We start from the raw sequence: 54,239 nt of genomic DNA on the forward strand, positions 1-54,239 counted from the left end.
CTTGTTCTATATGCTTCTTAAAGCCTGCCTTATAGAGCAAGGAAACCGCTGATTGATTTGTAGCAGACAAATTCATTGTATTCCGCTTTATATTTTGCTCGAGAGGAGCGTATATTTGCGTTAATAAACTTGCTGTAATGTCGTCGTGGTCATGCCGATTTTCACCCACCTCACACTGATAAAGTGTTGTTGATACATGTTTCCCCTCCGTGTTGAAATGACGTTTATACAGCGCATAACCAACTTCTGTGTTTTGGTCCGCAGCAATAAGTACCTCTCCCTCTTTTACACTGTTAAACTGGGTTTGCCAACCCTTCATATTTTTATAAATTGAAAGGTTTGGCAGTTCTTGCGGAAGTATCTTTGTGTACGTATAACCCGATTGATGATTCCCAAATCGAGTTGCGTCCATTGAACCTTCCTGCACGAGTAAGAGTAAACGATCCTCTACCACGTACCCAAACTTTTCATACAAATGAATAGCATGTTCATTTTCATCAATTGCTTCTAACGTTGAGATATCGACTCCTTCTTCACGATAAATAGCCAGAACTTCTTTCAGCAACTCTTTCCCAATTCCTTTTCCTCTATAAGTTGGAGCAACACCTGTTCCTCCATTCCATGCCATTTTTCTCCCATTAATTTCTCTTATCCCGCTTAAAATAATTCCAATCGGCTCCTCCCCATCGAAAGCGATGATCGATAGGTCTGGGGATAGTTCTTCTTGAACAAGTCGTTTCAAAAAATGATCTATGGTCATTTGAACATCTGCAAAATAATAGGTGAATCCCCTATTCCATGCAAGGACAGCTTCCTGTAAAGAACATTCCGATAAGCGTTTTATCGTAACCAAATTTTCAACACTCCTTCCATATACTACTCTTAAATTTACTCTATTCATTCCTTATTCTAGCAAGCATTTAAGCAAAAAAGGAAAATTCATCAGGTTAACATCCTCTGATTGAAAGCTAGTCTTAGTTTTTTAATGCCTTTCCCATTCCTTAACAAATGACGTAAAGCATTAAGTAGAGAACGGATCAGGACTAGGAGATTGGGATCAACCACCCCCAAAGATGTCAACTTTCTCAATAGCCTCTGATAGAACAAACACCAATGAAAAATGATAAATTCTATAAATAACCATAAAAGTCACTGCAAGCAAAGGGGCATTTCCACCTAATCTCTAATCAGTACGCCTCTCTATAACTAATATATAGATAGAGTAATTCAATCATTTAGAAACTTCTAATTGTTCGTTATGGAAATGCTGGTTGCTGAAACGAATTATCTCTTCTGAGAATGTAATGGCTGACATGATTTGTTCTTCTTTCGAATCGTAGAATCGTTCTTGCTTACCTGACCGTATGTTAATTGCTTCTTCAATAATCTGGTGCCATTTTTCAGGAACGTGACGTAAAGCATACTCGCCTGCCCCTAGCTTTGAGATAATATCTTTTTCTTTTAACGTATAGTATTGTCGCAATAATCCTAGGACTGACCACTCAATTTCAAATTCTATCTCTTTCGTTTCTAAATCTAATAGCTCTTTTAAAGAATCTTTATTTCTTCGGACCCAATTGGTCCAATAACTATTCATATTATTTATTACATAGGTAGTGATTTGGTGAGGGGATACGTCAAGTTTTAATAATGCTGTCTCAGGCCCTCTTACTTTTATTCCATTAGTTTTTAACGTCCACCACGTAATTGGATTGAAATTGAAATAAGGTCCATAGGATAGGACGCCATCATTGTAATAGATATTACTCTGATCCGCTGAATATTCTTTTCCTATATCATCCCAAAGAATATAGACGCCATCTAATTGTGGTGTTGGATATTTTTTAGCAAATTGATTATGAATTTCTGCTACCATATTCATTTCATTTTTGGTTAAACGTCGTTTTATAACAGTTAAAAAATCAATATCACTTGAACCTTCTACATAGGCGTTCAAGGCTAGAGAACCGTGTAGATATAATCCTTCCACCATGTTCGGCAATCTCTCATCTAATAAAAAGAGATATTCATGCAACACAGCTTGTATGGGGGAAGAAACTAATTCTCTCAAATACATTCGCCTCGTTTTATCATTTATTTATACTAGAGTAAAAACTTCTTTTAGTATATATTCCCATTGTATCATGAATATTCAATCATCTTACGACAATTCCTCCCCATTCCATTATTCATTCTTTTTTGTAATTTTCAGTATAATCCTTTACTTATAAATCGTTTTTGCCATAAAATGAAAGAAAACCTATCAAAGGGGCGTTGACCATGAGCTTACCTACCTTATTACAAGAGGATATTTATTTAATTGATGGATTGTTTTTAGAAATGAAAGAACGGACGGGCTCATATGTGATTAAATCTGAGAAGCCCACGATTATCGAAACGTGTACAAGTTCATCTGTCCCATACATATTACAAGGGCTGTCTAACCTTGACCTATCACCAGAGGAAATTGAATATATCATCGTCACTCATATTCATCTCGATCATGCAGGTGGGGTAGGATTGTTACTGCAGCATTGTCCAAATGCGAAAGTTGTGGTGCATCCTAAGGGAGCAAGGCATTTAGTAGATCCGACAAAATTAATTCTAGGGGCAAAAGCCGTATACGGTAAGCATTTTAATCAATTATTTGACCCTATTATTCCAGTAAAGGAAGAGAACATCTTAATCATGAATGAAGAAGATGAACTTGAAATTGGGGAGGATCGTACCTTACGCTTCTACGATACTCCTGGACACGCCAATCATCATTTCTGCATTTTTGATTCGAAAAGTAAAGGCATTTTTAGTGGAGATACTCTCGGTTCCTTATACGGAGAATTAGAAAAAGCGGGGCTATTTTTCTCTTTACCTATCACTTCACCTAATCAATATGACCCAGAAAAAATGCTACTATCTGCAATGAAGCTAGAGAACTTAGATCCTCACTTCATATATTTTGGTCATTACGGAATGACAAGAAAGGTAACGGACGTTTTTGAACACCTTCGTCATTGGTTGCCCCAATTTACCGAAGCCAGCATCAATGGCTTGAAAAAAAACACCACCGACCCCATTCCTTCAGTAAAGCTCGAACTAATGGAAGTTGTTTCAAACTACCTTAGTACAAAAGGGATACCGCCTACCCACCCGATATACCATATACTCGAGATGGATATGTCGCTAAATGCTATGGGATTGGTCGACTATATCTCAAAGAATCATTCTCACCAAATAAAGCCATAACGAAAAACCGTGTTTATCTGAACACGGTTTTTCGGTAGTGATCGGGACGTTTATCTAAACTTACACCCCTTTAAATGCTTCACGATATATATCGGCTAATTCCGTTACGAGGGGTAGCTTTGGATTTGCTGTTGTACATTGATCTTCGAATGCACGGTCAGCTAATTGTTCGACGACTTTATCAAACTGAGCTTTATTGACTCCATTTGCTTCAATACTCATTGGAATATTAAGCTCTTTTGCTAGTTTAATCACTGCTTGAATTAAACTTTCCACCCCTTCTTCTGTTGTACGAGAAGGTAATCCGAGAATACGAGCAATTTCTGCATATCGAACGTCTGCCTTAAAGTGTTCGTATTTTGGAAAGGCCGTGAATTTTTTCGGTTTTTGTGCATTGTAACGAATGACATGTGGCATTAATATTGTATTGCTTCTTCCGTGAGCAATATGAAATTCAGCTCCTAATTTGTGGGCTAAACTATGGTTAATTCCAAGGAACGCGTTAGCAAATGCCATGCCAGCTATGGTTGATGCGTTATGCATTTTCTCACGAGCTAATTCGTCACTTCCATTACGGTACGCTTTTGGTAAATACTCAAATACAAGCTGAATCGCTTTGATGGCTAGTCCATCTGTATAGTCATTTGCCATATTAGAGACATACGCTTCAATCGCGTGAGTTAAGACATCCATTCCTGTATCAGCAGTTACGTGTTTTGGTACTGTCATAACAAATTGCGGGTCAATAATTGCAACATCTGGTGTTAATTCATAGTCTGCTAACGGAATCTTTATTCCGTTTTCTTTATCTGTAATGACGGAAAAAGACGTCACTTCAGAACCTGTACCGGATGTTGTTGGAATTGCAACAAATTTTGCTTTTTCTCCTAGTTTTGGATATTTGAAGACTCTTTTCCGTATATCTAAAAACTTTTGACGTAGCCCATCAAAAGATGTTTCAGGATGTTCATAGAACAACCACATTCCTTTTGCCGCGTCCATTGCTGAGCCACCACCTAACGCAATGACAACATCCGGCTGGAATTTCTTCATCAAATCGGCACCTTTCATCACAGTCTCGATTGATGGATCTGGTTCTACATCTGAAAAAATCTCACAATGTACATAGTCTGGGCGTTTACGTAAATGATATAAAATACGGTCTACATACCCAAGTTTCACCATACCTGGATCTGTAACGATTACTGCTTTAGAAATATCCGGCATTTTTGCTAAGTATTGAGTTGAGTTCTTCTCAAAATATACTTTCGGTGGAACCTTGAACCACTGCATGTTATTATTTCTTTTCGCCATTTTCTTAATGTTTATTAAATGAGTAGCCCCAACGTTCGTGGAGACTGAATTTCCGCCGTACGTACCACATCCGAGTGTTAATGATGGCATATAAGCATTATAAATATCACCAATTGCCCCTTGAGAAGACGGAGCGTTTACAATAATACGTCCTGCTTTCATTCGGTGACCGAAATCATGTAAAACTTCTTGATCCTCAGAATGAATAACGGCAGAATGACCAGTTCCTCCAAATGCCAACATTTCTTCAGCGCGTTTTATGCCTTCTTCTGTGCTTTTTACCTGGTAACAGGCCAGAACGGGACTTAATTTTTCACGTGAGAGTGGCTCTTCGGGACCTACACTTTTCGTTTCAGCAATTAAAATCTTCGTATCCTCTGGAACCGTTACATTTGCCAATTTCGCTATTTCAAAAGCTGGTTTTCCAACAATATTTGGATTCACCGCACATGATGCTTCATTTATTACTAGCTTTTCTACTTTTCTCTTTTCATCTTCAGTTAAGAAATAACAACTATGATGTTGTAGTTCCTTTTTCACTTCATCATAAATTTCTTTATCAATGATCACCGCTTGTTCAGAAGCACAAATCATTCCATTATCGAATGTTTTAGATAAAATTAAGTCATTTACAGCTCGTTTTAAATTGGCTGTTTTTTCAATATAGCATGGTACGTTACCAGGACCTACACCAAGGGCTGGTTTACCAGAGCTATAGGCTGATTTCACCATTCCGGCACCACCTGTAGCAAGGATAAGTGATATGTCATCATGATTCATTAATGATTGCGTCGCTTCAAGAGATGGCGTATTGATCCATTGAATACAATCCTTTGGTGCTCCAGCTTTAATCGCTGCATCTCTTAATACTTTAGCTGCTTCAGAACTACATTTTTGAGCAGAGGGATGGAAGGCAAAGATGATTGGATTTCTTGTCTTGATTGAAATAATTGCTTTAAACATCGTTGTTGAAGTAGGATTCGTTACAGGTGTCACACCTGCAATCACCCCGACAGGCTCAGCGATCTCAACCACACCGTCGTACTCATTTTCAGAAATAATTCCAACCGTTTTATCGTATTTAATATTATGATAAATATATTCTGTTGAAAAAATATTCTTAATGATTTTATCTTCATAAACACCACGGTTTGTTTCTTCAATTGCTAATTTAGCCAATCTCATATGATTATCTAGCCCAGCTAATGCCATTTCTTTTACTATTCGATTAATCTGATCTTGATCAAATGACTTAAATTCGTTAAGTGCCTTTAACCCTTTTCCCGCTAGTTCATCAATTGTTTTTGAAACAGATGTTTGTTTTTTCAAAACCTTTTCACCAATTGCCATGTCTTTTCCTCCTATTTTTTGTGAAACATTTCACATATTATATGAAAATTTTTTCATTACTCACAAACTGGATTTCTTGGAATCTTGATGAAGGAGATGTCATTGTACATTCTTGCACTCCGTTTAATAATCACCACATAATTAACGGTCCAAATGTAGGACGGAATATCTTCTCCATCCATCACCATCATCGCCTCAAATTCATCTTCTACGGTGTTTTCAAAAGTCTCAAGAGTGTAGGTATCAGCATCAGTATTGAAGTCTTTCCATTCACATAGAATCATGTTTTTCACTCCTTTGCTGTTCATGGTTTTATTGTACCACTTAGATTGTGAATATAGATTGTGAAATATTGAACAAACTGTGAAAGGTTGTATGCAAACGCTTACATATCAACCCTTTACATATGTTTTCTCCTGACAAAACAATGTGAATTATTTAATCAATTAATACAATTCCTGCTTCTAAATAGGCAAGAAACCGAGTACCTTCTGTTACAGTTGTTGAGTGGTTTGCCAGCAAAAAATCCTGAATGTGTAGATGCCAGTCTACGTCAATTGATGGAAATGTCTTTTGAAAGGAGTACCGTCGGTTAAGTATTTGAAGGGTAGCTAAAATTACATGGACAAGATTCGGGTACTTTCTTTGAAGGGAGAGTGCATGATAATCAAATTCATCAACATAGCTATAAAAGGAATGGTTTTTTTCGTCGTTAGTAAATGGACAGCTTTCTGTTGCTTTCCAATGCTCTAATAAACCCCAAAAAGCGAACAAAGCACCTGATTGACATTCTATCTCTTCCTCCTGGAAATGGGCATAAAAAGGGTAATTTAAGACGGTATGCCACGGTAAGGAGTGAAGCCCGTTTTGCTTTTCTACCAATGAATAAAAAATAGACAATTTTTCTGAAAACCCCTGGCTCATCCTCATACCTCCATTATAATCGACCGTTGCGTCGTAAAAATGATAGTAGCGAAACGATGACGATAGTAGATGGAACGGCAAACAACAATGTGAGAAAGGCATGTCGATTAGACATAAACCAATTATGATCATTAAAGGAAACCTCTCCATCTCCAAGAAACATTAAATCTTCCGCTGCTTTTGCGGTAGTTTTCGTTCGCGAACAAATACTTGTTTCTAGAGTACCACTATCATTTTCAAACGCAAACACTAAATACTCCGCTCCTTCTATAAAGGTAAAGCCACATGCTGATGAATGAGTAGGTGTATTTATCGTAATCGTTTTCTCATCTATCCCCTTCCAAGCCTGGTGAACAGAAAATGTAACCGAGGAGTGATTCGAAAGCAACCTACTCCTCACTTTCTCCACTTTCCCGGTAAAAACAGCTTGATTTCGGTTAAGTTCTGTTTGAACATCCCCAGGAGCTACACATGAACACGCCAAGCTATTTTGTGGATAAACGATAGAACTTATTATTAAGAAGAAGCCTACCATAAGAAGCTTTTTCAACTATACCACCTACTTTTAACAGACTGTCTTCGTATATCATTTCGATAAGATCATTCAATCTCCTTTTTCAAGCAGCATCATTAATGCAAGGAGCTATATTCTTAGCTCCCTACAACGGATTGTTTTCCTTGAGCAAAAGGGCATTTTTTAACGTCAAAACACTAGTCCAATCTTTCTTTGCCACTTCCCATACTTTTTCATATTGGTTTCCCCATGTCCACATCGGTGTCCATGATCCATTTTCTTCTTGTAAATGTAATCGAAACTGAAGATTTTCACGCCACACATCAACAAATTGATCATAAAAGGCAGATGCTGGACTTTGAACGAAATCAATTGGTTGTAAGCAATAATCAGACCACTTCTCCCTATCGATTGTCACACAACTATTCATCATTTCGATGAATTTCTTTTCCATCTTTTCAGCTACCTCAACTGGAACACGTTCTATTAATCGATGAAAACACAAAAATTCATGAAACTCAAATTGTTCTAATGATTGCAAATAAGTTAGGGCATGGTCGGTTAATGAATCAATTAATGAAGGAGGGACTAGTTCGCTAAATTCATATAAAAAACCTAAAATTTCAGCATTAGGGTTCCCCCAAGCCTCTTGTTGCTCACGATAATTCCACCACGGCGCTCTAGGGTACCATTCCACTTCTTGTGGAACTATATCCCACCCCATTTTTTCTTTATTAAATGTGTCAAGAAGATACCTTATCACTTTTTTAACCATTGTATGCTCACTTGACACCTTATATTGCGAAAGAAGTTGAAGGGCTACAGTTGAGGCAATGGCTGATGATAATTCACAACGTATATCCGGTTCAAGCCCCTTACCAAATCCGCCATCGTCATTTTGATATCGAGCTAATTCTGTGAGGAAGTCCTCCTCTGATCCTTCAGCAAATTGCAGCCTCCACATCGCTTTCTCTAGCTCTCTCCCTTCAGTCATAATATATTTCTGAATTACTGAAAATCGACCAGAATTCATTATTATCTCCTTCTTTCATAATAATCTTGAACACTATAGGGTTTAAAGCCGCAATCATTATATAGTTTCAGCGCATGTTTATTGGTAGCCTCTACCTCTAAAAAGACAGGTCTCTCCTTCTCCTGCTCTGCCATCACCATATTGACTAGCGCTTTTCGCCCAATCCCTTTTCCTTGGTATTCTGGTAAGATAGCAAATCCATATATCCAAGCTTCTTCATTAGTATAATCAAGTCGCATTTTTCCTACAGTCACGCCGGCGTGCTCTATCATATAAAATGATTGTGTATTTTCTTTTTTAATTCGTTCATTATACTCTAGCGCATCTTTTTGACTAAATTGAAAGCAACGCACATCTAATTCAATTTCAAGTGGTAGATCTTCTTTCGTTGCTTTCCGAATGACGACATCCTCGGTACTATTTAATGAGGTTTCTTCCCATTGCATCTCATACTCAGAAAAACGGTATGAAAACGAGCGATTTTGTAGGAATTTTTTTGCAGATTCGGAGGCTGCAGGAGCATTTAACAAAATGGTCGAAATATTTTCGCTATCACATATCGCTAATGCCTCCTTTAACAATGTAGAGAAAATGCCTCGGTTTCGATATTCTGGATGAACCATTCCACAAATCTCAACCTTTGAACCAAACGAATAAAGCCCAAGAAAACCTACCAATTGGCCATTATCCTCATAAAAAAAATCTCTCTTTTCTGATTTTTTTCGCGTATTTAATAAATCCCAATTTAACTTTAATAAGATTTGTTCTTCTTTTTCACATCTTTCTTGTAGTTGTTGTATTTGAGTTAATTGAAACGGACTAAGCAAAACTATCTATCTCCTTTCATCTCCAGTTTACCATACGAAACCCACTATTTTTTCGAATATTTAGCCTTTTTATTCATATAAAGTAAATAGCGGAAAAAACATCATATTTAAAAAACAGCCTATTATGTTGAATATATAGAATTTTCTGGTAATATATAAATAAGTTTTCACGGAAAGGATGCATCTTTATGTGGCAATGGATTATTTTGATTCTCTCACCATTTCTATTATTCATACTTATCGAAGAAGCAATTAATATAATCGTAAATAAGCTTATTAATCCGTCTCCTTCTAAAGATAGGAAACGATGGCAATGGATATTGCTACGGCTATCTAAAGTGAAAAAGAAACTAGCCTTTAAAAAAAGCGTAGATAAATCGGTACCCTAACAGATAAGACCCTTCAGTGATTTTAAATGCACAATATTCTTCATCTCACTACGATACTCTTATCTTGTCATACCTTAGCTTCTAGAAAATAAGAAAAAATAAAAAGTACCCCGTTCTTGGCTTTACATATTAACCGAAAACGAGGTACTATCCTTTAATTATCATTCACTATTCTTTTTAACATCTATTTGTATCTTCTCTTTGATTTGTTCTATACATACTTCCATCTATTAGTCCTTCGACTACAATGAGTCATTTATTTGAATTAGTTCTCCTTTAACAGCAATTCTTTCTAATCCAGAAAGGGTGCAGGTAATCATTGTAATTTCTGCTTTCTTTTTATTATCTTCTAAAACATCAACTTGTGTTGGACTAATGACCGTTGAGCTTGTAATTTCGTAGACAAATGTTTGAGTACCCGTATTTAAAAACGCTTTGTCTCCAATCTCTACATCAGGCAAGTTACGGAATAGTCTATTTTCTCGATATCCTCTATGTCCTGCTATCGTAAAATTCCCTTTACCTGGAACTTGTTCATATTTTATTTGCGTTAAGGTCAAACTTAAATTTTCTTCGGTAGGTTCTCTTAGAATGATTTGATCTAAACCTATGGTAGGAATCTCAAGTTTTACCAAGTCTTGAAGCTCTTCATCATTCAAATGTACATCATCAATCAAAGAGAGGTCGACTGGCGCTTCTTGTGGACTGGAGATAAGAGAGAAAGCTTCTTCTAAAGCTGCTATTTCTTTTCCCTTCTTCCATTCATAATGAATAGGAATGGAGAACAACACTAGTCCTATTATGATAAATACTATTCCTAAACTTGATTTTCTCTTCATGAAAGGCCCATCCTTATTATGAGGTTCGTTTCTTCTTTTTATTGAATATTAATAGTCCTCCACCTACAGTAATGAATATTCCTCCTAATAATCGTAAGTACATGAGAAGTGTTTCTCCCGTATAAGGAAGCTCATCTGGTGCTAAAGGTTGTTCGTTTTGAATTTCATTGCTCTTGACGATGGATGTTTTTTCAATCGATTGATTCGTTACTTCAAGCACCAGACGTTTCTCTTGTCCAATTTCAATCGTAAAGGTGATTGGCGTTGCGTCTAGTTTATAACCTGAAGGTGCCTTCGTTTCGACAAACTGATACTTGCCTGGTTTTAAATCCGTTACGACTATGCTTCCCGCTTCATTTGTGGTTAGCCCTTTCTCCAACGACGTTCCGGACTCGTCTTGTAACTCAAATTCTGCTTCAGCTAACTTAACATTTCTGTCCTCTTCATCTACCTTCGTCAGTTCAACCGAGCCTCGTATTTGTTTATTCTCCGCCACTACCTTTACCATTTCCGTTTGCCCTTTCTCAATCATAAAGGCGATTGGTGTCGCGTCTAGTTCATAACCAAATGGCGCAACCGTTTCGACAAATTGATAAGTACCTGGATTCAAGTCATTGACGACCACAATCCCCGCTTCATTTGTCGTTAGCCCTTTCTCCAACGACGTTCCGGACTCGTCTTGTAACTCAAATTCTGCTTCAGCTAACTTAACATTTCTGTCCTCTTCATCTATCTTCGTCAGTTCAACTGAGCCTCGTATTTGTTTATTTTCGGCTACTACCTTTACCATTTCCGTTTGCCCTTTCTCAATCGTAAAGGCGATTGGTGTCGCGTCTAGTTCATAACCAAATGGCGCAACCGTTTCGACAAATTGATAAGTACCTGGATTCAAGTCATTGACGACCACAATCCCCGCTTCATTTGTCGTTATCCCTTTCTCCAACGACGTTCCGGACTCGTCTTGTAACTCAAATTCTGCTTCAGCTAACTTAACATTTCTGTCCTCTTCATCTATTTTCGTCAGTTCAACTGAGCCTCGTATTTGTTTATTTTCCGCCACTACCTTTACCATTTCCGTTTGCCCTTTCTCAATCGTAAAGGCGATTGGTGTCGCGTCTAGTTCATAACCGAATGGCGCATCCGTTTCGACAAATTGATAATTACCTGGATTCAAGTCTTTGACGACCAATATCCCCTCTTCATTTGTCGATAATCCTGCTTGAATAAGGTTGTCAGATTCGTCCCTAATCTCAAATTCTGCTTCTTTTAGCCTTTCACTGTGGTTATCCTTGTCTACCTTCATCAGTTCAACCGAACCTGGTACTAGTTTATTTGTAACAACAAGCTGTTCCGCTTCCGTGATTCCTTTTTTAATTGTAAACTCTATTGGAGCTTCTTCTAGCTCATAGTACTGCAATGTGTTTGTTTCTTTAAACTGATACTTACCTGGCCGCAGTTCATCAACCATGATGATTCCTACTTCATTTGTAGTTAGTTTCTCCTTTAGAACCCTCCCCTGATCATCCAGTAGTTCAAACTCAACACCACTCAATGTTTCTGACTGATTAAATTCATCAACTTTTACGAGCTCTATAGCTCCTAACATGATTTGATTTTCTATTATAATGTCAACTTTTTCTGTTTGATTTTCTTTAATCGTAAACTCAATTGGCGTTCCATCTAATTGGTAACCAAATGGAGCTACTATTTCGATTAATTGATATTCCCCTGGATCTAAATCTTTCTTACTAATTTTTCCATTATGATTTGACGTGAGTTCCGTTACAAACTCATAGCTGTCTCCTAATTTTTTTAGAAGTTCAAATGTTGCTCCTTCTAGAGGCTCTTTCGTTTCCTTATCGACTTTTGTTACTTCTATCGAACGAATAATCTTTTGGTTTTCAACGACAACTTCATTATTATCCGCGCCTACCGTAACCATATGGTGATTATTGATTCCGACAAGATACCCTTCTGGAGCTTCATCCTCTATTAAGAGGTAATCGCCATATAATAAGTTTAAAAAGGTTGCTTTTCCGTCTTCACCTGTAGTTAATGTTTCTATTTTTTTATTACTTTCTGCATCGAATAATGAGAAAGTTGCACCTTCTAATACTTCTTCGCTGTCCATATCGATCTTCGTAACTTCTAATTTTCCTATTTCTCCGCTACCTTGAGCCGAGCCATTCGACAATTTCACGGTAATCGTCTCAGAAGATTCCGTTTCCTCTGTTGTAATTTGATCCCCTTTAAATGTAACTGAATTCGTTACTTCATCACCATTCACCGCATTAATGTACGACTGATATTCTAAAATATAGGCTGAATCAATTTCGTTCAAGAAACTTACTTGAAAGGAAGTAGGCCTTCCTTTTTCATCCTTGTCAATGTTCAGAGTATAATCCGCCTCAAGTTTTAATTCATTATCTCTATCGATCGTAACGATTCCATCTTCGCTAATAGTTGTTCCAAACAAATGAAAGGAATCCTCATTTAATTTCTGGTTAAGACTTGGTGTATCAATCAATTGTACGTTCGACACTTTTGACTGACCAAAGTTAATATTCACTGTCCAATCAACAAACCTACCATTTTGTATGCCGTATTTACTTGTATATTCTCCACCGTGCCTAATGGAGACGTTAGCATCTAACTTTGTTAATTGATCTTCTCCATCCAATAAAGTTGCGGTATTATGATACTCTTTCTTTACAAGCTTATCTTCTAAACTTGTTTTATATGAAATCCCATAAGCAGATGTGATCTCTTTGTTAAATTGTAGCTTAAAGCCAGGATTTCCGTCTGAATCTGTCACTCGTTCTATTTCGTAGTCAATTCCTCTTTCTAGACTCTCTCCTCTTCTCACTCCATTATATTGACCAGTAAGCTCTAGCTTATAGACATCAATAGACTCTTCAACTAGTTCTTGTCCGTCCAATAAATAATCCACCATCTTTAGGGTGCTAAGAGTATCTAAATTGTAATTCATGCCGATATTCCAAGTAATTTCATTCGTAATGGCGTTATAAGATCCATTTTTATAGCCATTATTTTTTGTGAAAGGATCTGGTTCAAATTGAGCTGCTGTCTCTTTTGTTTGCTCATCTCCATGTTCATCCTGCCAAGAAATTACTACTTCATTTCTTAAATAATTTTTCGTTAAATCCTGTCTGTCATCAAAGTCAAATATCGTTTCATATTCAATATAGTGCGGTTCCGTTAGTTTATGATTAAATGAAATTGTAAACCCATTTTCATTTTCAGTTAAGGAATAATCACCATTTCCTAAAACATTTTGATTATCACTGTTCACGATTTTAAGGGTAGCTGGAAGAAAGGTTAATCCTCTATTACTGAAATCATCTTCCAATACCACTTGATTCATCTCAAATCGATCATGATTAAAGGGAATTTGCCATTTGACGGTTTTTTCTTTATAATTCGTAGCGATTAAATGCTTAAAGATAATCTGAGAGGATATCGTCCTGATTGCCTCAGTGGATATTCCATTTTCAGTCGTCACTTCGTTTATGATTCTTTCGTCCTCAAAGACTCGGTCTGTCGCTCTTGTTTTATATATAATTTTATACGCTGAATCAATATTTTGATTAAACTGGAAATCAAATCCCTTTTTATTATTTCCGTTAGTTTCCACTATCGTGTAATCTGAAAAAGGTTGCAAACTTTCCTCTCCACCATGTTCATCAATCGATACCGTATAGACTTCAATTGACCCTTGAATAAACTCTTGACTAGTGCTAAATAGATCCGTTAATTTAGCTAGATTTTTTTCAATCGTTTTTTCATCATAATTATATTTAATTTCCCATGTAATGGTTTGAGCCGTTTTATCATAATGGGTAGCCCGCTTCTGTAATGGTTGTCCACGTCCAACAGAAACGGTTGCTGTTGTATTCAAATCACGAACATTAGCACCTGATAAAATGGCTTCATTTCGATAGGTCATTCTGTCCTTATCCGTTATATCCGTTGAAAACACAACTCGATAAGCAGAGTTAATATTTCCAAAGCGAATTTGAAAATCCTGTCCATTCAGCTTTTGAATTTCATATTCACTCGGATCAACCACATTTCCTATTACGATGCTATTGTCAAGTTGGATATCTAAATGGTACACCTTAAGTGAGTCTTCTTGAAATTGAAGTCCATTTTGAATAGGGTCTAATAGAATAGCATCGTTTATGAATTCTAGTTGCTTATTAAAATCGATCGTCCACTCAATTTCTTCCCCATTATATTCTTTATTCGGCATCCCCTTTTTTTCAATCGAATTTCCGGTTGTAGGTTGGAACACGACAGGTACAGTGAACGATACTCCTTCAATAACAGGGAAAACAATTTCTCGTGTAACACTGCCTATCGTTTCTTCCTTAAATTCTGTCCAGACTTTGACATTGCCACGAATATTTGAACGCTGTTCAATGACGTGATTAAACGTGAAAACGACTTCTCTATCCGTACCAATTGAAAAATCCCCTACAGACGTCCCATCATTTAACAATAATTCCCCCTCTATTTTATTGTAAATAGTAAAAATGTCAGGGAGTAAAAACGTAAAGGTATCTCCATCTTTATTTCCGTGCCCATTGGGCAGCTCCCAAGTATACTCGATCTCAACTGGATCACCTAAACTAGGACGGTTTTCAGGATTCAGTTCAGAGTGTATGATGTTTCCAGACTCATCCTTCATCATGACACTTGTTAAAATACTTTCTTTAATTTCTGAAGGGACTTCAACTGTTTTATTTATTTCTTTCATTTTGGTAGATTTATCAATATTGATAACAGTAGAGGGCTCTTCATTCTTTTCAACTTCAACACTTACTTGTTTTTCAGTCTTTTTTGTTTCTGATTCCCATTGAATTGGAACGTTAATGACCTTTTCACTCTCATAAAGAGAAAAAGAAATCGGTAACTCCGTATAGCTTGCGAGTAATTCTTTATTAAGACTTGTTTGAAGCTTGAACGTTCCGTGTAAATCTAACTCTTTTTCTACTATGTTATCAACTTTGATGGATATTTCACCATTAAGTCCAACATCAACATTCCCTACTTCAATTCCTGCTGATATTAACTTACTATGTTGTACCTCTGATACAATCAATTCATCAGGAAGTTTGTATGAATATGTACCTTCTTTACTACGACTATCCGTATTTCTGACCTTCCATTCAAGGCTTACCATTACGGTTGAATCTTCGGAAACTATATTATCAGGATTAAGTTCACCATCCAAGACATTCCCGTCTCCATCCGTTAATACTACATCCATAATTATAGTTTCACTCGAATTTCCTTGTGCTTTTACCGCCCTAATTGGTAAGCCTGCACTAGTGAAAATCGTTTGAATCAACATCATGATCGTCATCGCGACTAAACTCAATTTTTTCATCTAACATTATCCTCCTAAACAAATCACTTCAATCGTTGTTCAAATTTCTTCATAAGACTTATAAAAGAGCAAAACCTCCATTCAACTAGTTTAAAACAGGAATATTTTATCATTAATCCTTCGGATATAATAGTCTTTTTTACCTATTAATATAAAACTATAGTCCTATTAATTTCCATTACTACCAAATCTATTGGAGAAACCGATAGCAAACATGAAGAAAAAAATGAAACGAAAGATTGAATGATTCAAAACCCCTTCTACCTTCTGTCTGTTTTCTCATTTCCTCATTTTGAAGTAGGATTTCTCTAAGGAGGAATTCGTGATACACTATGAAGAGATGAAAGGCAAGGAGATTCTTACTTATGAAAAATCGTATTATTATTATTAGTGTCGTTATTTTAAGCTTAGCCGTTCCAATCGGATCACTCTATTTTTTTAACTACTATATGGACCAACAAGAGAAGGAATCAAGGTTTTATGTAGAGGGGACTATTGTAAAAAAAGAAGTTGATGAAGATGTTCAATTTACGATTATGAAAAGCTTATTAGTTAATGGGCTTCCTGAGGAAATCGATAAGTTTATTGATGAAGAAACGATTAAGGGCAATATCGTCCATGTAAAGGCTAATCCTGAGTTTGAGGATATTACTGTTGGGGAAAAGGTTCGTGTCTATTTTGTTGAAGATGAGTTAGCAGAGTCAGGTGAAAAACCTCCTTTTGGAGAGGCAGAAGATATTGAACGCTTCAAATGACCTTTTTCCCAAATAAATTACTAGGGTGAACCTGAAGACCTTTCTTACTTAAAGGGAAATTATTGTTTTTGATAAAGGATACATTAATATTAAGAATGAACAATCAAGGCCTGCATATATAAACACTAGAAAATATCATCCGTTTCGACGACCTTAAAAGGGGCTGGGACAGAAGTATTCCAGCCAAAGGAAAAACCGAACTATAATGAAAAACTCTAATATAGAGTTCCATTATAGTTCGGTTTTTGTAATTATAACTCTTGTTATATAAGAAATTATTCGGCATAGAGAATGGTACATTTAGTTTTGTCCCAGCCTCTTTCTTTATTCATTTAACGTATCCGTATCGAAAACTACCTAAATAGCTTCTGTTAATCATTGAAGCTCTCTCATCTTTTACATGACTCGTTTGAACATTTTTTCCATTTCATATGATGAATAATGTACAATAATCGGACGTCCATGTGGGCAGGTAAATGGGTCGGATGTACCTCTTAGTGTGTCAAGTAATGCCTGTATTTCGTCATTTCTTAGGTGATGGTTAGCTTTTATTGACGCTTTACAGCTCATCATGATGGCAGCTTCTTCTCGTAATTTCTTTAAATCTACGGTTTTCATTGATAAAAGTTGCTGAATCATGTCCTCAATCAGCTGTTTTTCTTCACCTTTAGGGAGCCACTGAGGATGTGACTGAACGATAAAGGAATTCATTCCAAATGATTCTAAGAATACACCTACATGTCTTAATTCATCTATATGCTCTTGGATTTTAATGCTTTCATCTGAAGAATATTCAAACGTTAACGGCACGAGTAACTCTTGAAGTTCCTTCGCTACTTCCCCTACTTTCTCACGATAGAACTCATATTTAATTCGTTCTTGTGCTGCATGCTGGTCAATGATGTACAATCCATTCTCATTTTGAGCCAGAATATACGTCCCGTGCATTTGTCCGATCGGATATAGTGGCGGGACACGTGAAGATGTCTCTTCCCTTTCAACAGGTGCTTCGATGACTTTCTCCTCATCCCTAATACGATCAAAGATTGGTTCAACTTCAGGAATATCTTCTGTGTACGTCGTATTCGGGGCTGATTCTCTTAAAGGTTCGTATAATTTTTTCATTTCTTCTTTCGGCAACAACGGTTCTTTTTGATAAGTTGCCGTATAGTTCTGCTTCGGTTTCGTTGATTCCACATGATCTAACTCAAATACCGCTTGTTCACTTTTCGGTTTTTCAACTTTAGGTGTATAGCCAGAAGGAATTAACGCTTTCGATTTAAAGGCTCCTTTTATGGCATTCGTAACGAGTTCATTTAATTCATTCTCTTTACTCAACCGCACTTCCATTTTAGATGGGTGCACGTTTACATCCACAAGCAAGGGGTCCATTTGAATCGATAAAAGGGCGATTGGAAAACGTCCAATTGGTAAGAGCGTATGATATCCTTCACTGATGGCTTTTGCCAATGAAAAGTTTTTAATAAAGCGCCCATTAATCATCGTTGATAAATAATTGCGGGAAGCTCTCGTCACCTCAGGTAATGAAGCAAATCCTTTCACGTGAAAATCAAGTGAAGTAGCTTCAATCGGCACCATATTTTTAGCGATATTCGTTCCATATATCGCTGCTAACACTTGACGAACATCACCATTTCCTGCTGTTTGTAAAAGGGTTCGCTCATTATGACGTAAATGAATCGCCACCTCTGGATGAGATAAAGCCAATCGATTGACGACATCTGAAATATTACCAAGCTCTGTGTGAATTGTCTTCATATATTTTAACCTGGCAGGTGTATTGAAAAACAAACCGGAAACCGTAATATCTGTCCCTTTTCGACTCGCGCTTTTCTCATGGGTTTTAATTACCCCACCCTCTAGCTTAATCGTCGTTCCAGGGCCCTCTCCGGTTGAAGTAGATAACTCCAACATACTTACTGACGCAATACTCGGTAAGGCCTCGCCGCGGAAACCTAGTGTGCGAATCCGGAATAAATCCGTTTCATCCTTAATTTTACTTGTAGCATGGCGCTGAAATGCCGTAAGAACATCATCTTCTTCTATTCCATCACCGTTGTCCACAATTCGTATGACGTTCAGCCCTGCTTCTTCAACGAAAATCTCTATTTTCGTTGAATTTGCATCGATACTGTTTTCGACAAGCTCCTTTACGACAGAAGCGGGTCGCTCTACGACTTCTCCTGCCGCAATCTTATTCGATAGTACATCATCAAGTTGAACTATTTTTCCCATCGGCTCCACCTCCCGTTATGCTTTTTTTAGTTTCTTTTGGATTCGATAAAGGGTATTCATTGCTTCAAGCGGCGTCATTTCCAAAATATCCAGTTTTTTAATCTCTGCCAAAACGATTTCATCTTGTTTCGCCACTTTCTTTTGCTCCTGCCTCGGCTCTTCTGTGAAGAAGGATAACTGTGAAAGAGGCTCTTCTTCCTTTAGCACTTTTGGCTGTGTTGGTAAAGGAGCGGGTTCCCCTTTTTCCTCTAACTGCTCTAGCAGCTCCTTCGCACGTTGGATTAAAGTAGGAGGTAATTCTGCTAATTCGGCTACATGGATACCGTAGCTTTTGTCTGCTGCTCCTTCTTTAATTTTATGAAGGAAGACCAGTTTTCCATTATGCTCCATTGCACTAACATGGATATTACGGAGCTGCTGTAACTCATCTTCTAATACAGTAAGTTCATGGTAATGTGTCGAAAACAGCGTTTTACTCCCAATATTCTCATGTATATGTTCAATAATAGCTTGAGCTAAGGCCATTCCATCATACGTAGATGTCCCCCGACCGATTTCATCAAATAAGATAAGGGAATCTTCGGTAGCATGACTAATTGCATTTTTTGCTTCAAGCATCTCGACCATAAACGTACTTTGACCTGAGATAAGGTCATCCGCTGCCCCAATACGAGTAAAAACTTGATCAAAAATTGGTAAACTCGCTTTTGTTGCCGGTACATAACAGCCGATTTGCGCTAGTATAGCGGTTAACGCAACTTGCCTCATATACGTACTTTTCCCAGACATATTCGGTCCAGTGATGAGGAGAAGCTCCCGTTCTTTATCCATAAAGCAATCATTAGGTACATATTCTTGAGCGTTCATAACTTTTTCAACGACAGGGTGGCGACCTTCCTCAATCCTAATTCTTCGCTCATTATTAAATGTAGGCTTGACGAATTGACGTTTCTCACTAACCGTTGCAAAGCACTGAAGCACGTCAATCTCACTTACAATTTTCGCTAGACTTTGCAAACGGGGAATATATTCTTTTACGGTTTCACGTATTGATGTAAACAGCTCATATTCAAGTTCCACACTTTTTTCTTCTGCTTGGAGAATTAACGCTTCCTTTTCTTTTAGCTCTGGCGTAATATACCGCTCTGCGTTCGTAAGTGTTTGTTTCCGTTCATACCTGCCCTCTTCTAGAAGATGAATATTGGCTTTTGTTACCTCAATATAATAGCCAAATACGCGATTATAGCCAATTTTTAGCGACTTAATCCCTGTGCGCTCTCGTTCACTTGCTTGTAACTCTGCAATCCACGTTTTACCATTTGAACTAGCATCACGGTATTGATCTAGTTCAGCATGATAGCCATCACGGATAATATTCCCCTCTTTAATAGAAAGAGGAGGTTGATCCACAATGGCTTGTTCAAGCAGATCCGTTAATTCTTCACAAGGGTCAAGCTTTTCAGCCAATTGATTTGTTTCACTCTCTCCCAATTGTTGGAGTAGGTGAGCGATACCCGGCGTTTGTTGCAATGATTTTTTTAGTTGTACTAGATCACGCGCATTGACGTTCCCGAATGCGACCCGACCTGCTAAACGTTCTAAATCATATACCTCGGTTAATAACTCACGTAATTCCTCTCGTTCAAAGAAACGTTGCAAGAAAACGTCGACGGCGTTCAAACGAGTTTCAATTTTCGCTTTTGAAATGAGCGGTCGATCAATCCATTGCTTTAATAATCTCCCTCCCATAGACGTCATCGTTTCGTCCAACAGCCATAAGAGAGAGCCCTTTTTCCCTTTCGAACGAATGGTTTCGGTTAACTCTAAATTTCTTTTCGAATAGTAATCCATTTTCATATAATTTGAAACGGCATACAATTCTACAGGCTGTAAATGATCTAAGCTTCGCTTTTGTGTTCGATATAAGTAATTTAATAAACGAGCAGCGGTTATTCTTAGCTTCTGTTGCGAAAGTTGACGGAAGAAGCTCTCATCACTTTCTTTAACGACTGTATCTTGTTCGAACGATAGAGTAATGGAAAGTCTTTCTTTCAGCTTTTGCTGAAGTTCTCCAGGGAGAGCTTCATCACAAACGACTTCCTTTGCCCCTATTGTATTTAATTCATTTAACAGCTCATCGGTCGATGATGTGAGCATTGTTACACGACTCTCACCTGTTGATAAATCTGTATAGATTAATCCGTACGTTCCATCCTCAAAAGTAGAAATCGACGAGATATAATTATTTTCTTTTTCGGACAAACCCTTTCCTTCCATTACCGTTCCTGGTGTAATAAGCTGAACGACTTCACGCCTCACTACCCCTTTGGCCTGCTTTGGATCTTCCGTTTGCTCGCAAATCGCTACTTTATATCCTTTTTCTATTAGTTGTTCAATATAATTAGGGGCGGCATGATAGGGTACCCCACACATCGGAATACGTTCCTTAGTGCCGCCATCTCGACTTGTTAATGTAATTTCTAGTTCTTGAGATGCACGGACGGCATCATCAAAAAACATCTCATAAAAATCTCCTAAACGGAAAAACAAAAAGGCATCTTGATACTCTGCCTTTACCTGCAAATATTGTTGAATCATAGGCGTGTATTTAGCCATTACTCTTCAAACCCTTCCGTACAATCTCTCTTCTTCAAATTATTATTATAGCATATTCTCAATTTTTTATGGCGAACAGCACGGTCAAAGTTTGGGCAATCTAAAGAAGATATTATCCATTAATGGTTGCTACAACCAAAATATATCATTATACTATTCATAAAATTGGAAGGTGATTTGATGGATAAACATTTATTTCTTTTTGGAGGTGCTCCGCCATTTACTTTCGAGATGGCCAAGCAATTTACTAACTTAGCAGCTAGACACCAGACTCCCGTTTCCATTTTATTTGTTGAGCGAGATGGCTGGGAAAACTATATGCCAAAATATATAAGCATCCTAAATGAGTTAGGTATTCAAGAATTCACTTTATTGCCTCTTCCTTCTACTCCAGTCGACAAGGTCATGACATCAATCAAGAATAGTGCTGGCATTGTTATAGGAGGCGGTGATACGAACCTGTATGCTGATTACATTGTGGATACTCCAATCGGGAAGGAAATTAAAGAGCGGTATGAGCTAGGTATTCCAGTGGCTGGTTTTTCAGCTGGAGCGCTAATAAGCCCCGAACTATGTCTTATCTCTCCTCATGATAATGTTGAACAAAAAACTCAATCTCGAAAAGGTTTAGGCTTAATTTCTCAAATATTGCTTGCCGTTCACTTCTCTCAATGGAACGACGAAGATCATTTAAGGAAAGCCTTAGAGAACTTTAGCAGCCAGCTACATTTCGGAATAGACGAAGAAACTTGTGTTTATCTTAAAAATGGAAAGCTTGAAGCAATGGAAGGGGAAGGCGTCTATTGCATAAAAAATAAGAAATTAGTAAAAATCCATTAGTAAAATGGCTGACAATCACTCTATTACAATATACAAACGGATTTTTTGACAGTCATTGTAACAAAAGGGACTGCTTTTACGTAAAACAAGCCTCCTCTTGCAAGGTAAAGGGTTCCGTTCTGAGGTGCATTGTAAAAAATGTCTGCTTAAATAGCTGTTAAATCAGCTTTGAAAATGACTAGATAAACTTTATAAACTCGTTAGTGCATGACAAGTTTTCTTGTTAGAAGAAAAATGAAAATGTGGTTATATGGAGTCTAACAAACGGGACAGGTTGTTAGGTAAAGAAATGGGAAATGAACACTAAAAATTAGAATAAGCCATAATAAAAAGGGGCGTTAATATGTACCAATATTTCAACGGCTTAGTAATAAGAGAAGGTACCGAGGGAGTTCCTGCTGAATATGTTGAAGCCTTGTTTGAAGACGCTGGATGGGCAAGGAATACACCATCTTGGCAGAAAGAGAAGTTTTCGTTAATATTCAAGAACTCAACTTGGGCATTTACTGTTTGGGATAATAACAAAATGATTGGGATGGTAAGGGTTATCTCAGATCAAATTATGGCTGCTAACCTAATGGATTTAGTAGTTTTATCAGAGTATCGAGGAGAAGGTATCGGTAAAAAACTCGTAGAGCTTTGTGTTCAAAAGCTTCCCCACGGTGATTGGTTTGCACACACATCAGCTAACAATTTCAGCTTCTATGAGAAATGTGGCTTTGAAGTAAAAGACCTTACCCAAAATGGTACATGTGCGTATTACGGGTATATAAAAGCACGTAAAGATGGACATAGATAAAGGGTTATCGGTATAGCTAAGAATACATTAATATAATAAGGGTATAATATTGGGCCTTTTTTTGGTCCTTTTTAACATACTAAAATTTTTATTTATCAAAAACAAACCTACTATATACAATAAAAAAGACAAACCTTTACTATGATTATGGTCTGTCTTTTACTATTCTATTTGTATTTTCGCTTCTCAAGGTGAACTAGGGGCACGAACATACTGCTTTTTTAACATTAACGAGTGCTAGCTGCCATCGTTGATGCTTTTCTAATAAGAAGCCAATTTTGAAAAAAGACGATGCTTGTTAAGACGAATAAAAAGCCAAATTGAATGCTTAATTGGCCATTATTTACTAAAAGCATTCTCTCTATCAGAGCCTCCCTAGAAGTTGGTAAGACGAAAAGAAAAACAAGGACAGCAACTGTACTAAAGCCCCCAACTAATCCATAACGATAGATAATTGTCCCAAACAAAATGCCAAAACCTAGAAAAACGAAATTTAAAAAGGCAAGCAACCAAAGTTCATTAAACCACGTATTGGAAAGGCTAAAAAATTGTAGCAGTGAATAATGGGTGATTCCCTCAATGCTTCCTAGCTTAAGCAACCAATCATATCCGTAGCTAATGATCAAATGGACAAGAGACATTCCAACTGAAAGAAGGAGTGTAAACAATGCAGAACCAAGCATATATTGATGTCGTGTTACACCCATTTTAATACAAAATGGGAACGTCTCTTTCGTCATATTAATTCCTGACACTATACAATAAATCAGAACAGGGAGGCTTGTAACGATGACAACGTTCCCTATTCCGTCACCTATCAAACCGATGAGGGAAAAGCCTATCAATGAACTAATAAGAATGGTCCAAAACACCCCAAGAGAAAAACGATAGTCAAGTAAGAAATAATACAAAACCGCTTTTAACTCTTTATACATGAATCGTTTCCTCCTTTGAATCCGTTAAGTGAACCATTAACCTTTGCATTGTACTCCGCTCCGCTTCCAATCCGACCGCTGTTGCCTCTTCAATGGAAAATGCTTCTCCATAGACAAGAGCTGTTTTAATACCCATTATCTCTTTCTCATCAATTACGTTCTTTCCTTTAATAAACGTGTCAACCTTCTCTCTTGCCCCGCTGACCTTTATGCTTTTTTGAATTAAGGCATCTGCACCTTCCTGAAACAGGATTTTTCCATCCTTAAGCACGACCACTTCTTCAAATAAACGGCTTACTTCATCAATTAAGTGAGTAGATAAAATAAATGTCCTTGGATACCTTTCAAATTCTTCTAGTAAAAGATCATAAAAAGTGTACCGTGCTGAAGCATCTAGACCAATATATGGCTCATCAAGAATGGTCATTTTAGCACGAGAGGCAAGACCAATGATAATACCTAGAGCAGACTCCATTCCTTTGGAGAGTCCTCGTGCATTCACATTCGGCTTCAACTGAAATTCCTCCATCAACCGGTTCGCTGTATTTTGAGACCAATTTGGATAGAACAAGGACGAAATTTTTAATACATCCTTTACTTTTAACCTTCGTTTAAAATTACTACTTTCATTAATAAAACATACATCTTGAAGAACTCTACGATTATTAAATGGTGACTGACCATTTATTAAGATTTCACCACTGGTCGGTAGCGTATGCCCTGCTATTAATTGCATAAGCGTTGTTTTACCAGCTCCATTTTTTCCAAGTAAACCATAGATTGTATTCTCTTTAAACGAAACATTAACATTTTTTAAGGCGGCATGCTTACCGAACGTTTTACATACATCACTCACGATTATGGTCATTTCTAATCCTCCTTGGCAAGTAAGAATTGGAGTTCGTCCTTCGTAATACCAATTTTATGGGCCTCTTTTTTCAATGGAATCATATAGCTTTCATAAAAAACCTTTTTTCTTTTTTCTAGTACGATTTCTTTCGCGCCTTCCGCCACAAACATTCCTATCCCCCTTTTTTTAAAAATAACACCTTCCTCGACAAGTAGGTTCATTCCTTTGGCTGCAGTTGCTGGATTAATTTGATAATGCTTGGCAATTTCATTGGTCGATGGTACTCGATCCCCTTCAGAGATAGACTCATCTAGAATACCTGACTCAATCTTATCTGCAATTTGTTGAAAAATTGGCTTATTGGACGTTAATTCATGATCCATCATCAACACTCCACTGGTTAGTTAGTTATGTAACTAACTATATAACCCAATAAAAGGAAAGTCAATATTTTTCTGAATATTACGACCTATATATTTAAAATATGGATGAAAACACCCTATTTAATTACCTCTATAAATTAAAAAAGTAAGTGTTTAGCCATTAAAATTTAACAGAAACCTATTTATCAACATTAATAGAACGGATTTTCAAACTAATATCTGTTGGAATACTATGGTATAATAATTTTTAAAATATTGATAAACAGTGGAGCCAGAAATTCTTTTTAATGGAAAAATAAACAATCGAAGTTCATGCCAACATGATTTTCTGTTATTTCGTTGACCACATGACTAAAAACTACCTATTCCCTTATGAATTGAAGAAGGAAATCGACATAGTACTTAATATCAAATGGATTTAGCTTATGTACATACTTAAATAGGTGGATAAGTTTACTCTAGGTTTTATTGGTTATCTTCTCTTTTCACCGCATTCCTTCCTTTTCTTAGACCTATTTCCATCATTCATAGAATGGGTAGGATTTTATTTCAACAAATCTATTACGTTAAAACTAAGCTATATGATTTCCAACAGAAATTAGACGAAAATAATAGGTATAGAAAGGATGATTTTTATGACCGCTGTTGAACTTACAAGCATGACAGAGGAAGAGTTTAGCTCCTATTTTGATGAAAAGGTGGAAAGATATACGGAAGTTTTATCTCATCATGTTCATGAGGAAGGTGAAGAACCTGTTGTAAAAGCTGCCAAACAACTTAAAGCCCTTTTGCCTGAAGGAGTGAATACACCTAATCATTATTTATTTAACGTTAACCATGGTTCGAAAAGAATTGGTTTTGTATGGCTTAAAGTAGAATTAAACAAAAAGAGTGCCTTTCTTTATGAAATTTACCTCTTTGACGAGTACAGAGGGAAAGGGTTTGGAAGCCAAGTAATGAATGATATAGAGAAGTGGTTAATTAAAAAAGGTGTTAACTATTTTAAACTTCACGTTTTTGGAAGCAATACTGGTGCTAGAAAACTATATGAGGAATTAGGTTTTGACCTTATGGGAATCAATATGATGAAACCAATAGGGCCTTCATAATGGAGCAAACGATAGTGGAACGTACACTTGTGACGAATAAGTGCTTAAATAGTGGAAAGTCATAGATTTTTGTATATGTATCTATTTGTCAACTCTATATAATAATAGAAACCACCTAATAAGTTGACCTTGTTACAACAGACTATTCTATTACTACCTTTAACCACTAGTACTATACATACATAAAAAAAGAAATCATTGATGAAGGGTGTTTCATCAATGATTTCTTTTTGTTTACCGTTGATTTTTGATAGTTAGCTTCTCCATTGAATTCCCTTAATTGCTAGGTAAAGCAGCCAGGTTTGTAGCAATTTCTTTATAAAATGCATGAATATCACTTAACCCAAGCGTATCCGCTAAATCAATTCCAACAAAATCTATGTGGTCCCACCTATACAAGGTGTCATGGTAATTCCAAACCCCTATTTCAGGGTTATCAACATTGACCTTTTTTGCAGGGTGTCCGGACGGATATTGAGAAGAAGGAACACTCACAAGTCCGTCATTTGCATACCACGTTGAATCGATTCCAAATTCACTATTATCATATCTACCTAATAAATAGCCTGCTGGATGAAGAATCGGATTCATTGAAAGTAACGGGATCCGATAAGAAGTGAAAATAGAATCATAGGTTGCATCCCCTGTGTATGAAAAATAGTAGACGTCATCATATGTCTTCATAAAATCATTTAATTCTTTTGCTCCAACTGTCGTTAAATCATATTGACTCGTATCAGCCGTTTCCCAAAACGAATTAGCAAATAATCGATCGACATAAGCTGAGAGTGACTCTCCTGAACGACGTTTTAACCCCCAATGGTCCAAATCAAAATTATAATTAAAATAATCATTAGTATAATAATCAGCTAATGAAATATACTTCCAAACAAATTTTTTGAGAAAAGGAACAAACTCCCCCGCTTCATCTGTAACTGCTGATCCATTATGAGGTGTCCCAATGGTAGTTATACTATGTATCCAGTCTTTTCCACCAGCATATAAAGGAGACATCTCCTCTCCCTCAGGATTCGCCTCATGAAATTCTTGTTCTTCTACACTACCTGATTTCAACAATTCTCCAAGCATACGAGAGGTTTGTCCCCCCATACTGTGCCCAATTAAATGCACCTTATTTGTATCGTCCCATTCATCTAAAACACCCGGATATGTCTTACCAAAACGATCATGTTGGTGTTCCTGAGCGTGCGCTGCACCATAATCAACTGTTCCACCACGTAGATAGGCATATAATTCTGCCGCTCGATCCCAGTTACTAGAAACCGGTCCAATTGAAGCTACATGTGTTTCAAACCCATTTTGATTAAGGTCTGCTTCAATATCTCGAAGCCCTCCCCAATAATTAAATCCCTTCACCTCTTCCTTTCCCCATCCGCCTAGGCCATGAACAAGAATCATTGGAAATTCATTCTGATCCCCTTCGAATGAAAGCGCTTTCTTTTCTGGGGATAATAAAACACATATTGCTCCAATAAATAAAAAACTAACGAACCATTTCATCATACCCACTCCTTTTTTCAGAATCTTCTGCCATTATCATATCCAAATTTTATTCGTCTACCAATAGGTCAATAGTTTCATTTTTACTATTTTCACTATTTGAATGATACTATCTCTTTTTACTAGTGAAAAATGAATGATATGAGCTGGTATTGTGGAATAACTAAAATATGACCTCTATCAAAAAAACGTTTATCGCTTCTTTCTCTATTGTTTATGGATATTAGTTCACAACCTTTTCTTAACCCATTCCCATTATTCGAATAAGAAAAAGCGATCCTACATTTTTGTAGAATCGCTACCAGTTAACTATATTATCTTATCTGGTTGACCTTTAAATTTAGTCATATGAATACAGTAGTCAGGAAGAGTATCTCCCCAGTGGGACTCAATCCCGAACTATAGAAAGGTTTATCAAACTATTAATTAGTCAATAAACTGGGCTAATTCTCCGACAGGATTTCTATACCCTCTTAGTCAAATCCTTTCTTTTTCGGACTTTCCTCATGTCAATAATATTGGATTATGTTATTCTTTTTAACTTGGTGTACATGTATCAGGCTTCCCATTTAGTTTAGTGTTTTAATAGAAACTTTTACAAACTAAAAGGACCAGAACCGTAATAAAAAATCATTAATGTTGTACCCATTAGAGCAAGGTTCTTGAAAAAATGCACACTCTGAATTTCCTTCTCATCATCTGGCAATCTCCAAAAACTGTGAACAATAAAGGTTGTCGGTATTAGAAAAATGAAAAGAAGAAACGCCCCAATTTCTGCATAGAAGCCAAAAGCAACACTTAAACCACCTACTAGGGAAAAGAAACTCATAGCAGCAGCAGACAATTTCGGAAAAGGAGCTTTAGTTTTCTTCACCATCTCAACTGTATTTGTAAAATCTTTTAAATGATTAAATCCTGCCGAGATAAAAATAACTGAAAATAAAATCCTTCCAATTAAAAATAAAATATCCATCAATTTTGTTCCCCTCTCATTGATATCTTTGTATATTGTTTTTACTTTTTTACAGCAGATGGGCCAAATACTCCTCGCTGGAGATCTCGAAATGCCTCCCTAATCTCTTCCTGCGAGTTCATTACAAATGGTCCACCAAAAGCTATTTCTTCTCGAATAGGAACGCCTGAATAGATCAATACTTTGGACTTGGATACGGCCTTTATTTTTAATTCACTACGGTTAGACACGGTACCTTCTTCATTAAAGGACAAGGTAGCGGCTCCAGTTTTAGCTATCTTAGTTTTACTTTCTCCAAACTCCATCTCTCCTGCCAACATGTACAAAAATGAATTATGATTCTCAGGCAAAACATGTGTATAGTCCGTACCCTCACGGAGAGTGATTTCTGACATTGTAATTGGCACCAAACTTTTCATCGGTCCAGTTGCTCCAGCGATTTCACCTGAATATACACGAACCGTTCCACCATCGATATTCACAACAGGTGCATCTTCAACGCGAATATTTTGATAACTTGTTTCTGTTTGTTTCAGACTTTTTGGCAGATTCAGCCACACTTGTAAAGTATGAATAAGATCATCATCAAAAGCCTCTTCCGCATGTCTAGCTGCCCAACCTGCATTCATGTATTGAACATCGCCAGCGTCCAACAGGCTATAACCGCCAGCATTGTCGATATGTTCAAGCCTTCCATCAACCACATATGTTACAGTTTGAAAGCCTCGGTGAGGATGGTCGGAGAAGATTCCACGCTTATACCAGTCTTCAGCCATCAAAATAAATGGGGAAAATTCTTCATTTTTTTCAGGGTTTAAAATAATCCCTTGTTGAACATGAGGATATCCATTTTTACTATATTTTGGATACCAAAATTCTCTTACTTCTCTATTAAATGTTGGTTTACTTGACATCTCATTTCCTCCTTATAACTTACGTACAAATTTTTAAATTTTCATGTGGTTTCACAAACTGCAATTACTTTACAAGTGTTGCGTAAAGCAACACTTGTTGTATACTGAAGATTATAAATGTAGTTAGTTTAATATCCTAGCAACAAAAAGCTCATTTTGTTGCATAAGCTACAGTTTATGTAAAATGTCTAAAATCATTTTGGAATGGAGGTATATCTTTATGATTGAGGGAAACACAGACCTACGTTCAGTTCGAACTAGGAAATTCATTATTGATTCTTTGATAGAACTCTTGGAAAAAAAGGATTTCAATAGTATTAAAATCAGTGATATTACGTCAGGGGCCATGATTAATCGAGCAACCTTTTATCACCATTTTCTCGATAAATATGATTTGCTTGAAAAAGTAATAAAAGAAGTTTTAATTGAGAATGTACTTCAGGAACTGTCGAATAATAAAGAATTCAATGAGGAAATGCTGAAGAGTTTATTCATATCCATTACAAAATTTCACATGAGCTTATCTGACCGATGCCAGAGAAGTTATCATGATATGGCTGTCAATATAGAAACTATATTAAAAAAGGAACTTGAACAGATAATCTTACAATCACTATTAAATAAGTATCCGGATCAAAGTGATGAAAAGCTAAGAATGATTGCCACTATGTTAAGTTGGATGATCTACGGAGCTTCAATTGATTGGAAGCAGAACAGCAATAAATCACCAGAAGATTATTTGGAATATGCAAGTTTGTCTATTAGGGAATTATTAAGAATGGAATAGCTTTAAATTGGAAAGGGATGTGAGATTTGAAGTTCTTCCATTTATCACATCCAAAACATTACAGTCTCATTAATTCAAAATATTAGACAATTAGGGGAAAATGAGGATTATGCAACAATAACAGGTTTTTGTTACTTGAGCGAGAGTGAAGCTGTGCCTACAATAAAGTTATACAACAATTGTTCGATATACGACAGTGGTTGAGTACTTTTTTAGCAGGATTTAAAATGACTAATCAAAACAATACATCCGTGAATATTTCCCCAGTAGCAGCGTCCAACATTAAGGTGGCACAATCTATACTTGCCGCAAATAACAGCGAGGAGGGCTTTGAATACTTTGCGGACGACATCGTGCTAGAGTTCCCATACGCTCCTTCGCTCGACATGCCAGACCGTTTTGAAGGAAAAGAAGTTGCTACTACTTATCTCCGCCAGATGCTTACCCAACTCAAGGAGTTGAAGTTACACAGCATTCGTTCCTATGCGGTTGAGGGTGAACCCGATATTATCATAAATGAATACGAGGGGGACGCTGTGACTTCTGAAGGTAACACTTACACTCAAAGTTACATGAACAAGATGCTGTTTCTCGATGGTAAGCTAATCCTGCTCCGAGAGTTTTGGGACCCGATGGCGGTCATCGATGCCACCAACGGTAAGTATGAGGGAAACGTGAATGACTAAATGAAAGCAGAGAGGATCCCCCTCTGCTTTAGAGCATTTTCTATAAATACACCCTGTAATATAAATTGAAACGCCGTATACACAATCCGTACGTTCGATGTTGGGAGAGGGGCGAAGATAATCTAACTTCGATTCAGAGGTGGGTTTTGTACCACACTCTCTTATCTCAAACATTGTTATATTTCATTGTTTAATGGTTATCTTCATTCCCAAGAATTCCATGTATTACCTTGACTATCAAGTGTGAGTCCACTCATAATTCTATATATTCTCACACTGCACCCAAATCTCTATCACTTGCATATGGATCAGATTCAATTGAAGAATTTGTGGTGTTATTACTAGTTGAAGATTTTTGAACTTACTGATGTTTAATTATTTGATGACGCTACGCTAACGCTTGCCTCTGCTTCACCTTTCTCTTCTGCTTCTTTAGCTGTTTGCGCGACTCTTTTTGCTTCTGCCTCTTGTTCTGTTAAAGTCATATCGACTTTTGCTACTCTCTCTAAAAGCTTACTCTTTTGACTTTCATTTAAAACCTTGCTTACTAACTGTTCAACTTCTTTATATGTAGTACGATCTGGTGATTGTTCTAATTCCGTTATTTTCTCTGTCGTTGCTATTAAATCAGTATATTGAGTATTTGCAAGATCAAAATATTTCTTTAACGTTTGATAAAACGTTTCGTTTATTGATTTTACCTCTTCAATCTGAATACTTACCTCGTTTAACTGCTCTTTAGTAATGTTATCAACTAATATATTGTCTTTTAGTAATGAAGATATACTATTTTGTGTATCAAACATCGTTTGCACATTCTCAATCTCTTGCTGTAATTGCCCACTATCTGACTTATTTTCTACTTTTATTACTAACTTCTCTACTTCGAGAATTAAATCTGATGTAATGGATTCCGAGAGGGCATATGTCCACTCAGAATTGTCTAAATATTCTCCGACTACAACTACATCCCAATCTCTATCACTTGCATATGGATCAGATTCAATTGAAGAATTACTTTCTGATGATACAGTTTCAGACGACTTATTGTTAGCTTCTTTATTACTGGGAGTATTATTCTCTGATGGCTGTTTACTTGATGTAGTATCCTTTGAAGATGATTTTTCATTTGTGGTGTTATTACTAGTTGAAGATTTTTCCGAACTTGCTGACGTTTGATTATTTGATGACGCTACACTAACGCTTGCCTCTTGCTTCGCTCTCTCTTCTGCTTCTTTAGCTGCTTGCGCGATTCTTTTCGCTTCTTCCTCTTGTTCTGTTAAAATCGAATCGACTTTTGCCACTCTCTCTATAAGCTCACTCTTTTGACTTTCATTTAAAACCTTGCTTACTAACTTTTCAACTTCTTTATATGTAGTACGATCTGGCGATTGTTCTAACTCCTTTATTTTCTCTGTCGTTGCTATTAAATCAGTATATTGAGTATTTGCAAGATCAAAATATTTCTTTAACGTTTGATAAAACGTTTCGTTTATTGATTTTACCTCTTCAATCTGAATACTTACCTCGTTTAACTGCTCTTTAGTAATGTTATCAACTAATTTATTGTCTTTTAGTAATGAAAATATACTATTTTGTGTATCAAACATCGTTTGCACATTCTCAATCTCTTGCTGTAACTGCTCTCTATCTGACTTCTTTTCTACTTTAATTACTAACTTCTCTGCTTCGAGAATTAATTCTGACGTAATGGATTCTGAGAGGGCATTTTTATCTTCACTATATAAACCTAGTACGGAGGATTTCGCTTTTTCAAGATGTTCTTTCTGTTGCAATTCCAGTTTTTCTACTTCTACTGCTTGAACATATTTGTTATATGCAATACCACCTAAACCTCCTGTTACTAAGGTTGCTGATAGAATTCCAATAATGATTTTTTTCTCCATATTGAGCACCTTTCCATTATTATCTATTTTTCTACTATATCACAATCAGGTTCTGGTGTAAAAACTGCAACACCCATGTAAGAACTCTCAAAAACTTGGATATACTGGTACTATGATCTAAATTCCAAGACGCATTACCTACTATTTAGAGTTCCGGTGCAAAAAAATTTACTAGAGTAATAGAATTTCTATTTTAAAACAATTGACCATTTATGCTGCAATGCCAGACAAGGTATGTAAGGAAATTATGGGTCATTGTGGTTTAAGATATATTGATAATTCAGAATATATAGAAACTATCCATCTTCTTTATCCAAGGTACTGGGGAAAAGGAATAGGAACAGAAGCAGGAAAGGCAGTCGTTCAATATGCTTTTAACACTCTCTAAAAATTGATAAAATTGAATCATCTAAACCTATCTTGGTAGTCGTATTTTTTCTAGTAAAAACGCCTTTGTTTTATCAAACGTTCTTTGAGCTAAATCGTTACGGTAATATAAGGAATAGGGGTCACAAAACCCATGATGCCCTTCTTCTCTATATAACTCAATATTTGGGTGTTTAATTTTTTCCATTACTTTCTCGACATTAAATGATTGTTCCTCTTCTGAGAAAAATAATAACACCGGACATTGCGGATCTATTTTCACATAGTCTCGAATGCGTGAGCCATAAAACCCTACGATGCCCGCTATTTCTTGCTCATTACTACATAACCAAGCAATTGTTGCCCCAATACTAAAGCCTACAACAAATAGGTTTGTATATTTTTCTCTATTCAATTGTACGATTTCTCTTACTTTTTGTTGTGCAGTCTGAAACCCAATTTTACGCTGAAAATATTGATAAGCTTCCTCTTGTTTTGAATAGTCAAAAACAACCTTTGTTTCTAGTAAGTTTGGACAGACAATATCATAACCTTCAGAAGATAATTGCTCGCAGTAATCGAGTATATGCTGATTGATGCCATAAATTTCGTGTAGCACAATGATTAAGGTATCAGACTGATTAAAGATACGAATCAACGTACATCCTTCCTTTCCATTTGTGAATTAAATCCATTATTCGGTGTGAGCATGGAAAAGTGTAAACAGTGTCTTACACAAATATCTTGTTTTCGCATTATGAGAAAACTCTATAAATCCGAAAGAAATGGCTCAAATATTCCCGATTTTTCCAACTATTATTTCATTATAAAACACTTTAGTCCAGCGACTAAAGTGTTAAAAAATTCACTTCACTTTATTGACAAAAAAAACTAGGAAGAGTTTTCTTCCTAGTTTTACTCCTCAACATCTAGTAAGAAATCTGGATCCAGTTCTTCGAATTCCTCATCGTCAACTTCAAAATCCCATTCTTCATCTTCGGTTCCTTCAGGATCGAATTGAACAAAGATTTTCGTTTCGCCAATCACTTCAACAATAAATTCTCTTTCCACGTGTACAATAACCTTATTTCCATTAGGCGAGATGACGGCTTCTACACAATTTGGCTGTTGCAGAACTGTTGCAACCACTTCTTTGTCATCTAGACAATCTGGATCTCGGTATTTTAGCTTAATGACATCTGTGTATTCAACCGTTTCCGTTACAACGGCTGTTTTTGAATTATCGCTATAGGAATACCACACATTGATATCATACGAACCGGAAATTTCAACCTTCTTCCCATCCTTGCGTGCTTCATACTCATGATTTATGATCCAGCAGCCTAAAATGCTCGATGGATGTTGTGGTGGACTAATCGTATGATGGGACTGTGTAAATTTTCGCCCCTTCGCTACGACCGCCTTTGTAATAATCTCTCTGAATTCTGCCATTCGAGCGAACCTCCTCATTCATTTTCAATTCATCTTATGCCACATTCTAGACGTTTGTGCGATTAAATTTGGGTAGATGTCTAAAATGTTTCGAGATAGTTCATTCTATGCTTTTTATGAATGAATGTTCCCAAATACTTTTATGGAGAAATAACAAGAGAATTACAACTGAGGCCCCTTCTAAACAGATGTCGTCGAACCCTATTTCTTGGTCTGTATTGTATTTTGAAAACCTCGCTTCCATACAAGCACAACTTGCCCCTCATCTATATTTAATGAAAGAAGGTGAACAATTATGACTAAAGAAGGAATGTCCAATTAATTATTGTAAATTTTAACGAATATTCATCTACTAATAGGGGCGATTAGTTCTGTTCTAAGGAAAGGAAGTTTATACGATTCATGAGTTAGGTAGTGCTCCTGTAGGAAAATTGTTGTGGACGGAATAGTTGGACTGAATTTATGAGCCTATACGACAGAAGAGAAGCTGATTAAACATTTTTATAGATTATAAGGACCTTTTTAATACATCTGTTTACCTATAATAAAAAATGCTGAACCATCAAATCCTGTTTCCTTCATCAACTAAAAGACTTTAACCGTGACGAATGCTCCCACTATAATAACGATATACATGATCGATAAAGAAGCAATCACTGCACCTGTCTCAATTGTTTCTACTCCAAATGTAAATAAAGAGCCGAAGACGACACCGCTTCCAAATAAGACAACATATAATACAATAAGAAAATAATTCTTTAAAACATTTAAAACTCTTTCATCAATAGCTGGGAGGTTTACTTTTCGTTTCATTCGTAAGAAATAAATAAGTAAGGTGATGAATATCCCCCCGATTGTACCTCCTAAAGCAGCCCACATTAATTCAAACGGATATTCCCCCTCTTTCTTTCCAATAACTGCGAACCCCATTAAACCTCCGATGGTGATACATCCCACTAAAAACACAAAAATGAACAGTTGATTGCGTTTCTTCATCCCTTCTTCTCCTTTCTGTTTTCTAAATAAAAGACTTCTTCAATTGAAACGTTAAAATAATCGATTATTTTCAATGCCAATTCAAGACTAGGGTTATATTTCTGTTTTTCAATAGCATTAATCGTTTGACGAGTAATTTGCAGATCTTCTGCCATCTTCACTTGTGTGATTCCTCTTTGCTGTCGTATTTCCCTAATATGGTTAATTACTTTCGTCACAACCCTACCCCCAATCATGTAAAGATATCTTTACATCTACAGTATCATACATTATTTGGTACGTAAAGATATCTTTACATACCTGCAGACAGAAGCAAGTCGTGCGTGATTTTTCACAATAATACAAATGGAAATTGACTATGTTCATTACCTCTACCCACATCCTGGGTATACCAACCCTTATGAATGATTTCTAAATACTCGCCTGTCGAAAATGCGCATACATACAAGTGAGTCACTAAGTTCAAATTGAAATTTCTCAAGTCAGGGGAATGAAAAAACACGGAATCAAGAAATATTATTTTTATATTGATATAGGAAATAGTCCTATTGCCAAATAGGAGGAATACTAGCTCTTAAAGGAAATTCTTTGTCTAAGTATGTACTGTACATTTGGAGTAAAAAGGAGGATCGGGTTAAGGCTGGAAGCTAACTTCTGAAAGTCACCCCTTGTAAGAAAAAATTTTTTTAACAAAAAAGTAGCTACCAACAATTAAGTAGCTACTACTCTACTCTTTTCTTTTCGAAAATCAAAATATAAATACCTTTCCTTACGAAATTATAGATTTACGTTATGGAGTCGTAGTAATGACTGGATATTAATCCAACTAATTTTAGGACTTCCATTTAGTAATAATATTTTTTCGACTAAATAACCCGATGCATAAACGAAAAGCGACAAATGAAAGAACAACAGAGAAAGCAAGAATACCAATGTAAACTAATGGATTGGACAAAAATGAAAGAAAGACAACCTGACTAATGGACATCGCAATAATTGGCAAGATAATCAAGATACTAAACTGCTGTGCTGCTGAAACATTATTCACTTTTGATGAAACGATGATGCTTAAAGTTACACTAATTAATGAAACAAACGGCACTAAAAACATCGAACAAATGATCAAAATTGGTGAAAAGAATTCACCTGCTCCATCAAATGTGGAATAAACATATAGTAAATAAACCACTTGCATAATCCAAGTCGTCACGACCGGTGGAATCGAGAACGCTAAAATTTTCCCTAATATAAAATGCTTTGTTGTAATCGGGGTCACTAATACCGTTTCTAAAGTTCCTGTCATCTTTTCAGTAATGATACTGTTTGTTGCTAGAGATAATGGTAGAACAGCAGGGATGATTAGAAAAAAGAGAAAGTAAAAACGAGCAAGCAGAACCGTTCCTTGTGAATCGAGTACATTGAGCTGTGGATTTACTTGCTTGATGGCATCTAAGAGGATTTTAATATCTCCTTCCTGAGTATAATTGATAGTTAAAAAAGCCGCTAGGAGGAGAACGATTGGTGCAATCATGTTTGTTAGAAAAAGAGATTTTGTAGCAAAAATTTCTTTCCATTCACGTCTCATAATAAAAAACGGCACTATATCTCCCCCCGATCACTTTTAAGTAAGGCGTGATACGAATCTTCTAATGTAACTGATATCTTTTGAATATAGGTTACTGGGATGTTTAAAGAGACTAGCTTTTTAAGCAATTGATAATTATTACTGTCAGGATTATCTACTTTTAGTTTGTATTCTCCTCCATCTTGTTCAAACGCCACAATTTCTGGTGCATTTCGGAATATCATTTCAGCTTGACTATGATTTGATTCAAGCTTCATTGACACATTGTACATGGACCATTCTTCTCTAAATTTTTGTGGAGTCGTCAAACTAATTACATTTCCATCAATAATGGCAAATTGATGGCATAGTTCATCCACCTCCGATAGAGTGTGAGAACAATAAATAATGGTTTTTCCAGAATTTACCCAATCTTTGATTTGATTCTTCATTTCACGGATACTTATTGGGTCGAGGTTTGCAGTTATTTCATCAAAGAAGAGAACTTCAGGGTCATGTAATAATGCACAAATAATTGAAACCTTCTGCTTCATCCCTTTTGAAAGGCTCCCAGCCGGATCATCTTTCCGCTTCCAAAGATTAAATTGTTTCAAAAGCGTTTCGATTCGAAGACTTCGCTCATTTTTGGGCAGCTCATAACAGTGTGCGAAAAATTCTAGGTTGTCCCATACCGACAATCTGTTATAAATTCCAGGTGACTCAGTCACACACCCTACGATTCTCCTAATCTCCTTTCGATTGGAATGAATGGATTTTCCTAATATTCTCACATCTCCACCTGTTGGTTCCATTAAACAGGACATGATTCGTATCGCTGTTGTTTTCCCAGCCCCATTCGGTCCTAACAGCCCAAAAACAGTTCCCTTAGGAACCTTAAAGCTAATCTTCTTTAGTACTTCTTGATTTCCAAAAGATTTACTCAAATTTTCTAGTTCAACCGCATACTCCAACTAATCCCCTCCGCTTCCGTATGACTTAGGAAAATGAATATTTTCCTGTTTTACATGAGTTTTCTTATGGTATGTAACAACGTTTCGATTTATTTTTTTATTTCGATTTTATTAGAAAGAAATCCTTTGTTTTTTGTTAAAATATGTTTCTACTCAAAAAAGAACTTCTATATATTTTCTTCCTCTTGTATTAGATACTGTAAAAAATTCAATACGACTATTATTCTTTTAAAATCTAAGTTTTATCTCGAAATCGCTCCCTCTTATAACCAAAGGCTTAAATTTAGAATCACCTTAAAAAGAGATTTATAACGGTCTTTATGGAAACCCCTTTTTGTTGAAGTAGAAATCTAATAATCAAGACATCATCCATTCCGTTTGTATTGACTAAAAAAGACAGCCTTTAATTATCATATTACTTGTCAATGCAATTATTCTTCAGCTCATTGACGACGACTTCATCATTTCATATACTGATAAAATCGAAGAAAAAGGAGATGCATATGGATTTTACGATAAGCTATTTATCCTTTTACGTAGTACAAGTTGAAGGATCCGGAGAAGAAGCACATAAAAAATATAAACACTACCAAACAATGGACACAACAGGGTATGAACAAAGTCCACTTAAAACCTTTCTAGATGGTGAACTGGCTCGTATCGTGAAGCGAAAGGTCGATCGACACGCCAAATCGGATAATGCCCCAACGAAGATTGGGCGCTTCATCGTTGAACAAGGACATGACTTAACTTCCAATCCTAATTACAACCTATTCCATAAGGCACGATTCGCAGAGTCAACTGAAAAATTCCGAGAAATGACAGATGCTTTCGCACAAACCTATATCGATACAAGTGCTGTTCGGGGAGGTGTTTTCTTAGTCGTTTCAGCGAAATTAACAAAATTCTTTGATGACCCTTTCTTATTTATGCTGAAATGTGATTTTGAACCGAAAGTAGCAAGTATTACGGACGAAGCGACGATGATCCATAACGTTGAATTGGCCATTACAACGAAAAACATGAAAAGTATCGTCTATCCATATATGCCAGAGGAAGGGATGATGGATCCCGTGGAGTTAAAAATTCACCAAGCTTCACATGCTCGATATTTTGAAGATTTTTTAAAGTTTATTGAATATGAGCGATCGATGCCTGAAATCGTAAAAACTCAGGTGATTGAAATGGTCAGTGACCATATCGAAGAAGTATTTGAAGCTGAGAGTACGGAAAAAGCGGAGTTTGAAGAAGCTGTAGAGCATTGGGCCGTCAGTCCAAAAAGAGAGCTTCAAGAGAGGCTAACGACTGAACAAGTAATAGAGGCCACTCAACACATTGTTGAACAAGCACCTGAAGTTGAGCTTAAACTTAAGCTAGATCATATTTCAGTCAAGTCATTATTATCCGATTTTGGTGATACAGTTCATCTCGCAAAAGTCAACGGGCGGTACGTTCTTATGATTGAATCAGAACAAATTACGTTCGAAAAAGGCTTCTCACCTATCGAATTTCATAGACCAGATGATTTACACTCTGTTATTGAAAAAATTGCAAAGAAATAAAGGGAACTGATCGGTTAGCCGGGTGAGTCCATCCGTCTAAAAAACTTGACCCTCATCTATACTAAAAACATTCAGTGAAGAATTCCATATAACTGAAATGATGCAAATGCAGACTAAAATACTTGTGAAACCTGTGTCTTTCTAATGTAATGACGAAAAAAGAAGCCATTTTGAGACAAAATGGCTTCTTTTCATAAGGATGTACTGTTGATTTTCTATTCCGTTTAGCAATATTAAGTATATTAGTTAGAGATGCCCTTTCCTCCCTTCGGCTGCAAAGTACTGATTCTCTCCATTCCTGTAATAATTGGTTTGGAACGCTTGATCAATAATTGAGTCCCTTCAAGTGATAATGATGCTTGATGCGCATTCTCATCGCTCCACACTTCATAAACAAATACAGAATTTGGTTCATCGTCAGAAACATTAACTAAATATATTTGGCATTCATTCAATTGCTGCATCGATTCTGCTGCCTCCAATAGAATATTTACCAATGTGTCACGCTCTCCTTCTCTTACTGTAAATTTTACAAACAATCCAAATTTGCTCATATGTATTCTCCTTTATTTTAGGTTTCATCCTTCTTATTAAGTATTCTAAACTTCTATTGTTTTTTCCTATCACTTCTTCAATATTCTATTCCATTCCTTCAAATGTTTCAGTCTACTAACGCCTATAGATGCGTAATTCCATTAGTGTGCTCTATATTTAAGTATCGGAAAGGTTTGATCGCGTTAGACCTCCCATTCCTTCCATCAATCATTTATTTAGGCTATTTTCGTTAAAAATATTATTTTTTTACTAAAATAGCGTATGGAAATAAGTATATAAAGAAATTAGTGACATTGCGGGAGCATTTCTATCAATTTGAAAAATGAATAACACTTTTTTTATACAAGGTATTTTACAAAATATGCTAATATATAAGTATACATAATTATCTTATTCAACAAATAGACAGTTTAATAGGATAAATAAATTCAGTAATATTTACATAAGAGGAATTTGATATAACAAGATTCCCAAATAAATATGTATGAAATTTATTAACGTCGGACAAGGTGGTGTTTGCTTTGCAAAAATGTGAGAACTGTAACGAGCTATTTAGTTGGCGTAAAATTTATAAATCGTTATGGGTAGGAAATAAACCGATTAAATGTGAGAACTGTCAGGGAGAGCATAGGATAAAGCTTTCTGGTAGATTCGTCACTTCATCTTTAACGATTTTACCTATGCTTATATTTACTTCCTTCCTATCACCCTTTAGTAATCCTCTTTTATCTTTATGTATAGGACTCATCATATTCTTCATCGGGTCTTTATTTACTCCTTATTTCGTAAAATACACATGGATGAAATAAGCAAAAACTACCTAAAGGTGTTATACCACAACGAAAAAATAGTAAAAGTAACATAGGATACACCGTTTTTAAAAACAATACAAACTATCTTTTAGAAAACAGCCTTCATTTAATACCAATCCTATCTCCCAACTTCAGGCATTCGACCTCCTCTGAAGTCTTTTTTATATAGAATTCTTTTTTTAAATCATCAAGAGGAGATATTTACAATATACTTTTTATAAATGTAAATAGATTTGACAATCAGATAACCTACTAATGTGTATTAATAAAAATAATTAGGAGGCCATGATGAAAGAGAACCTTATGAGAGGGATAGTCTATGAAGAATATGGTGCGCCAGAAGTACTTCGTATAAAACAACTTAAAAAGCCGATACCAAAGGAATCGGAAGTATTAATAAAAGTCCACGCTTCTACAGTTACAAGAGGAGACGTAAGAATGCGAGCCTTCTCCGTACCAGTTATTCAATGGCCCTTTGCCCGATTGTATCTTGGAATGTTCAAGCCTAAAAGATCCATATTGGGGATGGAATTAGCAGGAGAAATCGAGGAAATTGGAGAACAAGTGACGAAGTTTAAGGTTGGGGATAAAGTATTTGCTTCTACATTGGAAGAGGATTTTGGTGGCTATGCGGAATATAAAAGAATGCCTGAAGATGGACTACTGACTTTGATGCCTGATCATTTACCCTTTGGCGAAGCCGCTGCTTCTGTTGGAGCTGGAATGACTGTCATTCGTTGTCTTGAAAAAGCCGATATTCAACAGGGCCAAGAAGTGCTTATATATGGTGCTTCAGGTGCAGTAGGTTCAACTGCAGTACAGATTGCCAAAAACCATTACGGCGCAAAGATAACAGCTGTATGTAGTACAAAGAATCAAGAGCTAGCTAAGGAATTAGGTGCAGAATATGTGATTGATTATACTAAGCAGGATCTTACACAATTAAATAAGAAGTATGATGTTCTATTTGATGCTGTAGCAAAGTTACCAAAGTCAAAAGCAAAGAAAGTTATAAGAAAAACTGGTGTTTACCTTAATGTTCACAAGGATACTGGAAGTCGTAAAACAAAAATAGAAGAATTATTGAAGCTGAGAAAATTAATTGCGGAAGGCAAATATAAGCCATATATAGATAGAGTTTATCCGATGGAAGAAATCGTTCAAGCCCATCGATATGTAGACTTAGGTCATAAGAAGGGGAATGTAGTGATTGAGATGATGACGTAGCCTTGCTACTCCCTTTTGAGAGGATCTCATACCTTGTTGTGTATGATGCTAAAAAAGTACGATTTCACTAATCAATAATAAATCATTCTTTGAAAAACCTGCAAAGAAACCTACTTCTACTCATGTCAATTTAATTGTTTCCTAATAGTGCTTGCCATGAACATGTTCATCACTGCCTCACAATCGTAATCATCCTTTTCAACGACATCATTATGTTCTCCTTCGTTCTTCCCTATGAAAAAAACAAGCCGATCTCCTACTATAACAGAAAATCGGCTTGTATTGACCTACATAATGGCCATAGTCTATTAAGCTATGTTGTAAATAACGTTCCTTCCAATGCTTTAATGTATCGATCAGCAGACCTTTGGACAGCTTCTCTAGCATCGCTCTCTACTTTACGCTGAAACGCATTGTAAATACGATCAAAGGTTAATAAATTGACTTTATCAGCCATTTCTCTCACTTTATGTGCAGGAAGTGGGATTAAATTTGGGTAGCTATACATAAAACTAACCCACCTTTGGTCTGCCACAACTTGAATAATGTCGCCGGTTAGTAATACACCTTTTTGATCATTTCCGCTTTCCCAATGTAAAACAGATCCTCCCTTATAATGACCTCCAATTCGATGAATAGTCAATCCGTTTGCTAATTCATAAGAATTTCCTGACCAAAATTGAATGTGGTCGCTATGTCTTGTCACCCATTCTCGATCATCTTCATGAATATAAATAGGCGCATTGAAGGTTTCCGCCCATTCCACCTGCGTTGAATAATAATGCGGATGTGAGAGCGCAATGGCCTGTACACCACCCATTTCCTTTAACTCTAAAATCGTTTTATCATCCAAGTATGTAATGCAATCCCAGAGAATGTTACACCCTTCATTTTTTATGAAATACGCTGCTTGCCCAATGCCAAATTTAGGCTTTGTAGCAATACTAATTAAGTTTTCTTCTTTATGAATCAATTCATTATGATATTGACCATTCTTTATCATTGTGTCTAATGTTGTCCATGATTGCCCATTCGGATTTACGTATTGCCTTTCCTCCGAACAAATTTTACATTGTGTCGGCTCTACATGAGATTCACCATATTGAACTCCACATGTTATACAAATATAATTCATCATATTTATCTCCTTTAGTCAAAAAATTAAAACATTTAACTATTTTACTATATAATAGATTTCTTCCATTATCATGCTTTTTTTCAACAAAAAAACAACGGCGAAGCTTGCCGTTGTTTTTATCAACATTAATAATACTTACTTTCAGCAAAATGACATTTAACGCATTTTCTCATCACATAGGATTCCTTAAATACATGCCGACATGACTGTTGAATTTCTGAAAGCTGCTGTTCTAAATGCTTGATATTTTGCTGTAATAAAGAGATTTCTGCTTGCAAACACTCAATTTTTTTATCTTCGAATGAATTATTGGTAAATGGCTGACCCATTCTCAATAAACTCCTTCGATTTCTTATCCATTCCCTCTTTAATAAACTCGCTGTTTGTTTGTTCTCCTTCTTTTGCTTGTTTTCTAAGATCATGAGAAATTCTCATAGAACAAAATTTCGGCCCGCACATGGAACAAAAATGTGCGACTTTCGCTCCTTCAGCTGGTAGCGTTTCATCATGGTACTCTCTAGCACGATCAGGATCTAACGAAAGATTAAATTGATCGTTCCAACGAAACTCAAATCGAGCTTTGGATAACGCATCATCACGCTTCTGTGCACCAGGATGACCTTTTGCTAAATCGGCAGCATGTGCCGCTATTTTGTAGGCAATAACCCCTTGTCGAACATCCTCTTTGTTCGGTAGACCTAAATGTTCCTTCGGTGTCACGTAACAAAGCATCGCAGTTCCAAACCAACCAATCATCGCTGCTCCAATGGCTGAAGTAATATGATCATATCCCGGCGCAATATCCGTTGTTAATGGACCTAGCGTATAGAAAGGAGCTCCCTTACACACTTCTATTTCTCGGTCGACATTTTCTTTTATTTTATGCATTGGCACGTGGCCAGGCCCTTCAATCATGACTTGCACATCGTGTTTCCAAGCAATTTCTGTTAATTCTCCTAATGTATCAAGCTCAGCGAATTGTGAGTCGTCATTCGCATCTGCAATCGATCCCGGTCTTAAACCGTCCCCTAATGAAACCGAGATATCATACGTCTTTAATATTTCACAAATCTCTTCAAAATGAGTATAAAGGAAGTTTTCTTTATGGTGAGCAAGACACCACTGCGCCAGAATTGATCCTCCTCGGGAGACGATTCCCGTCGTGCGTTCAATCGTCATTGGAATATAACGCAAAAGTACTCCAGCATGGATCGTAAAATAGTCTACCCCTTGCTCTGCTTGTTCAATTAACGTATCTCGATACACTTCCCACGTTAAATCTTCAGCAATTCCATTCACTTTTTCAAGTGCTTGATAAATAGGAACGGTTCCAACTGGCACAGGAGAATTACGAATAATAAACTCTCGTGTGTTATGGATATTTTTACCTGTTGATAAATCCATTAGCGTATCAGTTCCCCAGTGAGTTGCCCATGTCATCTTTTCCACTTCTTCTTCAATGGAAGAGCTGACAGCTGAATTCCCAATATTCGCATTAATTTTCACGTGGAAATTACGACCGATAATCATTGGTTCACTCTCGGGATGGTTAATATTTGCTGGGATGATCGCGCGTCCTTCTGCTACTTCTTTACGGACAAATTCCACATCAAGATTTTCCCTAATGGCGATAAATTCCATTTCAGGGGTAATCTCTCCTTTACGAGCATAATGCATTTGGGTTACATTTTTTCCTTTGAGTCCACGTAGCGGATTACGATCTTTTCGATCAAACGATACTTGTTCATTTCCCGTCTTACTACGAATTCCATTATCTTCTGGTTTTACTTCTCTTCCACTATATTCCTCAACATCCTTACGTTCCAAAATCCATGATTTTCGTAATTCAGGAAGTCCTTTATGTATGTCCGGGATGAAATTCGGATCGGTAAATACACCACTTGTATCATATACTCTTATCGGTTCATTGTGAGCTGTCCCTGTTTCTGTCTCTGTTGGACTTAATTCTATTTCTCTCATTGGAACTTTAATGTCAGAGCGTGTCCCCTCTACATATACTTTTTTACTATTTGGGAATTGAGATTTAAATTCAATTCCTTCGTTTTCTACTTTTTTCAATCCAATTTCCTCCCTTATTGATTTTAACCTGGGCCTATATCAATATGAAGGTGAGGTATTTTTAAGCATAATAAAAACAAAAAATCGGGTTCTTTTTCAAGACCCGATGAAGTATGCACACGTGTACAAATAAATTTGTTCAAATTATGCTAACTACTTCCCTCCGCTGGTACAAGCCAGATCAGGTTCTAAGAGTCAAAGAACTTTATACGCGTACTTCTCTCAGTCCATGCTGAATGGACACCCCTAGTAGAATGATGATCAATATTCAATTTTCATTCATATTTAATCCTCACAAGTTTAACACTAGTTGGATTAATTGTAAATAGATTAAGTGAATTGATACTTTTTTCTTAAATATTGTGCCTTTCAACTATGTTACGATATAGATGAGCAGTTGTTCAGTTAACGAGGAGGAAAATAGAATAGTTTGAAAGGGTTATGGAGGAAATCATTATGGGTGAAGTAATACGTATAAAGGGGTTAAAGTACCCTAACGTTCAACATTATGAATGGGAAGGAGAACTTGTTTACAAAACACCAGAGTATGTAATAGTGCTTTGTAAACCTGGTAGAAAGTTCATACACTACTCGAGAGATACTACGTTTACCTTTCATAATACATCATTAGAATACTTTTCCCTCAAAGAAGGCTTTACCGACTGAAAATGGGAGCATTGTCTCCTATTACTGCAATGTTGCTTTGCCATCAATAATAAAAGGAAACGAACTATCTTTTGTTGATTTAGATTTAGATTTCGTAAAACCACAAAATGAGGATTGGCAAGTTATTGATGAAGAGGAGTTTGAAACAAATAGCATCAAATATAATTACCCTCTTGAGCTAAAGGAAGGTGCACTTCAGTCATTAGAAAAGATGAAATATAGTATTAAAGAAAAGAAATTTCCATTTAACGACTCAGTTTTGGAAAGGTTTAAATCCTTTCTTCCACTATAGGGAGCTTTTAGAACAAAACGATCATAGCATTCTGAAAAGCAGTGTCTATTTTTAGGCTATTAAAGTGAATATTAGAAACCCTAATTGAACTAAGGGAGTCGAACTTTCAGGTCATGATTCCTTTCGTTCAAATGCTATAGTAAAATAAATCTATCAAAATATTATAACAGGAAGTTCAGAGGTGTTTATTTGAATCAATTTGAGTATACTTTCGAAACCGAACGATTAATCGTAAGACCATTAAAGAAAGAGGACTACATAAACTGGTTGAATGAATTTAATAATCGACTCCCGTCCCAGAGTCCCCATGACGATGGAAAAATCGATATGAGTGAATGTACAATCGATTGGTTCCACCAATTGGTAGACAAGCATCAGCAATTAGCGATGGATGATATTGCCCACGTATTTGGTGTTTTTAGAAAAAAAGACGGTGTTCATGTAGGAATGGTGGATTTCTCTACTTTAGCCCGCATGCAATTTGACTGGGCGAGAATCGGCTATACGATCCATAACCAGTACTGGCAAAACGGCTACGGGAAAGAAGCAGTTAAAGCCGCACTTACCATCGCCTTTAAAGACTTAAAATTCCACCGAATTGAAGCGCATATTAATATAGATAATATACCGTCTATGAAGCTAGCAGAAAGTGCCGGAATGGCATTTGAATGTAAAAGAAAAGGCTTTATTTATGAAAATGATGAATGGACAGACCATTTAGTTTACTATGTAAATGCTAATTAAAAAAAGACCAAATCACAGGATGATTTGGTCTTTTTTACTATTATCTTGCCTATTTTGAGTTAAGAAGGGCAGCTTAATGATTCATTACGTAATGTGATTAGCTAAATTATTAAAGGTTCATTCCCCGTCTCATTCAGGCTTTATAGGAAACGATAACGAGTTTATTTCTTAAGAGCAACTTCCAGGAGCTGAATTTTCTACTTTTGAGCCTGTTTCTCCTCTTAGAAGATCTCCACCGGTTGATTTAATAATATTATCTGTGACTGAATTTGAGATTGTCGACGCGACCATCTGTAATAAGTCGTTTACATCCACTTGGGACTGTTTGAACTCTTGAACAACAGGTAGTGAATCTAACTCTGCTTGAATTTTGTCAATTTTCTCTTCGACCATTTTCTGTGCTTCTACTTTTCCATATTGCTGAAAATTAACTGCTTGCTTTTGTAGACTTTTAATACTTGCAATTTTTTCACTGATTTTTTGATTGGCGTTAATTTGCGCTTCTGCTCGTTTAAAGAAATCTACTTCTTCTGTGTCGGAAATCATGTTTGCTAACTCACGTGCACGTGCGATAATATCTTCTTTAGTGTATTTTGTCATGTTATTCCACCTCAACCGCTTTTAGTTCTTCAATCATTTCTCCGTTTAAAGACCATGTTTTTGCATCCGTAATCTTCACTTTAACAAGTTTCCCAATGCTTGTTTTCGGCCCTTTAAAATTAACAAGCTTATTCTTTCTTGTATAGCCAGCCAAAATTTCAGGATTATTTTTACTTTCGCCTTCAACTAGGACTTCGAGTACTTGACCCGTATAGTCTTTCATCGCTTCTGCTGATAATTCGTTAACGAGAGCATTTAAGCGTTGTAGACGCTCCTTTTTCACTTCCATTGGTACATTATCTTTCATTTTCGCCGCTGGTGTTCCTTCACGTGGTGAATAAATAAAAGTATAAGCCGTTTCAAATCCTACTTCACGGTATAAAGAAAGAGTCTCTTCAAATTGTTCATCTGTTTCATTCGGATAGCCTACGATAATATCTGTCGTAAGTGCTACATCTGGGATTGCTGCCTTAATTTTTCGGACAAGCTCTAAGAACTGCTCCCTTGTATATTTACGAGCCATTATCTTTAATACGTCCGTTGAACCAGATTGAACTGGAAGGTGAATATGCTCAACAAGATTTCCCTTCTTCGCAAGAACTTCAATTAAATGATCATCAAAGTCACGTGGATGACTTGTTGTAAATCGAACGCGAGGAATATCTATTTTCCGCATTTCATCCATTAAATCTCCAAGACCGTACTCTATATCTTCAAAATCTTTCCCATAAGCATTCACGTTCTGACCTAGGAGCGTAATCTCTTGATAGCCTTGGGCTGCTAAATGACGAACCTCTTGAATGATTTCTTCTGGACGACGACTGCGCTCTTTCCCGCGCGTATATGGCACGATACAATACGTACAGAATTTATCACATCCATACATAATATTTACCCATGCTTTAATATTCCCACGACGTACTTTCGGCAGGTTTTCAATGACGTCTCCCTCTTTTGACCACACTTCTATAACCATTTCTTTCCCCATATACGCATCTTTTAAAATATGAGGTAAACGATGGATATTATGTGTACCGAAAATCATATCGACATGCTGATGTTTTTGAAGAATCTTATTCACAACGGATTCTTCCTGAGACATACAACCACATACACCGATTAGTAAATCTGGCTTTTCACGTTTTAACGCCTTTAAGTGACCGATTTCACCGAACACTTTATTTTCTGCATTTTCACGAATGGCACAAGTATTGAGAAGAATGACGTCTGCATCCTCTGTCCCATTTGTCGCTTCATATCCAAGCGCCATAAAAATACCCGCCATTACTTCCGTGTCATGCTCGTTCATTTGGCAACCGTATGTGCGGATGTAAAACTTTTTCCCATTCCCAAGTCCTTCAAACTCATCAGGAATAGTAAAGTCACTGTGATAGTTTACTTTTTCTTTTCCGCGTTTTTTTGCATCTTTTAAAGATGGCGGAGTGTAGACTGATTCAAAATATTTACTATAATCCTTTTCGGATTTTTTGTCCGAAGAATTATTCTCTTTTAATCTTTGACTTTCTAAACGCTGCTGTTCGTTCATGAAAATCCCCTTTCTAACAAGATGAACATGCAATTGGTTCAATGTATTTTCTAACTAAATGCATACTGAGTCTAAGTATACGCATTAGTATAGTATAAAGGTTTTTAAAGGATTTCTCAATATACAGGGTGGATGTTCACTAGTTTGACAAACGACAAGCATAAAACAGCCTGTCATTTTCTAGTGAAGATTAATAGTACTCCTTAGAAATCGGTACGTGGGAGTTAAACGAGTCAATACGTAATCTAATTGGAAAAAATAAGTATGATGAGATATTATTCACTCCAGATTTTATAAAAAAGAGAGAAATATGATCAGACTCAACAACCATTTTTTTAAAATGGAAGGAATGTATTATAGATGATATTATTTACAAAATTACAAAAAAACTATTAACCTATTACTAGAAATACGTAGAAAGAAAAGGTAACATTACTTTTAATAAAACCGCTACCATTACATGCTTAGCAAATAATTCAGCCATGATCGTTTCTTGAGGGAAGATACTTTGATTGATAAACGATAGGAAACCTTGATTATGTAAAATAAAAGAGACCCTTTTCTTACTAATAATTTCTAATCGATCATCATGGAATTGAGAAAGGAAGCTCTTTTTGAAAAAAAATAAACGATTATGGATGAGAACCATTATACTAGCAATCCTTTTAAGTGCCGTAATCTATACACTCTATGGCAATTTAGTAGGAAAGGATTCGAAGCAAGTAGTGCAAGTTAATGACAAGGCTCCTGATTTTATTCTTCCAAAATTGAATGGAGAGGAACTAAAGTTAAGCGAATTTCGTGGAAAGGCTGTATTATTAAATTTCTGGGGCAGTTGGTGCGCTCCATGTAAAAAGGAAATGCCCGTAATTCAAGACGCCTATGATCAATATAAAGACCAAAACGTTGAAGTAATCACGATCAATGTTAATGAATCTGAACTAACGGTAAAAAACTTTTTTGAAAAGAACAATTTATCCTTGCCTGTCGTGATGGACAAAGATAGTGAAGTATATGACGCATATGGGATATATGTTCTCCCAACATCATTTTTTCTTCATCCTGACGGTACTGTTAATCGAGTATACAAAGGAGAAATCACAAGGGAAAACATGAGCAAATGGATGAATGAAATACTGCCTGAACAATAGATCTTATGATTAGGTAGTAATAAAACAAGACCAACTTGTGAACAAGTTGGTCTTTTATGACTTAACATTATCAACTGGAAAATACGCTACATTTTGGGTCAACAAATATATTGCAACCATCATGACCACAATATAAATGAAAAGGAAGGCATCATAACGGCTATACGATTGTTGATAATAATAGGTTCTTTTTTCATTGGTGAACCCTTTTGCTTCCATTGCAGCCGCAATACGATGCGCTTTACGAATACTTTGAGATAGTAGCGGGATACTATATGTTTTCATCGTAAAAAAGATCCCCTTTTTCACATTCGCTCCTCTAACGTACATCGCATTTCGCAAAGTATTAAATTCTTCTACAAATGTGGGAAGAAGGCGGATTCCTGCCATAAAACTATAGGCAAAAGTGGGCTTAAGCTTCCACTGTTGCATCATTGAATAAAATAACAAGACAGGTCTTGTCGTAAAGACAAAGATCAATCCTAATAAACCAAAATTAATGGCTCGTAACCCGATATGAATTCCTCGATAAAAACTTTCTGCTGATATTGAGATTAGCCCCCATTCAAACCAAATGGTCTCTCCTTTACCAAACATAATCATTGATATAGATGAAGTAAAAAAGACAAATAAGAATGGAAGGAGAAAGAGACCAATCATCCATAACCGTTGCCCTGATAAGAAAATCAGTGTCCCTAGTAAGAAAAAGAGTATATTTAGCTGGACATTTGGATTATGAATAAAAAGGATGAAAAAAAACAGCACAATCATGACCGCAAGCTTGAACGATGGATTACTATCGTGTAGCCACGTTTTTTTATGTGTCCAATCCATGCGTTTCTCCTCCTATTAACTTCCCTTCATCAATCTTCCATTCTCTGTCAGCAAAGTGTTTAACAATATGCCTGTCATGCGTAATCATGAGAATCGTCGTACCATGATGGCGTAGTTCTTCCAATGTTTCTAAAATCATAAAGGTATTATTCGCATCTTGTCCAAATGTTGGTTCATCAAGTAACAAGATGGACGGTTTATGAACAAGACTGCTAGCGATACTAAGGCGCTTTTTCTGCCCCATGGACAGCTGATAAGGATGCTGCTTTTCCATGCCCTCTAACCCAAATTGTCGAAGGAGCGATTGAATGGCTTCCTTTTCTTTCGTTGCAAGCGGTTGCTTGAAACGAAAAGCCATCTCATCCCATACTGTGTGGGTAATAAATTGATATTCTGGATTTTGAAACACAAAAGAAATCAACTGAGGTAAGTCTTTCTTCTTATGATGAGTTGTTCCTGCTAGCTCATAGTATCCCTTCGTCGGAATTAATTTCAGTAAACTATGAAAAAACGTACTTTTTCCCGCACCATTTTTCCCCGTTACCGCAATCCATTCAGATTTATTGACTTGTTCTTCGGTCACATGAATTTTTTCAACCTTTTTTCGAAATCCCCGAAAATCTTTCAATGAAATAATAGGTGTTGATGAACACAGCTTGGACGGTTGTTTTGTTTTAATATAATCTTCCCACACAGTAGAATGCCATATTCCATACTTCTGCAATTGCGCTTGATAAAGGTGAAGTTCATGTGGTCTGATCTCACTTTCAACGATTTCCCCATCCTCATTCATTAGTATAATACGATCAACAAAATCAAGAATATGTTCAATTTTATGTTCCACAATGACAACGGTTTTCTTAGAAGTCACTTGTTTCATCAATTGCCATAACTCGATTGTTCCTTCCTCATCAATCATCGCGGTTGGTTCATCTAAAAAGATAACTTCAGGATTAGTTGATAATACTGCCGCTGTACTTAGTCGCTGCTTCATCCCACCTGACAAGGAAGAAATAAGTGTATGCGAGGGCAAATGATCTAGTCCAACGCTTTTCAAAAGCTCTTGAATTCTCTCGCTCATTTCCTCAGGGGGACATTGGTAGTTTTCTAAGCCAAACGCTAGTTCTTCGTCCATAAAGGGCATACAAAACTGTGTATCTGGATCTTGAAACACGACTCCATTTTTTTCAGGAATCACGATGTTCTCTGCTTTAAAAGGAACTTCATATGATTTAGGAATAATGCCACTCATTAATTGTAGTAATGTTGATTTTCCGCAACCAGATGGACCGAGGAGGAGAACTTTCTCTCCTCGCTCGATACTTAAATCCAACCCTTCAAATTGCAAATCGGCTGAACCTGGATATTTCAGCCGAAGATTGTTTAATTCTATGATTTTATGATTAGAGTGACTCATAATCCTCTTTTGTCGCTCCTCTAATTAACGTTGTAACACCTGTTGCTTCTAATGCTTTGACTAGATAATAGGCTAATACTCCTGAGATAAGGATCGATCCAATGAAACGGAAAAGTAAAAATAGTGCTAAATTCCACCATACAAGTTCGTCAATATACCCTTTATAGAAATCCATAATGAAGCTTGCTAGACAAGAAGCGATAGCCGCTAAGGAAACCGTCATTAAGCTATAGCTCTTATATCGCAAAATGGCAAATACGGCTTCTGCAAACAACCCTTGAAGAAAACCATAAATTAATACTTCAAGTCCATATTCAGACCCCATAATTAATTCCCCTGAGGAGGCAGCCACCTCAGCTAGTAACGCAACACCTGCTTTACGAATAATTAAAAATGCTACGGTTGCTGCAATAAACCACATACCGTATAATAGTTGATCGACATGGAGTCCAAATGGCCCTAAACTCTCGTAAACTGGGCTCCATAAACGGTAAATAACCCCAAACACTAATGCAATCACAATCGTAATTAATATATCTGATAATTTCAGTTTAAACATGATGATACCTCCAACTTCTTTATTTTACTTACTCTTACATAAAATATGGTGTTCTTTTGCGCGCAAAAAAAAATCCCTCTGCTTCATTTGCGAGTGGATTTGATTCGATATAGTATGTACATCGTTATCCACTTCCCTCCGCCGGCACTAACCAGATCAGGTTCCAAGAGTCTTAAAGTCACACTTTAATCTCAGCCATTTATAGGCCCCCCCAGTGGTAAAACTTCATTATTAAATTGATATATCACAATCATTTTATCAAAGTTTAAAAAATAGTCAACCTATTCAGCCTTGATTTCTTTTAATAATAATTTTCAAAAAGTTTAATCGTTCGCACGCAAAACCATCCTATACCTTTAATGGGTTATTTTAACATAAATTCTCACTTATAATGAAAAAAGACCCTCGATCGGGTAGTGACCCCTGAAAGTTAGAGTTTTAGTTATACTGCTATTAGGTTGGTTTGAGTTCGGTATTGTACTGGACTTAAGCCAGCCAATTTTACTTTTATTCGGTCGTTATTATAGTAAT

General features: G+C 36.4%; 51 protein-coding genes and 2 riboswitches (1 of these 53 running past the window's edge). Of the genes, 16 read left to right on the forward strand and 35 right to left on the reverse strand.

Translation table 11 applies throughout. The annotated features are described in order from the left end of the window. Both WAK64_RS06950 and WAK64_RS06955 read right to left on the reverse strand, forming a co-directional pair. A protein-coding gene (locus WAK64_RS06950) for a GNAT family N-acetyltransferase (protein WP_336586223.1) crosses the window boundary here: on the reverse strand, window positions 1–853 show its 5' portion. 32 nt of this gene lie to the left of the window's left edge; the window shows 853 of its 885 coding nt (coding positions 1–853); the start codon lies at window positions 851–853; the stop codon falls past the left edge of the window. A 378-nt stretch (window positions 854–1,231) separates the two neighbouring features. Beyond that, a complete protein-coding gene (locus tag WAK64_RS06955; RefSeq protein ID WP_336586224.1) occupies window positions 1,232–2,071 on the reverse strand; it encodes an aminoglycoside adenylyltransferase domain-containing protein in 840 nt (279 codons plus the stop codon). Window positions 2,072–2,280: 209 nt separating this feature from the next. Between WAK64_RS06955 and WAK64_RS06960 the strand changes: the two genes are divergently transcribed. Beyond that, the gene (locus WAK64_RS06960; protein ID WP_336586225.1) at window positions 2,281–3,243 is read left to right on the forward strand and encodes an MBL fold metallo-hydrolase; all 963 of its coding nucleotides are present in this window, start codon (window positions 2,281–2,283) and stop codon (window positions 3,241–3,243) included. A gap of 60 nt (window positions 3,244–3,303) precedes the next feature. On the opposite strand, the gene adhE is transcribed toward WAK64_RS06960, so the two are convergent. From adhE to WAK64_RS06990, 6 genes are all read right to left on the reverse strand, one after another. Then, window positions 3,304–5,907, reverse strand: a complete 2,604-nt coding sequence (gene adhE, locus WAK64_RS06965; protein WP_336586226.1) for a bifunctional acetaldehyde-CoA/alcohol dehydrogenase — start codon at window positions 5,905–5,907, stop codon at window positions 3,304–3,306. A 56-nt stretch (window positions 5,908–5,963) separates the two neighbouring features. Next, window positions 5,964–6,191 carry a hypothetical protein gene (locus tag WAK64_RS06970; RefSeq protein ID WP_336586227.1) on the reverse strand — a complete coding sequence of 76 codons (228 nt, stop codon included), beginning with the start codon at window positions 6,189–6,191 and terminating at the stop codon, window positions 5,964–5,966. Between the two features lie 154 nt (window positions 6,192–6,345). Then, complete coding sequence (locus tag WAK64_RS06975) at window positions 6,346–6,831, reverse strand: hypothetical protein (protein WP_336586228.1); 486 nt, start codon at window positions 6,829–6,831, stop codon at window positions 6,346–6,348. Between the two features lie 13 nt (window positions 6,832–6,844). Then, on the reverse strand, window positions 6,845–7,381 hold the full coding sequence (locus WAK64_RS06980; RefSeq protein ID WP_336586229.1) for a hypothetical protein: 537 nt from the start codon (window positions 7,379–7,381) through the stop codon (window positions 6,845–6,847). 109 nt (window positions 7,382–7,490) lie between these two features. Continuing rightward, window positions 7,491–8,378, reverse strand: a complete 888-nt coding sequence (locus WAK64_RS06985) for a hypothetical protein (RefSeq protein WP_336586230.1) — start codon at window positions 8,376–8,378, stop codon at window positions 7,491–7,493. 2 nt (window positions 8,379–8,380) lie between these two features. Next, window positions 8,381–9,205 carry a GNAT family N-acetyltransferase gene (locus WAK64_RS06990; RefSeq protein ID WP_336586231.1) on the reverse strand — a complete coding sequence of 275 codons (825 nt, stop codon included), beginning with the start codon at window positions 9,203–9,205 and terminating at the stop codon, window positions 8,381–8,383. 188 nt (window positions 9,206–9,393) lie between these two features. Between WAK64_RS06990 and WAK64_RS06995 the strand changes: the two genes are divergently transcribed. Then, window positions 9,394–9,594, forward strand: coding sequence for a hypothetical protein (locus WAK64_RS06995; protein ID WP_336586232.1), 201 nt, complete (start codon window positions 9,394–9,396; stop codon window positions 9,592–9,594). A 242-nt stretch (window positions 9,595–9,836) separates the two neighbouring features. Here WAK64_RS06995 and WAK64_RS07000 read toward each other — a convergent pair whose 3' ends face one another. Next, window positions 9,837–10,433 carry a class D sortase gene (locus WAK64_RS07000; RefSeq protein WP_336586233.1) on the reverse strand — a complete coding sequence of 199 codons (597 nt, stop codon included), beginning with the start codon at window positions 10,431–10,433 and terminating at the stop codon, window positions 9,837–9,839. 16 nt (window positions 10,434–10,449) lie between these two features. Next, a complete protein-coding gene (locus WAK64_RS07005; RefSeq protein ID WP_336586234.1) occupies window positions 10,450–15,846 on the reverse strand; it encodes a SpaA isopeptide-forming pilin-related protein in 5,397 nt (1,798 codons plus the stop codon). A 365-nt stretch (window positions 15,847–16,211) separates the two neighbouring features. Between WAK64_RS07005 and WAK64_RS07010 the strand changes: the two genes are divergently transcribed. Further along, window positions 16,212–16,601 (forward strand): hypothetical protein, encoded by a 390-nt coding sequence (locus WAK64_RS07010; RefSeq protein WP_336586235.1) that lies wholly within the window; start codon window positions 16,212–16,214, stop codon window positions 16,599–16,601. Between the two features lie 396 nt (window positions 16,602–16,997). Here the strand turns inward: WAK64_RS07010 and mutL are convergent, their stop codons facing one another. Next, window positions 16,998–18,857 carry a DNA mismatch repair endonuclease MutL gene (gene mutL / locus WAK64_RS07015; RefSeq protein ID WP_336586236.1) on the reverse strand — a complete coding sequence of 620 codons (1,860 nt, stop codon included), beginning with the start codon at window positions 18,855–18,857 and terminating at the stop codon, window positions 16,998–17,000. A 15-nt stretch (window positions 18,858–18,872) separates the two neighbouring features. Further along, window positions 18,873–21,473: a DNA mismatch repair protein MutS gene (gene mutS, locus WAK64_RS07020; RefSeq protein ID WP_336586237.1), complete on the reverse strand. Its 2,601-nt coding sequence runs from the start codon at window positions 21,471–21,473 to the stop codon at window positions 18,873–18,875. A 180-nt stretch (window positions 21,474–21,653) separates the two neighbouring features. Here mutS and WAK64_RS07025 point away from each other — a divergent pair, with 180 nt between their 5' ends. Both WAK64_RS07025 and WAK64_RS07030 read left to right on the forward strand, forming a co-directional pair. Beyond that, a complete protein-coding gene (locus WAK64_RS07025; RefSeq protein ID WP_336586238.1) occupies window positions 21,654–22,313 on the forward strand; it encodes a Type 1 glutamine amidotransferase-like domain-containing protein in 660 nt (219 codons plus the stop codon). Between the two features lie 343 nt (window positions 22,314–22,656). Then, window positions 22,657–23,112, forward strand: a complete 456-nt coding sequence (locus WAK64_RS07030) for a GNAT family N-acetyltransferase (protein ID WP_336586239.1) — start codon at window positions 22,657–22,659, stop codon at window positions 23,110–23,112. A 227-nt stretch (window positions 23,113–23,339) separates the two neighbouring features. Here WAK64_RS07030 and WAK64_RS07035 read toward each other — a convergent pair whose 3' ends face one another. Genes WAK64_RS07035 through WAK64_RS07045 form a run of 3 tightly spaced genes read right to left on the reverse strand, consistent with a single transcriptional unit; the run spans window position 23,340 to window position 25,280 of the window. Beyond that, window positions 23,340–24,047 (reverse strand): hypothetical protein, encoded by a 708-nt coding sequence (locus WAK64_RS07035; protein WP_336586240.1) that lies wholly within the window; start codon window positions 24,045–24,047, stop codon window positions 23,340–23,342. After that, entirely contained in the window at window positions 24,040–24,915 is an 876-nt protein-coding gene (locus tag WAK64_RS07040; protein WP_336586241.1) for an ABC transporter ATP-binding protein, read from the reverse strand. The genes WAK64_RS07035 and WAK64_RS07040 overlap by 8 nt, the downstream gene beginning before the upstream one ends. 2 nt (window positions 24,916–24,917) lie before the next feature. Next, window positions 24,918–25,280 (reverse strand): GntR family transcriptional regulator, encoded by a 363-nt coding sequence (locus WAK64_RS07045; protein ID WP_336586283.1) that lies wholly within the window; start codon window positions 25,278–25,280, stop codon window positions 24,918–24,920. A gap of 635 nt (window positions 25,281–25,915) precedes the next feature. Here WAK64_RS07045 and WAK64_RS07050 point away from each other — a divergent pair. Further along, window positions 25,916–26,389 (forward strand): GNAT family N-acetyltransferase, encoded by a 474-nt coding sequence (locus tag WAK64_RS07050; protein ID WP_336586242.1) that lies wholly within the window; start codon window positions 25,916–25,918, stop codon window positions 26,387–26,389. A 276-nt stretch (window positions 26,390–26,665) separates the two neighbouring features. Here the strand turns inward: WAK64_RS07050 and WAK64_RS07055 are convergent, their stop codons facing one another. The 3 genes from WAK64_RS07055 to WAK64_RS07065 form a co-directional block, all read right to left on the reverse strand. Next, the gene (locus WAK64_RS07055) at window positions 26,666–27,913 is read right to left on the reverse strand and encodes an esterase/lipase family protein (RefSeq protein WP_336586243.1); all 1,248 of its coding nucleotides are present in this window, start codon (window positions 27,911–27,913) and stop codon (window positions 26,666–26,668) included. A 592-nt stretch (window positions 27,914–28,505) separates the two neighbouring features. Then, window positions 28,506–28,883 (reverse strand): DoxX family protein, encoded by a 378-nt coding sequence (locus WAK64_RS07060; protein ID WP_336586244.1) that lies wholly within the window; start codon window positions 28,881–28,883, stop codon window positions 28,506–28,508. A gap of 41 nt (window positions 28,884–28,924) precedes the next feature. Then, on the reverse strand, window positions 28,925–29,797 hold the full coding sequence (locus WAK64_RS07065) for a pirin family protein (protein WP_336586245.1): 873 nt from the start codon (window positions 29,795–29,797) through the stop codon (window positions 28,925–28,927). A gap of 220 nt (window positions 29,798–30,017) precedes the next feature. Between WAK64_RS07065 and WAK64_RS07070 the strand changes: the two genes are divergently transcribed. Beyond that, window positions 30,018–30,584, forward strand: coding sequence for a TetR/AcrR family transcriptional regulator (locus WAK64_RS07070; protein ID WP_336586246.1), 567 nt, complete (start codon window positions 30,018–30,020; stop codon window positions 30,582–30,584). A 227-nt stretch (window positions 30,585–30,811) separates the two neighbouring features. Beyond that, complete coding sequence (locus tag WAK64_RS07075; protein ID WP_336586247.1) at window positions 30,812–31,270, forward strand: nuclear transport factor 2 family protein; 459 nt, start codon at window positions 30,812–30,814, stop codon at window positions 31,268–31,270. Window positions 31,271–31,641: 371 nt separating this feature from the next. Here WAK64_RS07075 and WAK64_RS07080 read toward each other — a convergent pair whose 3' ends face one another. Then, entirely contained in the window at window positions 31,642–33,177 is a 1,536-nt protein-coding gene (locus tag WAK64_RS07080; RefSeq protein ID WP_336586248.1) for a hypothetical protein, read from the reverse strand. Window positions 33,178–33,424: 247 nt separating this feature from the next. Between WAK64_RS07080 and WAK64_RS22380 the strand changes: the two genes are divergently transcribed. Continuing rightward, window positions 33,425–33,565, forward strand: a complete 141-nt coding sequence (locus tag WAK64_RS22380) for a GNAT family N-acetyltransferase (RefSeq protein WP_419465903.1) — start codon at window positions 33,425–33,427, stop codon at window positions 33,563–33,565. Window positions 33,566–33,592: 27 nt separating this feature from the next. On the opposite strand, the gene WAK64_RS07085 is transcribed toward WAK64_RS22380, so the two are convergent. The 6 genes from WAK64_RS07085 to WAK64_RS07110 form a co-directional block, all read right to left on the reverse strand. Continuing rightward, entirely contained in the window at window positions 33,593–34,201 is a 609-nt protein-coding gene (locus tag WAK64_RS07085) for a dienelactone hydrolase family protein (protein WP_336586249.1), read from the reverse strand. Between the two features lie 257 nt (window positions 34,202–34,458). Then, window positions 34,459–34,995, reverse strand: a complete 537-nt coding sequence (locus WAK64_RS07090; RefSeq protein ID WP_336586250.1) for an outer spore coat protein CotE — start codon at window positions 34,993–34,995, stop codon at window positions 34,459–34,461. A gap of 585 nt (window positions 34,996–35,580) precedes the next feature. Further along, on the reverse strand, window positions 35,581–35,991 hold the full coding sequence (locus WAK64_RS07095) for a hypothetical protein (RefSeq protein WP_336586251.1): 411 nt from the start codon (window positions 35,989–35,991) through the stop codon (window positions 35,581–35,583). Continuing rightward, entirely contained in the window at window positions 35,988–36,209 is a 222-nt protein-coding gene (locus WAK64_RS07100; protein WP_336586252.1) for a helix-turn-helix transcriptional regulator, read from the reverse strand. The genes WAK64_RS07095 and WAK64_RS07100 overlap by 4 nt, the downstream gene beginning before the upstream one ends. A gap of 614 nt (window positions 36,210–36,823) precedes the next feature. Beyond that, on the reverse strand, window positions 36,824–37,591 hold the full coding sequence (locus tag WAK64_RS07105; RefSeq protein ID WP_336586253.1) for an ABC transporter permease: 768 nt from the start codon (window positions 37,589–37,591) through the stop codon (window positions 36,824–36,826). Continuing rightward, window positions 37,591–38,526, reverse strand: coding sequence for an ABC transporter ATP-binding protein (locus tag WAK64_RS07110; protein WP_336586254.1), 936 nt, complete (start codon window positions 38,524–38,526; stop codon window positions 37,591–37,593). Before WAK64_RS07110 ends, WAK64_RS07105 begins: the two co-directional genes overlap by 1 nt. A gap of 503 nt (window positions 38,527–39,029) precedes the next feature. Between WAK64_RS07110 and WAK64_RS07115 the strand changes: the two genes are divergently transcribed. Then, window positions 39,030–40,088 carry a DUF3900 domain-containing protein gene (locus tag WAK64_RS07115; RefSeq protein ID WP_336586255.1) on the forward strand — a complete coding sequence of 353 codons (1,059 nt, stop codon included), beginning with the start codon at window positions 39,030–39,032 and terminating at the stop codon, window positions 40,086–40,088. Window positions 40,089–40,330: 242 nt separating this feature from the next. On the opposite strand, the gene WAK64_RS07120 is transcribed toward WAK64_RS07115, so the two are convergent. Further along, window positions 40,331–40,642, reverse strand: a complete 312-nt coding sequence (locus WAK64_RS07120) for a putative quinol monooxygenase (RefSeq protein ID WP_336586256.1) — start codon at window positions 40,640–40,642, stop codon at window positions 40,331–40,333. A gap of 513 nt (window positions 40,643–41,155) precedes the next feature. On the opposite strand from WAK64_RS07120, the gene WAK64_RS22385 reads away from it, so the two are divergent. Both WAK64_RS22385 and WAK64_RS07130 read left to right on the forward strand, forming a co-directional pair. Continuing rightward, window positions 41,156–41,452: a TIGR04104 family putative zinc finger protein gene (locus WAK64_RS22385; protein WP_419465907.1), complete on the forward strand. Its 297-nt coding sequence runs from the start codon at window positions 41,156–41,158 to the stop codon at window positions 41,450–41,452. A 288-nt stretch (window positions 41,453–41,740) separates the two neighbouring features. Beyond that, window positions 41,741–42,682 (forward strand): NAD(P)-dependent alcohol dehydrogenase, encoded by a 942-nt coding sequence (locus tag WAK64_RS07130; RefSeq protein ID WP_336586258.1) that lies wholly within the window; start codon window positions 41,741–41,743, stop codon window positions 42,680–42,682. Window positions 42,683–42,995: 313 nt separating this feature from the next. On the opposite strand, the gene WAK64_RS07135 is transcribed toward WAK64_RS07130, so the two are convergent. From WAK64_RS07135 to thiC, 3 genes are all read right to left on the reverse strand, one after another. After that, a complete protein-coding gene (locus WAK64_RS07135; RefSeq protein WP_336586259.1) occupies window positions 42,996–43,820 on the reverse strand; it encodes an MBL fold metallo-hydrolase in 825 nt (274 codons plus the stop codon). 125 nt (window positions 43,821–43,945) lie between these two features. Continuing rightward, window positions 43,946–44,149: a hypothetical protein gene (locus tag WAK64_RS07140; protein WP_336586260.1), complete on the reverse strand. Its 204-nt coding sequence runs from the start codon at window positions 44,147–44,149 to the stop codon at window positions 43,946–43,948. Beyond that, window positions 44,127–45,905 carry a phosphomethylpyrimidine synthase ThiC gene (gene thiC / locus WAK64_RS07145; RefSeq protein ID WP_419465908.1) on the reverse strand — a complete coding sequence of 593 codons (1,779 nt, stop codon included), beginning with the start codon at window positions 45,903–45,905 and terminating at the stop codon, window positions 44,127–44,129. Before thiC ends, WAK64_RS07140 begins: the two co-directional genes overlap by 23 nt. A 135-nt stretch (window positions 45,906–46,040) precedes the next feature. Continuing rightward, a riboswitch (TPP riboswitch) is annotated at window positions 46,041–46,157 on the reverse strand. Between the two features lie 198 nt (window positions 46,158–46,355). Here thiC and WAK64_RS07150 point away from each other — a divergent pair. From WAK64_RS07150 to WAK64_RS07160, 3 genes are all read left to right on the forward strand, one after another. Then, window positions 46,356–46,565, forward strand: a complete 210-nt coding sequence (locus tag WAK64_RS07150; RefSeq protein WP_336586262.1) for a hypothetical protein — start codon at window positions 46,356–46,358, stop codon at window positions 46,563–46,565. 37 nt (window positions 46,566–46,602) lie between these two features. Beyond that, entirely contained in the window at window positions 46,603–46,857 is a 255-nt protein-coding gene (locus tag WAK64_RS07155) for a DUF402 domain-containing protein (protein ID WP_336586263.1), read from the forward strand. Window positions 46,858–47,046: 189 nt separating this feature from the next. Further along, window positions 47,047–47,601, forward strand: a complete 555-nt coding sequence (locus WAK64_RS07160) for a GNAT family N-acetyltransferase (RefSeq protein ID WP_336586264.1) — start codon at window positions 47,047–47,049, stop codon at window positions 47,599–47,601. A 168-nt stretch (window positions 47,602–47,769) separates the two neighbouring features. Here the strand turns inward: WAK64_RS07160 and WAK64_RS07165 are convergent, their stop codons facing one another. Together WAK64_RS07165 and miaB are read right to left on the reverse strand one after the other, a co-directional pair. Continuing rightward, window positions 47,770–48,201: a YlbF/YmcA family competence regulator gene (locus WAK64_RS07165; protein WP_336586265.1), complete on the reverse strand. Its 432-nt coding sequence runs from the start codon at window positions 48,199–48,201 to the stop codon at window positions 47,770–47,772. 1 nt (window position 48,202) lies between these two features. Then, complete coding sequence (gene miaB, locus WAK64_RS07170) at window positions 48,203–49,747, reverse strand: tRNA (N6-isopentenyl adenosine(37)-C2)-methylthiotransferase MiaB (protein ID WP_336586266.1); 1,545 nt, start codon at window positions 49,745–49,747, stop codon at window positions 48,203–48,205. A gap of 614 nt (window positions 49,748–50,361) precedes the next feature. Between miaB and resA the strand changes: the two genes are divergently transcribed. Beyond that, window positions 50,362–50,898 carry a thiol-disulfide oxidoreductase ResA gene (gene resA / locus WAK64_RS07175; protein WP_336586267.1) on the forward strand — a complete coding sequence of 179 codons (537 nt, stop codon included), beginning with the start codon at window positions 50,362–50,364 and terminating at the stop codon, window positions 50,896–50,898. A gap of 54 nt (window positions 50,899–50,952) precedes the next feature. Here resA and WAK64_RS07180 read toward each other — a convergent pair whose 3' ends face one another. The 4 genes from WAK64_RS07180 to WAK64_RS07195 all read right to left on the reverse strand — a co-directional run. Then, window positions 50,953–51,732, reverse strand: a complete 780-nt coding sequence (locus tag WAK64_RS07180; protein WP_336586268.1) for an energy-coupling factor transporter transmembrane component T family protein — start codon at window positions 51,730–51,732, stop codon at window positions 50,953–50,955. After that, a complete protein-coding gene (locus WAK64_RS07185) occupies window positions 51,716–53,149 on the reverse strand; it encodes an ABC transporter ATP-binding protein (RefSeq protein ID WP_336586269.1) in 1,434 nt (477 codons plus the stop codon). The genes WAK64_RS07180 and WAK64_RS07185 overlap by 17 nt, the downstream gene beginning before the upstream one ends. Then, entirely contained in the window at window positions 53,136–53,708 is a 573-nt protein-coding gene (locus WAK64_RS07190; protein WP_336586270.1) for an ECF transporter S component, read from the reverse strand. Before WAK64_RS07190 ends, WAK64_RS07185 begins: the two co-directional genes overlap by 14 nt. A gap of 116 nt (window positions 53,709–53,824) precedes the next feature. Beyond that, window positions 53,825–53,931: riboswitch (TPP riboswitch) on the reverse strand. Between the two features lie 219 nt (window positions 53,932–54,150). Beyond that, window positions 54,151–54,239, reverse strand: an 89-nt coding sequence (locus WAK64_RS07195; RefSeq protein ID WP_336586284.1) for an IS3 family transposase, incomplete at its 5' end; no start/stop codon positions are given.

This window comes from Bacillus spongiae (assembly GCF_037120725.1).
In the GTDB taxonomy this organism is placed as follows: domain Bacteria; phylum Bacillota; class Bacilli; order Bacillales; family Bacillaceae_K; genus Bacillus_CI; species Bacillus_CI spongiae.

What these genes read in the sequence shown, in the direction of transcription:
- WAK64_RS07040 (WP_336586241.1), bottom strand. Translation starts at nt 24,915, where the DNA reads ATGACCATAATCGTGAGTGATGTATGTAAAACGTTCGGTAAGCATGCC.
- WAK64_RS06960 (WP_336586225.1), top strand. Translation starts at nt 2,281, where the DNA reads ATGAGCTTACCTACCTTATTACAAGAGGATATTTATTTAATTGATGGA.
- WAK64_RS06995 (WP_336586232.1), top strand. Translation starts at nt 9,394, where the DNA reads ATGTGGCAATGGATTATTTTGATTCTCTCACCATTTCTATTATTCATA.
- WAK64_RS07150 (WP_336586262.1), top strand. Translation starts at nt 46,356, where the DNA reads ATGGGTGAAGTAATACGTATAAAGGGGTTAAAGTACCCTAACGTTCAA.
- mutL (WP_336586236.1), bottom strand. Translation starts at nt 18,857, where the DNA reads ATGGGAAAAATAGTTCAACTTGATGATGTACTATCGAATAAGATTGCG.
- WAK64_RS07050 (WP_336586242.1), top strand. Translation starts at nt 25,916, where the DNA reads ATGACCGCTGTTGAACTTACAAGCATGACAGAGGAAGAGTTTAGCTCC.
- WAK64_RS07095 (WP_336586251.1), bottom strand. Translation starts at nt 35,991, where the DNA reads ATGAAGAAACGCAATCAACTGTTCATTTTTGTGTTTTTAGTGGGATGT.
- WAK64_RS07165 (WP_336586265.1), bottom strand. Translation starts at nt 48,201, where the DNA reads ATGACAAAATACACTAAAGAAGATATTATCGCACGTGCACGTGAGTTA.
- WAK64_RS07030 (WP_336586239.1), top strand. Translation starts at nt 22,657, where the DNA reads ATGTACCAATATTTCAACGGCTTAGTAATAAGAGAAGGTACCGAGGGA.
- WAK64_RS07135 (WP_336586259.1), bottom strand. Translation starts at nt 43,820, where the DNA reads ATGATGAATTATATTTGTATAACATGTGGAGTTCAATATGGTGAATCT.
- WAK64_RS22380 (WP_419465903.1), top strand. Translation starts at nt 33,425, where the DNA reads ATGGGTCATTGTGGTTTAAGATATATTGATAATTCAGAATATATAGAA.
- miaB (WP_336586266.1), bottom strand. Translation starts at nt 49,747, where the DNA reads ATGAACGAACAGCAGCGTTTAGAAAGTCAAAGATTAAAAGAGAATAAT.
- WAK64_RS07000 (WP_336586233.1), bottom strand. Translation starts at nt 10,433, where the DNA reads ATGAAGAGAAAATCAAGTTTAGGAATAGTATTTATCATAATAGGACTA.
- WAK64_RS07140 (WP_336586260.1), bottom strand. Translation starts at nt 44,149, where the DNA reads ATGGGTCAGCCATTTACCAATAATTCATTCGAAGATAAAAAAATTGAG.
- WAK64_RS07010 (WP_336586235.1), top strand. Translation starts at nt 16,212, where the DNA reads ATGAAAAATCGTATTATTATTATTAGTGTCGTTATTTTAAGCTTAGCC.
- WAK64_RS07080 (WP_336586248.1), bottom strand. Translation starts at nt 33,177, where the DNA reads ATGGAGAAAAAAATCATTATTGGAATTCTATCAGCAACCTTAGTAACA.
- WAK64_RS07005 (WP_336586234.1), bottom strand. Translation starts at nt 15,846, where the DNA reads ATGAAAAAATTGAGTTTAGTCGCGATGACGATCATGATGTTGATTCAA.
- WAK64_RS07045 (WP_336586283.1), bottom strand. Translation starts at nt 25,280, where the DNA reads ATGGATCATGAATTAACGTCCAATAAGCCAATTTTTCAACAAATTGCA.
- WAK64_RS06975 (WP_336586228.1), bottom strand. Translation starts at nt 6,831, where the DNA reads ATGAGCCAGGGGTTTTCAGAAAAATTGTCTATTTTTTATTCATTGGTA.
- WAK64_RS07090 (WP_336586250.1), bottom strand. Translation starts at nt 34,995, where the DNA reads ATGGCAGAATTCAGAGAGATTATTACAAAGGCGGTCGTAGCGAAGGGG.
- WAK64_RS07070 (WP_336586246.1), top strand. Translation starts at nt 30,018, where the DNA reads ATGATTGAGGGAAACACAGACCTACGTTCAGTTCGAACTAGGAAATTC.
- WAK64_RS07075 (WP_336586247.1), top strand. Translation starts at nt 30,812, where the DNA reads ATGACTAATCAAAACAATACATCCGTGAATATTTCCCCAGTAGCAGCG.
- WAK64_RS07120 (WP_336586256.1), bottom strand. Translation starts at nt 40,642, where the DNA reads ATGAGCAAATTTGGATTGTTTGTAAAATTTACAGTAAGAGAAGGAGAG.
- WAK64_RS06970 (WP_336586227.1), bottom strand. Translation starts at nt 6,191, where the DNA reads ATGATTCTATGTGAATGGAAAGACTTCAATACTGATGCTGATACCTAC.
- WAK64_RS07130 (WP_336586258.1), top strand. Translation starts at nt 41,741, where the DNA reads ATGATGAAAGAGAACCTTATGAGAGGGATAGTCTATGAAGAATATGGT.
- WAK64_RS07065 (WP_336586245.1), bottom strand. Translation starts at nt 29,797, where the DNA reads ATGTCAAGTAAACCAACATTTAATAGAGAAGTAAGAGAATTTTGGTAT.
- WAK64_RS07035 (WP_336586240.1), bottom strand. Translation starts at nt 24,047, where the DNA reads ATGTATAAAGAGTTAAAAGCGGTTTTGTATTATTTCTTACTTGACTAT.
- WAK64_RS06985 (WP_336586230.1), bottom strand. Translation starts at nt 8,378, where the DNA reads ATGAATTCTGGTCGATTTTCAGTAATTCAGAAATATATTATGACTGAA.
- WAK64_RS07185 (WP_336586269.1), bottom strand. Translation starts at nt 53,149, where the DNA reads ATGAGTCACTCTAATCATAAAATCATAGAATTAAACAATCTTCGGCTG.
- WAK64_RS07025 (WP_336586238.1), top strand. Translation starts at nt 21,654, where the DNA reads ATGGATAAACATTTATTTCTTTTTGGAGGTGCTCCGCCATTTACTTTC.
- WAK64_RS07055 (WP_336586243.1), bottom strand. Translation starts at nt 27,913, where the DNA reads ATGATGAAATGGTTCGTTAGTTTTTTATTTATTGGAGCAATATGTGTT.
- WAK64_RS07190 (WP_336586270.1), bottom strand. Translation starts at nt 53,708, where the DNA reads ATGTTTAAACTGAAATTATCAGATATATTAATTACGATTGTGATTGCA.
- WAK64_RS07060 (WP_336586244.1), bottom strand. Translation starts at nt 28,883, where the DNA reads ATGGATATTTTATTTTTAATTGGAAGGATTTTATTTTCAGTTATTTTT.
- adhE (WP_336586226.1), bottom strand. Translation starts at nt 5,907, where the DNA reads ATGGCAATTGGTGAAAAGGTTTTGAAAAAACAAACATCTGTTTCAAAA.
- mutS (WP_336586237.1), bottom strand. Translation starts at nt 21,473, where the DNA reads ATGGCTAAATACACGCCTATGATTCAACAATATTTGCAGGTAAAGGCA.
- WAK64_RS07115 (WP_336586255.1), top strand. Translation starts at nt 39,030, where the DNA reads ATGGATTTTACGATAAGCTATTTATCCTTTTACGTAGTACAAGTTGAA.
- WAK64_RS07180 (WP_336586268.1), bottom strand. Translation starts at nt 51,732, where the DNA reads ATGGATTGGACACATAAAAAAACGTGGCTACACGATAGTAATCCATCG.